Annotated in this window: 52 protein-coding genes, 2 tRNA genes and 1 riboswitch (2 of these 55 only partly in view); of the genes, 26 read left to right on the top strand and 28 right to left on the bottom strand. The window is 71.8% G+C overall.

Annotated elements, in window-relative coordinates:
• Nucleotides 1-150 carry the start of a PPA1309 family protein gene (locus tag ACZ7KX_RS15345; protein ID WP_470326843.1) on the bottom strand. 423 nt of this gene lie to the left of the window's left edge, so the window shows 150 of its 573 coding nt (coding positions 1-150); the start codon lies at nt 148-150; its stop codon lies off the left edge, out of view.
• A 222-nt stretch (nt 151-372) separates the two neighbouring features.
• Here ACZ7KX_RS15345 and ACZ7KX_RS15340 point away from each other — a divergent pair, with 222 nt between their 5' ends.
• From ACZ7KX_RS15340 to ACZ7KX_RS15325, 4 genes are all read left to right on the top strand, one after another.
• The gene (locus ACZ7KX_RS15340) at nt 373-3,363 is read left to right on the top strand and encodes a UPF0182 family membrane protein (protein WP_470326842.1); all 2,991 of its coding nucleotides are present in this window, start codon (nt 373-375) and stop codon (nt 3,361-3,363) included.
• Nucleotides 3,364-3,452: 89 nt separating this feature from the next.
• Nucleotides 3,453-3,526 (top strand) — tRNA-Met (locus tag ACZ7KX_RS15335).
• Nucleotides 3,527-3,735: 209 nt separating this feature from the next.
• A tRNA-Met gene (locus ACZ7KX_RS15330) sits at nt 3,736-3,809 on the top strand.
• A 367-nt stretch (nt 3,810-4,176) separates the two neighbouring features.
• Nucleotides 4,177-6,150 carry a tetratricopeptide repeat protein gene (locus ACZ7KX_RS15325; RefSeq protein ID WP_470326841.1) on the top strand — a complete coding sequence of 658 codons (1,974 nt, stop codon included), beginning with the start codon at nt 4,177-4,179 and terminating at the stop codon, nt 6,148-6,150.
• Between the two features lie 36 nt (nt 6,151-6,186).
• On the opposite strand, the gene ACZ7KX_RS15320 is transcribed toward ACZ7KX_RS15325, so the two are convergent.
• Complete coding sequence (locus ACZ7KX_RS15320) at nt 6,187-6,600, bottom strand: Fur family transcriptional regulator (RefSeq protein WP_470326840.1); 414 nt, start codon at nt 6,598-6,600, stop codon at nt 6,187-6,189.
• A 103-nt stretch (nt 6,601-6,703) separates the two neighbouring features.
• Here ACZ7KX_RS15320 and ACZ7KX_RS15315 point away from each other — a divergent pair, with 103 nt between their 5' ends.
• The gene (locus tag ACZ7KX_RS15315) at nt 6,704-8,179 is read left to right on the top strand and encodes a catalase (protein WP_470326839.1); all 1,476 of its coding nucleotides are present in this window, start codon (nt 6,704-6,706) and stop codon (nt 8,177-8,179) included.
• Nucleotides 8,180-8,249: 70 nt separating this feature from the next.
• Here the strand turns inward: ACZ7KX_RS15315 and hisN are convergent, their stop codons facing one another.
• The 5 genes from hisN to ACZ7KX_RS15290 form a co-directional block, all read right to left on the bottom strand.
• The gene (hisN, locus tag ACZ7KX_RS15310; protein ID WP_396544470.1) at nt 8,250-9,047 is read right to left on the bottom strand and encodes a histidinol-phosphatase; all 798 of its coding nucleotides are present in this window, start codon (nt 9,045-9,047) and stop codon (nt 8,250-8,252) included.
• 102 nt (nt 9,048-9,149) lie between these two features.
• Nucleotides 9,150-9,473, bottom strand: coding sequence for a DMT family transporter (locus tag ACZ7KX_RS15305; protein ID WP_350523019.1), 324 nt, complete (start codon nt 9,471-9,473; stop codon nt 9,150-9,152).
• Nucleotides 9,474-9,591: 118 nt separating this feature from the next.
• Nucleotides 9,592-10,647: a ribosome small subunit-dependent GTPase A gene (gene rsgA, locus ACZ7KX_RS15300; RefSeq protein ID WP_470326838.1), complete on the bottom strand. Its 1,056-nt coding sequence runs from the start codon at nt 10,645-10,647 to the stop codon at nt 9,592-9,594.
• 15 nt (nt 10,648-10,662) lie between these two features.
• Nucleotides 10,663-11,994, bottom strand: a complete 1,332-nt coding sequence (gene aroA / locus ACZ7KX_RS15295; RefSeq protein ID WP_350523017.1) for a 3-phosphoshikimate 1-carboxyvinyltransferase — start codon at nt 11,992-11,994, stop codon at nt 10,663-10,665.
• A gap of 85 nt (nt 11,995-12,079) precedes the next feature.
• Nucleotides 12,080-12,805 carry a M50 family metallopeptidase gene (locus ACZ7KX_RS15290; protein WP_470326837.1) on the bottom strand — a complete coding sequence of 242 codons (726 nt, stop codon included), beginning with the start codon at nt 12,803-12,805 and terminating at the stop codon, nt 12,080-12,082.
• A 137-nt stretch (nt 12,806-12,942) separates the two neighbouring features.
• Between ACZ7KX_RS15290 and ACZ7KX_RS15285 the strand changes: the two genes are divergently transcribed.
• The 9 genes from ACZ7KX_RS15285 to ACZ7KX_RS15245 all read left to right on the top strand — a co-directional run bounded on the left by ACZ7KX_RS15285 (nt 12,943) and on the right by ACZ7KX_RS15245 (nt 21,654).
• A complete protein-coding gene (locus ACZ7KX_RS15285; protein WP_470326836.1) occupies nt 12,943-13,695 on the top strand; it encodes an SOS response-associated peptidase in 753 nt (250 codons plus the stop codon).
• A gap of 23 nt (nt 13,696-13,718) precedes the next feature.
• A complete protein-coding gene (locus tag ACZ7KX_RS15280; protein ID WP_470326835.1) occupies nt 13,719-14,354 on the top strand; it encodes an alpha/beta hydrolase family protein in 636 nt (211 codons plus the stop codon).
• A 315-nt stretch (nt 14,355-14,669) separates the two neighbouring features.
• Entirely contained in the window at nt 14,670-15,413 is a 744-nt protein-coding gene (locus ACZ7KX_RS15275; RefSeq protein WP_396544461.1) for a sigma-70 family RNA polymerase sigma factor, read from the top strand.
• A complete protein-coding gene (gene rsrA, locus ACZ7KX_RS15270; RefSeq protein WP_350523013.1) occupies nt 15,410-15,823 on the top strand; it encodes a mycothiol system anti-sigma-R factor in 414 nt (137 codons plus the stop codon). The genes ACZ7KX_RS15275 and rsrA overlap by 4 nt, the downstream gene beginning before the upstream one ends.
• Nucleotides 15,824-16,167: 344 nt before the next feature.
• Nucleotides 16,168-17,598, top strand: coding sequence for an HD-GYP domain-containing protein (locus tag ACZ7KX_RS15265; RefSeq protein WP_350523012.1), 1,431 nt, complete (start codon nt 16,168-16,170; stop codon nt 17,596-17,598).
• A complete protein-coding gene (locus ACZ7KX_RS15260; protein WP_470326834.1) occupies nt 17,595-18,965 on the top strand; it encodes an HD-GYP domain-containing protein in 1,371 nt (456 codons plus the stop codon). The genes ACZ7KX_RS15265 and ACZ7KX_RS15260 overlap by 4 nt, the downstream gene beginning before the upstream one ends.
• A gap of 264 nt (nt 18,966-19,229) precedes the next feature.
• A complete protein-coding gene (locus ACZ7KX_RS15255; protein WP_350523010.1) occupies nt 19,230-20,222 on the top strand; it encodes a tetratricopeptide repeat protein in 993 nt (330 codons plus the stop codon).
• Between the two features lie 53 nt (nt 20,223-20,275).
• Nucleotides 20,276-20,917 carry a peptide deformylase gene (gene def / locus ACZ7KX_RS15250; RefSeq protein WP_350523009.1) on the top strand — a complete coding sequence of 214 codons (642 nt, stop codon included), beginning with the start codon at nt 20,276-20,278 and terminating at the stop codon, nt 20,915-20,917.
• A gap of 257 nt (nt 20,918-21,174) precedes the next feature.
• On the top strand, nt 21,175-21,654 hold the full coding sequence (locus tag ACZ7KX_RS15245; protein ID WP_470326833.1) for a flavodoxin family protein: 480 nt from the start codon (nt 21,175-21,177) through the stop codon (nt 21,652-21,654).
• A gap of 67 nt (nt 21,655-21,721) precedes the next feature.
• Here the strand turns inward: ACZ7KX_RS15245 and ACZ7KX_RS15240 are convergent, their stop codons facing one another.
• Nucleotides 21,722-22,777, bottom strand: a complete 1,056-nt coding sequence (locus ACZ7KX_RS15240) for a ferritin-like domain-containing protein (RefSeq protein WP_470326832.1) — start codon at nt 22,775-22,777, stop codon at nt 21,722-21,724.
• Between the two features lie 201 nt (nt 22,778-22,978).
• On the opposite strand from ACZ7KX_RS15240, the gene ACZ7KX_RS15235 reads away from it, so the two are divergent.
• Entirely contained in the window at nt 22,979-23,716 is a 738-nt protein-coding gene (locus ACZ7KX_RS15235) for an SMI1/KNR4 family protein (RefSeq protein WP_470326831.1), read from the top strand.
• Here ACZ7KX_RS15235 and ACZ7KX_RS15230 read toward each other — a convergent pair.
• From ACZ7KX_RS15230 to ACZ7KX_RS15190, 9 genes are all read right to left on the bottom strand, one after another.
• On the bottom strand, nt 23,710-24,114 hold the full coding sequence (locus tag ACZ7KX_RS15230; RefSeq protein WP_470326830.1) for a hypothetical protein: 405 nt from the start codon (nt 24,112-24,114) through the stop codon (nt 23,710-23,712). The two genes, ACZ7KX_RS15235 and ACZ7KX_RS15230, sit on opposite strands and share 7 nt — an antisense overlap.
• An 85-nt stretch (nt 24,115-24,199) precedes the next feature.
• A complete protein-coding gene (locus ACZ7KX_RS15225) occupies nt 24,200-24,445 on the bottom strand; it encodes a DUF397 domain-containing protein (protein ID WP_470326829.1) in 246 nt (81 codons plus the stop codon).
• 90 nt (nt 24,446-24,535) lie between these two features.
• Nucleotides 24,536-24,775 carry a hypothetical protein gene (locus ACZ7KX_RS15220; RefSeq protein WP_470326828.1) on the bottom strand — a complete coding sequence of 80 codons (240 nt, stop codon included), beginning with the start codon at nt 24,773-24,775 and terminating at the stop codon, nt 24,536-24,538.
• Nucleotides 24,776-24,837: 62 nt separating this feature from the next.
• Nucleotides 24,838-25,674, bottom strand: coding sequence for a helix-turn-helix domain-containing protein (locus ACZ7KX_RS15215; protein ID WP_470326827.1), 837 nt, complete (start codon nt 25,672-25,674; stop codon nt 24,838-24,840).
• Nucleotides 25,671-26,198 (bottom strand): DUF6879 family protein, encoded by a 528-nt coding sequence (locus ACZ7KX_RS15210; RefSeq protein ID WP_470326826.1) that lies wholly within the window; start codon nt 26,196-26,198, stop codon nt 25,671-25,673. Before ACZ7KX_RS15210 ends, ACZ7KX_RS15215 begins: the two co-directional genes overlap by 4 nt.
• A complete protein-coding gene (locus tag ACZ7KX_RS15205; protein ID WP_363569437.1) occupies nt 26,182-26,373 on the bottom strand; it encodes a hypothetical protein in 192 nt (63 codons plus the stop codon). Before ACZ7KX_RS15205 ends, ACZ7KX_RS15210 begins: the two co-directional genes overlap by 17 nt.
• 277 nt (nt 26,374-26,650) lie before the next feature.
• A complete protein-coding gene (locus ACZ7KX_RS15200; protein ID WP_470326825.1) occupies nt 26,651-27,157 on the bottom strand; it encodes a DUF6879 family protein in 507 nt (168 codons plus the stop codon).
• 167 nt (nt 27,158-27,324) lie between these two features.
• Nucleotides 27,325-27,564, bottom strand: a complete 240-nt coding sequence (locus tag ACZ7KX_RS15195) for a hypothetical protein (RefSeq protein WP_470326824.1) — start codon at nt 27,562-27,564, stop codon at nt 27,325-27,327.
• A 29-nt stretch (nt 27,565-27,593) separates the two neighbouring features.
• Nucleotides 27,594-28,034 carry an ATP-binding protein gene (locus ACZ7KX_RS15190; RefSeq protein ID WP_470326823.1) on the bottom strand — a complete coding sequence of 147 codons (441 nt, stop codon included), beginning with the start codon at nt 28,032-28,034 and terminating at the stop codon, nt 27,594-27,596.
• A 229-nt stretch (nt 28,035-28,263) separates the two neighbouring features.
• Between ACZ7KX_RS15190 and ACZ7KX_RS15185 the strand changes: the two genes are divergently transcribed.
• Nucleotides 28,264-29,133 carry a helix-turn-helix domain-containing protein gene (locus ACZ7KX_RS15185; protein ID WP_470326822.1) on the top strand — a complete coding sequence of 290 codons (870 nt, stop codon included), beginning with the start codon at nt 28,264-28,266 and terminating at the stop codon, nt 29,131-29,133.
• Complete coding sequence (locus ACZ7KX_RS15180; protein WP_470326821.1) at nt 29,126-29,347, top strand: DUF397 domain-containing protein; 222 nt, start codon at nt 29,126-29,128, stop codon at nt 29,345-29,347. Before ACZ7KX_RS15185 ends, ACZ7KX_RS15180 begins: the two co-directional genes overlap by 8 nt.
• Nucleotides 29,348-29,400: 53 nt before the next feature.
• Here the strand turns inward: ACZ7KX_RS15180 and ACZ7KX_RS15175 are convergent, their stop codons facing one another.
• The 6 genes from ACZ7KX_RS15175 to ACZ7KX_RS15150 all read right to left on the bottom strand — a co-directional run bounded on the left by ACZ7KX_RS15175 (nt 29,401) and on the right by ACZ7KX_RS15150 (nt 38,178).
• Nucleotides 29,401-29,874: a hypothetical protein gene (locus tag ACZ7KX_RS15175; RefSeq protein ID WP_470326820.1), complete on the bottom strand. Its 474-nt coding sequence runs from the start codon at nt 29,872-29,874 to the stop codon at nt 29,401-29,403.
• 81 nt (nt 29,875-29,955) lie between these two features.
• A complete protein-coding gene (locus tag ACZ7KX_RS15170) occupies nt 29,956-30,951 on the bottom strand; it encodes a ribonucleotide-diphosphate reductase subunit beta (RefSeq protein WP_396544739.1) in 996 nt (331 codons plus the stop codon).
• A 20-nt stretch (nt 30,952-30,971) separates the two neighbouring features.
• The gene (locus tag ACZ7KX_RS15165; protein ID WP_470326972.1) at nt 30,972-33,371 is read right to left on the bottom strand and encodes a ribonucleoside-diphosphate reductase subunit alpha; all 2,400 of its coding nucleotides are present in this window, start codon (nt 33,369-33,371) and stop codon (nt 30,972-30,974) included.
• A 191-nt stretch (nt 33,372-33,562) separates the two neighbouring features.
• A riboswitch (cobalamin riboswitch) is annotated at nt 33,563-33,694 on the bottom strand.
• Between the two features lie 73 nt (nt 33,695-33,767).
• Nucleotides 33,768-35,648 carry a glycosyltransferase family 39 protein gene (locus ACZ7KX_RS15160; protein WP_470326819.1) on the bottom strand — a complete coding sequence of 627 codons (1,881 nt, stop codon included), beginning with the start codon at nt 35,646-35,648 and terminating at the stop codon, nt 33,768-33,770.
• Nucleotides 35,645-36,754: a glycoside hydrolase family 26 protein gene (locus ACZ7KX_RS15155; protein ID WP_470326818.1), complete on the bottom strand. Its 1,110-nt coding sequence runs from the start codon at nt 36,752-36,754 to the stop codon at nt 35,645-35,647. The genes ACZ7KX_RS15160 and ACZ7KX_RS15155 overlap by 4 nt, the downstream gene beginning before the upstream one ends.
• A gap of 5 nt (nt 36,755-36,759) precedes the next feature.
• Nucleotides 36,760-38,178 (bottom strand): glycosyltransferase family 2 protein, encoded by a 1,419-nt coding sequence (locus ACZ7KX_RS15150; RefSeq protein ID WP_470326971.1) that lies wholly within the window; start codon nt 38,176-38,178, stop codon nt 36,760-36,762.
• A gap of 435 nt (nt 38,179-38,613) precedes the next feature.
• On the opposite strand from ACZ7KX_RS15150, the gene ACZ7KX_RS15145 reads away from it, so the two are divergent.
• The 3 genes from ACZ7KX_RS15145 (at nt 38,614) to ACZ7KX_RS15135 (ending at nt 43,158) form a co-directional block, all read left to right on the top strand.
• The gene (locus ACZ7KX_RS15145) at nt 38,614-39,840 is read left to right on the top strand and encodes a ricin-type beta-trefoil lectin domain protein (protein WP_470326817.1); all 1,227 of its coding nucleotides are present in this window, start codon (nt 38,614-38,616) and stop codon (nt 39,838-39,840) included.
• A gap of 274 nt (nt 39,841-40,114) precedes the next feature.
• Complete coding sequence (locus ACZ7KX_RS15140; RefSeq protein WP_470326816.1) at nt 40,115-41,332, top strand: LamG domain-containing protein; 1,218 nt, start codon at nt 40,115-40,117, stop codon at nt 41,330-41,332.
• A gap of 140 nt (nt 41,333-41,472) precedes the next feature.
• Nucleotides 41,473-43,158 carry an ArnT family glycosyltransferase gene (locus tag ACZ7KX_RS15135; protein WP_470326815.1) on the top strand — a complete coding sequence of 562 codons (1,686 nt, stop codon included), beginning with the start codon at nt 41,473-41,475 and terminating at the stop codon, nt 43,156-43,158.
• A 27-nt stretch (nt 43,159-43,185) separates the two neighbouring features.
• On the opposite strand, the gene ACZ7KX_RS15130 is transcribed toward ACZ7KX_RS15135, so the two are convergent.
• On the bottom strand, nt 43,186-43,680 hold the full coding sequence (locus ACZ7KX_RS15130) for a GNAT family N-acetyltransferase (RefSeq protein ID WP_470326814.1): 495 nt from the start codon (nt 43,678-43,680) through the stop codon (nt 43,186-43,188).
• Nucleotides 43,681-44,118: 438 nt separating this feature from the next.
• On the opposite strand from ACZ7KX_RS15130, the gene ACZ7KX_RS15125 reads away from it, so the two are divergent.
• Complete coding sequence (locus tag ACZ7KX_RS15125) at nt 44,119-45,075, top strand: helix-turn-helix domain-containing protein (protein ID WP_470326970.1); 957 nt, start codon at nt 44,119-44,121, stop codon at nt 45,073-45,075.
• A gap of 63 nt (nt 45,076-45,138) precedes the next feature.
• On the opposite strand, the gene ACZ7KX_RS15120 is transcribed toward ACZ7KX_RS15125, so the two are convergent.
• The 4 genes from ACZ7KX_RS15120 to ACZ7KX_RS15105 all read right to left on the bottom strand — a co-directional run bounded on the left by ACZ7KX_RS15120 (nt 45,139) and on the right by ACZ7KX_RS15105 (nt 49,145).
• Nucleotides 45,139-45,933, bottom strand: a complete 795-nt coding sequence (locus ACZ7KX_RS15120) for a histidine phosphatase family protein (protein WP_470326813.1) — start codon at nt 45,931-45,933, stop codon at nt 45,139-45,141.
• A 154-nt stretch (nt 45,934-46,087) separates the two neighbouring features.
• On the bottom strand, nt 46,088-47,701 hold the full coding sequence (mctP, locus tag ACZ7KX_RS15115; RefSeq protein WP_470326812.1) for a monocarboxylate uptake permease MctP: 1,614 nt from the start codon (nt 47,699-47,701) through the stop codon (nt 46,088-46,090).
• Nucleotides 47,698-47,961 carry a DUF3311 domain-containing protein gene (locus ACZ7KX_RS15110; RefSeq protein WP_470326811.1) on the bottom strand — a complete coding sequence of 88 codons (264 nt, stop codon included), beginning with the start codon at nt 47,959-47,961 and terminating at the stop codon, nt 47,698-47,700. Before ACZ7KX_RS15110 ends, mctP begins: the two co-directional genes overlap by 4 nt.
• Nucleotides 47,962-48,353: 392 nt before the next feature.
• Nucleotides 48,354-49,145 carry a GntR family transcriptional regulator gene (locus ACZ7KX_RS15105; RefSeq protein ID WP_470326810.1) on the bottom strand — a complete coding sequence of 264 codons (792 nt, stop codon included), beginning with the start codon at nt 49,143-49,145 and terminating at the stop codon, nt 48,354-48,356.
• 337 nt (nt 49,146-49,482) lie between these two features.
• Here ACZ7KX_RS15105 and ACZ7KX_RS15100 point away from each other — a divergent pair, with 337 nt between their 5' ends.
• The 5 genes from ACZ7KX_RS15100 to ACZ7KX_RS15080 all read left to right on the top strand — a co-directional run.
• Nucleotides 49,483-50,772, top strand: a complete 1,290-nt coding sequence (locus ACZ7KX_RS15100) for an extracellular solute-binding protein (RefSeq protein WP_350522982.1) — start codon at nt 49,483-49,485, stop codon at nt 50,770-50,772.
• Nucleotides 50,773-50,861: 89 nt separating this feature from the next.
• Nucleotides 50,862-51,890, top strand: a complete 1,029-nt coding sequence (locus ACZ7KX_RS15095) for a carbohydrate ABC transporter permease (RefSeq protein WP_470326809.1) — start codon at nt 50,862-50,864, stop codon at nt 51,888-51,890.
• Nucleotides 51,887-52,714: a carbohydrate ABC transporter permease gene (locus ACZ7KX_RS15090; RefSeq protein ID WP_470326808.1), complete on the top strand. Its 828-nt coding sequence runs from the start codon at nt 51,887-51,889 to the stop codon at nt 52,712-52,714. Before ACZ7KX_RS15095 ends, ACZ7KX_RS15090 begins: the two co-directional genes overlap by 4 nt.
• A gap of 6 nt (nt 52,715-52,720) precedes the next feature.
• Nucleotides 52,721-54,274, top strand: coding sequence for a glycoside hydrolase family 3 protein (locus ACZ7KX_RS15085; RefSeq protein WP_470326807.1), 1,554 nt, complete (start codon nt 52,721-52,723; stop codon nt 54,272-54,274).
• Between the two features lie 458 nt (nt 54,275-54,732).
• Nucleotides 54,733-55,931, top strand: partial view of an extracellular solute-binding protein gene (locus tag ACZ7KX_RS15080; RefSeq protein WP_470326969.1) — the 5' portion only. The gene runs 76 nt beyond the window's last position; 1,199 of the gene's 1,275 nt are visible here — the first part of the coding sequence; it begins with the start codon at nt 54,733-54,735; its stop codon lies beyond the right edge, outside the window.

Below are 55,931 nucleotides of genomic sequence, written 5' to 3'. Positions count from 1 at the left end.
GTCCACCAGGGCGAACAGCCGGGCCGGGAGGTCCCAGCCGAGGGTGGCGGCGTACTCGTCGATCTCCAGCGCGGCCCGGGTGAGCGGGGTGGCGGCGGGGAGCTTGGAGACGTCGTCGGGGGAGTTGTTCAGATCAGACGCGTCGGACATGCCTCAATCCTCACACGCCGGGCGGGGCGCGCTCGCCGGGCGGTCCGGTGGGGCGGGCGGCGCGCCGCGCGCCCCGGTGCGGGCGGGGCGGGGACGGCCGGGGGCGGGGCGCCGTAGTAACCGTCTGCTAACGGTGGGAACTCGGCCAAAGCCTGGTTAAGTTGCTCTGACGACCGACCGATATCCAGACGACACAGCTGAGGTGCCACCGTGGTATTCCAGATGCCGGAACGCTCAGGGCCGGGTTTCCGGCGAAGGGTGGGTCCGCCGTCCAGGCGGGCGCGGGTGGCCCTGCTGACCCTGGGCGTACTCGCGGTGCTGTTCCTGTTGTTCGTCATGTTCGCGGGCTTCTGGACGGACTGGCTGTGGTTCAAGTCGGTCCACTACTCCTCGGTGTTCACCACCCAGTTGTGGACGAAGGTCGGGCTGTTCGCGGTGTTCGGCCTGCTGATGGCGGTGATCGTCGGCTTCAACATCTGGCTGGCGCACCGGCTGCGGCCGCCGCTGTCGGCGATGTCGGTGGAGCAGCAGAGCCTGGACCGCTACCGGGCGGGCCTGGCGCCGTTCAAGCGCTGGGCGCTGATCGGCATCTCGCTGGTGATCGGCCTGGTGGCGGGCGCCGCGGCGTCCGGCCAGTGGCGGACCTGGCTGATGTGGACCAACTCGACCTCCTTCGGGGAGAAGGACGCCCAGTTCGGCATGGACGTCTCCTTCTACGCCTTCGACCTGCCCTTCTACGAGTTCGTGCTGGGCTTCGCGTTCAGCGCGGTGATCGTCTCGCTGCTGACCTCCGCGCTGGTGCACTACCTGTACGGCGGGCTGCGGCTGCAGGGCCCGGGTCGGCGGGCGAGCGTCGGCGCGCAGGGGCACCTGGCGGTGCTGCTGGGCGTGTTCGTGCTGCTGAAGGCCGTCGCCTACTGGCTCGACCGGTACGCGCTGGCGGTCAAGACCGGCTCGTACAAGGGTGTTTCGGGCTGGACGGGCCTGCGCTACGTGGACGCCAACGCGTTCCTGCCGGCCAAGACCATCCTGTTCTTCGTCGCGATCATCTGCGCCGTGCTGTTCTTCCTGACCCCGATCCGCCGCACCTGGGCGCCGGCCCTGATCGGGCTGGGGCTGATGGTGCTGTCGGCGGTGCTGATCGGCGGCCTGTACCCGGCGATCGTGCAGCAGTTCCAGGTCAAGCCGAACGAGCAGGCCAAGGAGACGCCGTACATCCAGAAGAACATCGACGCGACGCGGCAGGCGTACGGGATCGCCGACGCGCAGACCACGCCGTACAGCCCGCAGGGCTCGACCGGCGGTGACGCGCTCAAGCCCGACGCGCAGACCATCGCGGACGTGCGGCTGCTGGACCCGAACATCGTGTCGCAGACCTTCCAGTCGCTGGAGCAGCAGCGCAACTACTACGCCTTCCCGAGCACGCTGGACGTGGACCGGTACCGCACCGACACGGGCAAGCAGGACACCGTCGTCGGCCTGCGCGAGCTGGACCTCAACGGCGTGCAGCGCAACTGGATCAACGACCACTTCAAGTACACCCACGGCTACGGCGCGGCGGTCGCCAAGGGCAACCAGGTCGACGACAAGGGCGGGCCGGTGTTCACCGAGTCCGGCCTGCCGGCCACCGGCTCGCTCGGCGACTACCAGCAGCGGATCTACTACGGCGAGAAGACGACGACGTACTCGATCGTCGGCGGCTCCAACAAGGAGATCGACTACACCGACACCAAGACCGGCCAGAACGTGGAGTACACGTACACCGGTTCCGGCGGTGTCTCGCTGGACAACCCGATCACCCGGGCCGCGTACGCGGTGCGCTTCACCGAGCCGCAGATCCTCTACGCGGGGGCGATCACCGACGGCGCCAAGGTGCTCTACAACCGCACGCCGAAGGAGCGGGTGGAGAAGGTCGCCCCGTGGCTGTCGATCGACGCCGACCCGTACCCGGTGGTGCAGGACGGCCACGTGGTCTGGGTGGTGGACGGCTACACCACCTCGGACGGCTTCCCGTTCTCCTCGAAGACGACGCTGGGCGCCGCCACCAAGGACTCGCTGACCAACCAGCGCGGTGAGCTGCTGACCGTCGCCAACCAGGTCAACTACATCCGCAACTCGGTCAAGGCCACGGTCGACGCCTACACCGGCGAGGTGAAGCTCTACCAGTGGGACGAGAAGGACCCGGTGCTGAAGACCTGGATGAAGGCCTTCCCGGGCACCGTGGAGCCGAAGGCGGACATCCCGCAGTCGCTGCTGCCGCACCTGCGCTACCCGCAGGACATGTTCAAGGTGCAGCGCGACCTGCTCGGCCAGTACCACGTGACCGACTCCAACTCCTTCTTCAACGGCAGTGACATCTGGCAGGTCCCGGTGGACCCGACCAGTGACACCAAGCAGGTCCAGCCGCCGTACTACGTGACGGTGCGGATGCCTGACGCCGCGGGCGCGAGCTTCTCGCTGACCAGCACCTTCGTGCCCAACGGCCGTCCGAACCTGGCGGCGTTCATGGCCGTCAACGCGGACCCGGGCGACGACTACGGGAAGATCCGCGTCCTGAAGATGACCGGCGAGTCCGGCGCCCCCGGCCCCGGCCTGGTGCAGTCGAAGTTCAACTCCCGCCAGGAGGTGGCCTCGCAGATCTACGCACTGAAGACCGGCGGTGACACCGAGCTGGAGTACGGGAACCTGCTGACCCTGCCGATGGGCGGCGGCCTGCTCAACGTCGAGCCGGTGTACGTGCGCGGGCGCGGCGCCAAGTACCCGACGCTGCAGAAGGTCCTGGCGGTGTACGGGGACGACAACGTGGCCTTCGAGGACACCCTGGAGAAGGCGCTGAACAAGCTCTTCGCCGGGCAGGCCCCGCCGGCCACGCCGGTCGCGCCGTCCAACCCGGGCAACGGGACGGCCCCGACCGCCCCGGGCACCCCGACCTCCCCGGCGACGCCCACGCCGACCGCGCCGGCCACGCCCGCGCCGGGCGGGACGATCTCGCCGGAGCTGCAGAAGGCGCTGTCGGACGCGGAGAAGGCGTACAACGACAGTCAGACGGCGTTCAAGAACGGCGACTGGGTGGCCTACGGCAACGCCCAGAAGGCGCTCGGCGACGCCCTGAATGCGGCCGTGGCGGCCCGCGGGGGCAGCCCGGCCCCCGCCCCGACCGGAACTCCCGCCGCGGGGGCCACCGGGGCCGGATCACCGAGCCCCCGGCCGTAGCTCCGGCCACGGGCCGCAGCGGTGGACCGCTGAGCTGCGGTAACCGTTTTCCGTTCCACCCCGCATCGGTGCTATGGTTCAACCACCGACGCGGGGTGGAGCAGCTCGGTAGCTCGCTGGGCTCATAACCCAGAGGTCGCAGGTTCAAATCCTGTCCCCGCTACAAAGGCCGGAGGCCCGGAGGATCCTTCCTCCGGGCCTCCGGTGTTTCCAGGGGCCGGAGTGCCGTCGTTCCCGCGTCGTAGCGCCGTCGTTCCCGAGTCGGAGCCCTGCCGTTCGCGCGCACGGAGCCCCGTCGTTCCCGGTCCGGACCCCTGCCGTTCCCCGCGCGTGCGGACCCCCGTCGCGTCCGTGCTAGAGTTCAACTACCGACGCGGGGTGGAGCAGCTCGGTAGCTCGCTGGGCTCATAACCCAGAGGTCGCAGGTTCAAATCCTGTCCCCGCTACAAAGGCCAGAGGCCCGGAGGATCCTTCCTCCGGGCCTCCGGTGTTTCCCGGGGTGTCTTCGCACGGAAGCGGTGGGAACCGCTCCGGTACTATCGACCGTCGCCAAGGAGGAGGGCGCAGGGGTTTGTGAGGTTGAAGTGTCGGGAAATCGACAAAGCGCCGAAGCAATTCCGTCGGCTTCGGGTCAGCCCGGCCCGAATTCGGCCGGGGCAGGTGTACGCGGGTAGCAGGTGATGCGACGATGGGACACATGGGGGACGGTGCACGGCCGCTGATTGGCCGTCGGGTCCGGCGCCTCTCCTGGGAGTCCCCCCGGTCGCACGCCGGGGCACGATGCCGCGACACTCTGGGGGAGCGGGAGTCGGCATGAGGCTGATCGGCAAGTCAGGCGCCAAGCCCGCGGCGGCGGCCGAGGCGGACACCGACGCCTGGGCGGAGAGCACCGAGAGCCCCGAACACCGCCCCGGAGCCCTGCCGGCCCAGCGCACCAGCGGACTGTCCGAACGCCCCACCCCGGGCTACGGCCCCGACAGCCTGGTCCACGTGTCCACCCGTCAGTTCGCCGCCGCCGTCGGCGCGTACGGGGAGCGGCCCGGCGACGAGCCGGCCGCCGGCGCCGCCCTGGACCCGACGGGCCTGGACCCGACCAGCTTCGAGACCGCGCTCGCCGCCCGCGAGTCCGCCGCCCTGGAGGCCCGGCACCGGCAGGCCGCCGACGGCGGGGACCCGGACGCCGCCGGCCGGTTGGGCACCCTGCTGCTGCGCCGCGGGGACCTGGAGGACGCCGAACCGTACCTGCGCGCCGCCGCGGCGGCCGGGGTGCGCGCCGCCGCCAACAACCTCGGCGTGCTGCTGCACCAGCAGGGTCACCGGGCCGAGGCCGGCCAGTGGTGGCGCCAGGCCGCCGTCGCCGGCAGCGCCCCGGCCGCACACGCGCTCGGGCTGCAGCTGCGCGACCAGGGCGAGGAGGAGGCCGCCGAGTACTGGCTGCACTTCGCCGCCGACCACGGGCACCCCCTCGGCGCCTACGCCCTGGGCGACCTGATGGAGCACCGGCGGGACGTCCGGGCCGAGCGCTGGTTCAAGGTCTCCGCCGACGCCGGGCACCGGGAGGCCTCCTACCGGCTGGCCCGGATGCGCGAGGCCGCCGGGGACAAGGACACCGCCGAGGCCTGGTACCGCACGGCCGCCGCCCGCAGCCACGCCCGAGCCGCGCTGCGCCTGGGCGTGCTGCTGGAGGAGCGCGCCCGCACCGACCAGTCCCTGCTGGAGGAGGCGGCCCGCTGGTACCGGCAGGCCGCGCAGAACGGGGAGCCGCGCGCGGCCTGCGCGCTGGGCTTCCTGCTGCGCGACTCCGGGGACGTCGCGGCCGCCGCCGAGTGGTGGCAGGAGGCCGCCGAGGCCGGGGACGGCAACGCCGCCAACGCGCTGGGCGCCCTGCACGCGAGCCGCGGCGAGGCCAAGGAGGCCGAGCGCTGGTACCGCGCCGCGCTGGACGCGGGAGACCAGAACGGCGCCTTCAACCTCGGCCTGCTCTGCGCCGGCACCGGCCGCGAGCAGCAGGCCGAGCAGTGGTACCGCCGGGCCGCGTACGCCGGGCACCGGGAGGCCTGCAACGCCCTGGCCGTGGTGCTGCTGCAGCGCGGCGACGAGTCCGGCGCCGAGCCGTGGTTCTCCAAGGCGGCCGAGGCGGGCAGCGTGGACGGCGCGTTCAACCTCGGCGTGCTGCACGCCGGGCGCGGCGAGCAGCGGCAGGCCCAGGAGTGGTACGCGCGGGCCGCCGCCGAGGGGCACGGCGAGGCGGCGCTGCAGCTCGCCGTCGCCCAGGAGCAGCGCGGCAACCTGGCCGGGGCGCTGGAGCGCTACCGGCAGGCGGCGGCGGGCGGCTCGGCGGAGGGCGCGTTCCGGCTGGCCTCGCTGCTGGACCGGCGCGGGGACGCGGACGCCGAGGCCGAGCACTGGTACGCGCTGGCGGCCGACGCCGGGCACCGGCGGGCGCAGGTGCGGATGGGCGTGCGGGCGGCGGACCGCGGGGCGCTGGAGATCGCCGAGAGCTGGTACCGGCGGGCCGCCGAGGCGGGCAGCCGCAGCGCCGCTTTCAACCTGGGGCTGCTGCTGGCCCGGCAGGACAGCGAGGCCGAGGCGATGCTCTGGTACACCCGGGCCGCCGACGCCGGGCACGGGCGGGCGGCCCTGCGGCTCGCGCTGCTGGCGCTGCGCCGGGGGGAGCCGGTGCAGGCGGAGAACTGGTGCCGGCGGGCGATCGACTACGGCCCGGCCGAGGTGGCGGAGCGGGCCGGACGCCTGCTGGGCGCGCTGCACGCGGAGTTGAGCGCGTAGCGACCTCCGGACCCGTCGGCCCGTCGGACTGTCGGGCTACGGGCGGCAGTCGGGGCACAGGCCGCGGTAGGTGACCTCGGCGGTGGTGACGGTGAAGCCGAAGCGTTCGGCCGCGGGCAGTGCGGCGAGCGGGTCGCCGTGCGGGTGGACGTCGCGGATCGCGCCGCAGCCCGAGCAGAGCAGGTGCTGGTGGGCGCGGTGCGCGTTGGGGTCGTAGCGCCGGGCGCGGCCGTCGGTGGCGACCTCCAGGACCTCCCCGAGGGCGACCAGCTCGCCGAGCGTGTTGTAGACGGTGGCCCGGCTGATCTCGGGCAGCCGGGCCACCGCGCGGGCGTGCACCTCGTCGGCGGTGAGGTGGACGTGATCGCCGTCGAGGACCTCGGCCACGACCCGGCGCTGCGAGGTCAGCCGCCAGCCGCGTTCGCGCAGTCTCTCCAGCAGGTCGTTCATGTCCGCCAGGGTAATTCAGGTCCGGGATTGGTTCCAGTATTGACTTGGACAAAGTCCAAGTTAGGATCGTGTCATCACGATCGGACCCGTGGAGGCACCCGTTATGACCACGCAGGACGAGCTGCGCCCGACCCTGACCACCGAGGCGGGTGCCCCCGTCGCCGACAACCAGAACACCGAGACCGCCGGTCTCGGCGGCCCGGCCCTGATCCAGGACCAGCTGCTGTTCGAGAAGCTCGCGCACTTCAACCGCGAGCGGATCCCGGAGCGCGTGGTGCACGCCCGCGGCGCCGGGGCGTACGGCACCTTCACGGTGACCGCCGACGTGACGCCCTGGACCCGGGCGGCCTTCCTGTCCGAGGTCGGCAAGCAGACCGAGGTCTTCCTGCGCTTCTCCACCGTCGCGGGCAACCTCGGCGCGGCCGACGCGGTGCGCGACCCGCGCGGCTTCGCGCTGAAGTTCTACACCGAGGAGGGCAACTACGACCTCGTCGGCAACAACACCCCGGTGTTCTTCATCAAGGACGCCATCAAGTTCCCCGACTTCATCCACACCCAGAAGCGGGACCCGTACACCGGCTCGCAGGAGGCCGACAACGTCTGGGACTTCTGGGGCCTGTCCCCCGAGGCCACCCACCAGGTCACCTGGCTCTTCGGCGACCGCGGCATACCCGCCTCCTACCGCCACCTGAACGGCTACGGCTCGCACACCTTCCAGTGGCAGAACGAGGCCGGCGAGCACTTCTGGGTCAAGTACCACTTCAAGACCGACCAGGGCATCCGCAACCTCACCCAGGCAGAGGCCAACACCCTCGCCGGCGTGGACCCGGACAGCCACCAGCGCGACCTGCGCGAGTCGATCGAGCGCGGCGACTTCCCGAGCTGGACGGTGCAGGTCCAGATCATGCCGGCGGCCGACGCGGCGAACTACCGCTTCAACCCCTTCGACCTGACCAAGGTCTGGCCGCACGCCGACTACCCGCCGGTCGAGATCGGCCGGCTGGAGCTCAACCGCAACCCCGACAACGTCTTCGCCGAGGTCGAGCAGTCGGTCTTCTCCCCGGCGCACTTCGTGCCCGGCATCGGCCCGTCCCCGGACAAGATGCTCCAGGGCCGCCTGTTCGCGTACGCCGACGCCCACCGCTACCGGGTCGGCATCAACGCCGACCACCTGCCGGTGAACCGTCCGCACGCCACCGAGGCGCGCACCAACGGCCGCGACGGCCACCTGTACGACGGGCGCCACGGGCGGCAGAAGAACTACGAGCCGAACAGCTTCGGCGGCCCCGTGCAGACCGGCCGCCCGCTGTGGGCCGCCACGGCGGTCGACGGCCTCACCGGCACCCACGTGGCGCCCGCGCACGCCGAGGACGACGACTTCGTGCAGGCCGGCAACCTGTACCGGCTGTTCTCGGAGGACGAGAAGCAGCGCCTGATCGCCAATCTGGCCGGCTTCATCGCCAAGGTCTCGGCCGACCGCGAGGACATCGTCGAGCGGGCGATCGACAACTTCCGCAAGGCCGACGCCGATTACGGGCAGCGGCTGGAGGCGGCGGTCCGGGAGCTGCGCAAGCGGTAGCAGCGACCGGCCCGAGAAAGCAGCAGGCCCTGTGACCGGCTCCCACCGGTCACAGGGCCTGCATCCACGTTCAGACCGAGAGGCGGCGCAGCGCCTCCTCGTGCAGCAGGCCGTTGGAGGCGACGGCGTCCGCGCCGCCGGGGCCCGGGATGCCGTCCAGGCCGGTGAAGCGGCCGCCGGCCTCCTCGACGATGACGCAGTTGGCCGCCATGTCCCACAGCGACAGCTCGGGCTCGGCGGCGATGTCGACGGCGCCCTCGGCGACCATCATGTACGACCAGAAGTCGCCGTAGGCCCGGGTGCGCCAGCAGGCCCGGGTGAGGTCCAGGAACGGGTCGAGGCGGCCGCGCTCCTCCCAGCCGGTGAGGGAGGAGTAGGAGAAGGACGCGTCCTCGATCCGGGAGACGCCGGAGACGTGGATCCGGGAGGCCTTGGCCAGGCTCCGGCCGGCGAAGGCGCCGAGACCCTTGGCCGCCCACCAGCGGCGCTGCAGCGCGGGGGCGGAGACGATGCCCACCACCGGGCGCTCGACGCCGTCCGGGCCGTCCTCCAGCAGGGCGATCAGGGTGGCCCAGACCGGGACCCCGCGGATGTAGTTCTTGGTGCCGTCGATCGGGTCGATCACCCAGCGGCGCGGGCCGGAACCCTGCAGGCCGAACTCCTCGCCCAGGATCGCGTCGCGCGGGCGGGCGCGCTGGAGCACGCTGCGCACGAGCTCCTCGGCGGCCTTGTCGGCGTCACTCACCGGGGTGAGGTCCGGCTTGGTCTCGATCTTCAGGTCGAGGGCGCGGAATCGCTCCAGGGTGACCGAGTCGGCCGAGTCGGCGAGGACGTGGGCGAGTCGGAGATCGTCGTGGTAGTCGGCCATGTCCAAGACCCTAGCGAGCCCGCCCCGATCGGCACAGCCGGGCTCGCGGAGCGGGACGAGGCGTTCCCGCGCGCCCCGGTGCGCCGTGCGCCGTGCGTCGGCTCAGTGCGTCGTGCCGCTGAGCTGGAGGCCGATGACCCCTGCGATCACCAGGGAGATCGAGACCAGCTTGAGCACCGAGGTGCTCTCGTCCAGGAAGACCATGCCGTAGATGGCGGTGCCGGCGGCGCCGATGCCCGTCCAGACGGCGTAGGCGGGGCCGATGGGCAGGCTCTTCAGCGAGAGGGTGAGCAGGCCGAAGCTGCCGAGGGCGAACACGCAGAAGCTGATGGTGGGCCAGAGCTTGGTGAAACCCTCGCTGAGCTTGAGGTTGATCGCGAAGCCGGTCTCCAGCAGGCCGGCCAGGATCACCAGGGCCCATGCCATCGCGCGCCCTCCCAGTGGATCGACGGTCGGACCGCACCCGGCCCGACCTTCCTATGATCGCCAGGCGGGGGCGGTCCGACACCTCGAACGGGCCACGGACCTCGGGGGCCCGGAGGGCTCAGTCGCCCTCGCGGGCCTCCTTGCTGGCCAGCAGGCGGCGCAGCGAGTAGAGCCGGGCGGCCTCGGCGTGGCCGTCGGCGACCCAGGCGTCCAGCGCGCAGTCCGGCTCGTCGTGGCTGCACGCGCGCGGGCAGTCGACGGTGCCGGGCTCCAGGTCCGGGAAGGCGAGGATGACCCGGGACGGGTCGATGTGCGAGAGGCCGAAGGAACGGAAGCCCGGGGTGTCGATCACCCAGCCCGGGTCCAGCGCCTTCTTCGAGCCCGGCTTGGCGCCGGGCGGCGGCGGCAGCCGCAGCGCCAGGGCGGAGACGGTGGTGTGCCGGCCGCGGCCGGTCACCGCGTTGACGTGGCCGGTCTGCCGCTGGCGGTCCGGGACGAGGGCGTTGACCAGGGTCGTCTTGCCGACGCCGGAGTGGCCGATGAACACCGTGGAGCGCCCGCGCAGGTGCTCCCGGACGGCCTCGGCGCCGGTGGTCTCCAGCTCGTCGCGGCGGGTGACCACGTACCGGATGCCGAGTGAGGCGTAGGAGTCCAGCAGGGTCGACGCCGGGGCGAGGTCCGACTTGGTGAGCACCAGCAGCGGCTCCATGCCCGCGTCGTAGGCGGCCACCAGACAGCGGTCGATCAGCCGGGGGCGGGGCTCCGGGTCCGCCAGCGCGGTGACGATGGCCAGCTGCTCGGCGTTGGCGACGACGATCCGCTCGTACGGGTCGTCGTCGTCCGCAGTGCGCCGGAGCACCGAGCTGCGCTCCTCGACCCGGACGATCCGGGCGAGGGTGTCGGCGTCCCCGGAGAGGTCGCCGACCAGGTTGACCACGTCGCCGACGACCACCCCCTTGCGGCCCAGCTCGCGGGCCTTCATGGCGACGACCTCGCGCTCGTGCTTGGTGCCCGGGTCGACCAGGCAGGTCAGCCGACCGCGGTCGACGGTCAGCACCATCGCCCCGGCGGCGTCCTCGTGCTTGGGCCTGATCCGGGTCCGCGGCCGGGAACCCCGGCGGGCGGGGCGGTTGCGGATGTCGTCCTCGTCGGCGTCCTTGCCGTAGCGGCGCATGTGCTCAGTCTCCGCTCAGGCGTCCGCCGCCGCTTCGCCCAGCAGTTCGGCCCACATCGCCGGGAAGTCGGGCAGGGTCTTGGCGGTGGTGGCGACGTTCTCCACCCCGATGCCGGGCACGGCGAGGCCGAGCACCGCGGCGGCCGTGGCCAGGCGGTGGTCCTCGTAGGTGCGGAAGGTGCCGCCGTGCAGCGGGCGCGGGCGGATCCGCAGGCCGTCCTCGGTCTCGGTGACGTCGCCGCCGAGGTCGTTGATCTCCTTGGCGAGCGCGGCGAGCCGGTCCGTCTCGTGCAGGCGCAGGTGCGCGATGCCGTACAGGTGGGACTCGGAGTCGGCCAGCGCGGCGACGGCGGCGATCACCGGGGTGAGCTCGCCGACGTCGTGCAGGTCGGCGTCGATGCCGTGGATCCGGCCGGTGCCGGTGAACTGCAGGCCCTCGTCGGTGAACTCGCAGGCGCCACCCATCCGGGTGTAGATCTCGCGCAGCTGGTCGCCGGGCTGGGTGGTGTGCCGGGGCCAGTCGCGCACGGTGACGCGGCCACCGGTGACCAGGGCCGCGGCGAAGAACGGCGCGGCGTTCGAGAGGTCCGGCTCGACCACCAGGTCGCGGCCGATCAGGGCGCCGGGGGTGACCCGCCAGACGTCCTTCTCGCCGCCGTCCTCGGGGGCGTCGACCTGGGCGCCGGCCTTGCGCAGCATCTCCACGGTCATCCGGATGTGCGGCAGCGACGGCACCGGGCCGCCCACGTGCCGGACCTCGATGCCGTGGTTGTAGCGGGCGCCGGAGAGCAGCAGCGCGGAGACGAACTGGGACGAGGAGGAGGCGTCCAGCTCGACCGGGCCGCCGTCCAGCGAGCCGGTGCCGTGGACGGTCAGCGGGAACGCGCCGCGGCCGCCGTCGTCGATGCGGGCGCCGAGGGCGCGCAGGGCGTCGATCACGCCGTGCTGGGGGCGCTCGTAGCAGCGCGGGTCGCCGTCGAAGTGCACCGGGCCGTCGGCGAGGACGGCGAGCGGGGGCAGGAAGCGCATGACCGTGCCGGCGTTGCCGACGTCGACGGAGGCGGGGCCGCGCAGCGCGGGGGCGGGGAAGACCCGCCAGGCCTCGCCGCCGCCGGTGCCGCCGGCGTCGTTGTTGACCGTCTCCTCGATGGTGACCCCGAGGGCGCGCAGGCCGTCGGCCATCAGCTGGGAGTCGCGGCTGCGCAGCGGGCGGCGCACCCAGCCGGGCCGCTCGGCGAGTGCCGCCAGCACCAGGGCCCGGTTGGTGACCGACTTGGAGCCGGGGATGGTGACGGTCGCGTCGACGGGGCTGGTGGCGACGGGGGCGGGCCACGGGGTCTCGGTCATGTGGCAAGTCTAGGGGCCGTACCGGAACGGGCCGTGATTCACCCGCTCGCCCCCGGCGGCTCTGCGCCCCCGGCCCGTGGCCGGGTCAGTGCAGCGGCTGGAGGAGCCAGGTCGCGCCGAGGGCGAGGCAGGCGAGGGCGACGAGCAGGAAGACGGTGACCCAGGCGAGGGCGGGGACGTGGGTGAGCCGGGCGAGCTGGTCGGCGTCGGAGTCCTGCGCCCAGCCGGTGCGGCGCTGGTGCTGGAGCTCCAGGACGGGGCGGACGGCGCCGAAGAGCAGGAACCAGCAGCCGAGGTAGGCGAAGCCGGCCTGGACCTCGGCGCTGCCGAACCAGGAGACCACGAAGAAGGCGCCGCCGGCGACCAGGACGACGAAGAGGCCGAAGGCGTTGCGGATGCGCAGGAGCAGGGCGAGCAGCAGGGCGATCGCCAGCCACAGCAGCAGGGTGATCCGGTCGGCGGCGAGCAGGGCGGCGCAGCCGAGCCCGAGCAGGGCGGGGGCGGTGTAGCCGGCGGCGGCGGTGAGGACCATGCCGGGGCCGGTGGGGCGGCCGTAGGAGACGGTGAGTCCGGAGGTGTCGGAGTGCAGCCGGATGCCGGCCAGCTTGCGGCCGGTGAGGCGCGCGACCAGTCCGTGGCCGCCCTCGTGGGCGATGGTGACGGCGTTGCGGGCGACGTGCCAGAGCGGGCGGGCGAGGACGGTGAGCAGGGCGGCGGCGCCGGTGGCCAGGACCAGCCAGCCGGGCGGGGCGGGCTGGTTGCCGGTGACCTGGTCCCACAGGGCGCTCAGGGTGTGGTCGTCGGTGCTCATGTGATCTTCCCGCCTCCGTTCGCTGCGCTGGGCCGTTCGGGGCAGCCTCCCACGGGGAGACGGGCGGGCGGGAGCGGGCGGTTCTGGTCCGGGCATGAACAAGTGATGAGGACGGGCGGCATGGCAAGCTGGCCCGCATGTGCGGTCGGTTCGCAGCCAGCAGCAAGCCCGAGGACGTCATCGAGCTGTTCGACGTCGAGCAGTGGGACCCCGAGGAGACCCTGGACCCGAACTGGAACGTCGCACCGACCAACAGCGCCTTCGTGGTGCTGGAGCGGATGGCCAGGGAGCAGCCGCGGGCGGTGCGGCAGCTGCGGGTGCTGCGCTGGGGGCTGGTGCCGCAGTGGTCGAACACCGCGGAGACGGCGGTGAAGATGATCAACGCCCGGTCGGACACGGTGCACGAGAAGCCCTCCTACCGGCAGGCCTTCGCCGCGCGCCGGTGCATCCTGCCGGTGGACGGCTACTACGAGTGGCAGACGGTGCCGGGCGAGCGGGGCAAGGCGCGCAAGAAGCCGTACTTCGTCTCCCGGGCGGACGGCACCCCGCTGGCGCTGGCCGGGCTGTACGAGTTCTGGCGCAACCGGGCGGTGCCGCCCGCGCACCCGGAGGCCTGGCTGGTGACGTTCACGATCGTCACCACGGACGCCGAGGAGTCGCTGGCGCCGATCCACGAGAGGATGCCGCTGTTCCTCGACCCGCAGGACTGGGACGCGTGGCTGGACCCGCGGCTGACCGACCCGGACGCCCTGGGCCGGCTGCTGATACCCCCACCGCCCGGCGCCCTGCTGGCCACCCCGGTGTCGCCGGCGGTCGGCAGCATCCGCAACAACGGCCCGGAGCTCAAGGAGCCCTGGGCCGAGGTCGAGCACGAGACCACCCTGTTCTGAAGCGCATCCGGGAGCGAGCAGCGATGACGACCGAACTCATCCCCACCGAGGCCGGGGAGGCCCGGATCACCCACCACCCGGCGGCCGGACCGAAGGCCGTCCTGGCCCTCGGGCACGGCGCGGGGGGCGGGATCGAGGCCCGGGACCTGGTGGAGCTGGCCGGGCGGCTGCCGGAGCGCGGGATCAGCGTGGCGCTGGTCGAGCAGCCCTGGCGGGTGGCGGGCAAGAAGCTGGGCCCGGCGCCGAAGGCGCTGGACCTCGGCTGGCGGCCGGTCGCCGAGCACCTGGCCGGGCAGGGGCTGCCGCTGGTGGTGGGCGGGCGCAGCGCCGGGGCGCGGGTGGCCTGCCGGACGGGGGCGGCCACCGGGGCGGTGGGGGTGGTGGCGCTGGCGTTCCCGCTGCACCCGCCGGGCAAGCCGGAGAAGAGCCGGGCGGAGGAGCTGCTGGAGTCGGGGCTCCCGACGCTGGTGGTGCAGAGCGTGCAGGACCCGTTCGGCGGGCCGGAGGAGTTCCCGGAGCTGCCGGCGGGGCACGAACTGGTGGAGGTGCCGTACGGCAGTCACGGGTTCGCGGTGCCCAAGCGGGCGCCGATGGGGCAGGACGAGGTGCTGGACCTGATCTGCTCGGCGGTCGGGGACTGGGTCCTGCGGCTGGTCTGAGGCGGGCCCGCGGCCGGGCCCGGGCCCGCCGTGAGCAGGGAGTTTCCGGTCGCTCACTCGTGCGAGTGAATGGTGCGCGAGGACGGGAATGCGGGCGGGGCCGGGGTGGTTGACACCCTCGTCAGCACGAGTCACCGGTGAGAGGCAGGGCAGATGGGTTCGATCGCGTGCCCCGAACGGCCTGAGGAGCGCGAGGCCGCCACGGCCCTCGTCCCCTCCTGGTCGGAGTGGATTGACGCGGGCGAGAAGCCCGTCAGCCCGATATCCTCCATTTCTGGGCGGCCCACCGTGGGCCGTGGCCGTCATGCCGAGGAGGTGGGTCCGGTCGTCGGGACCGAGCACGAGGCCGAGCCGGGTCGTGGCCCGGACGAGGTCCGGCCTGCGGGCGAGGCGCTCACCGGTGAGGAGCTGGCCGAGGCGATCGGTGAGGACACCTACCGGGTGTCGGCGGAGGAGAGCGAGGAGGCCCGGCGGGAGCGCTTCGAGCGCGACGCCCTGGGCTACCTGGACCCGATGTACTCGGCGGCGCTGCGCATGACGCGCAACCCGGCCGACGCGGAGGACCTGCTCCAGGAGGCGTTCGCCAAGGCGTACGCGTCCTTCCACCAGTTCCGTGAGGGCACGAACCTCAAGGCCTGGCTGTACCGCATCCTCACCAACACGTTCATCAACTCGTACCGCAAGAAGCAGCGGGAGCCCCAGCGCACCGCGGCGGAGGAGATCGAGGACTGGCAGCTGGCCAGGGCGGAGTCGCACATGTCGACCGGCCTGCGCTCGGCGGAGACCCAGGCGCTCGACCACCTCCCCGACAGCGATGTGAAGGACGCGCTCCAGGCCATCCCGGAGGAATTCCGGATCGCCGTCTATCTCGCGGACGTAGAAGGCTTTGCGTACAAGGAGATCGCGGACATCATGGGTACTCCCATCGGTACGGTGATGTCCCGGCTGCACCGTGGCCGCCGTCAGCTGCGCGGCATGCTGGAGGATTACGCCCGTGAGCGCGGGCTCGTCCCGGCCGGCAGCGGGGCAGGGCAGGAAGCGAAGGGCTCGGGCTCATGAGCTGCGGCGATCCGCACGAAACCGAGTGTGGCGAGGTCCTCGACCACCTCTATGAATTCCTCGACAACGAGATGGCCGAGGGCGACTGCGCGAAGTTGCGCGTGCACTTCGAGGAGTGCTCGCCCTGCCTGAAGCAGTACGGGCTGGAGCAGGCGATCAAGGCGCTGATCAAGCGTTCCTGCGGGTGCGACGACACCCCGACCGATCTGCGCAGCAAGGTGCTGGCCAGGATCGACTCGATCCGGGCCGGGCAGCGCTCGGGCGAGCAGGTGGTCGTCGCGGTGGAGGCCTCCGTGGAGGTGCACGCCGAGTCCGCCCGGCCGGCACCGAAGTTGGCGCAGGGTGAGGCGGGCGAGGAGCCGGCCGAGCGTCCGAGCGCCCCGGTCGAGGCCGGCGCCCCGGCGGAGTGACCGTCCGGGTGGGCGTCCGGGCGTAGGCGTCCGCCGGCCCCTCGACGAGGGTGGTCCGGGCGGTCCGGGTAGGGAGTCCAGTGGCCCCGGGAGCATGTGCTCCCGGGGCCGCTCCCGTTCTGCTCACGTGCGCCGTCACTCGTTCGGGTGAGTTGGCGGTGCGCCAACTGCGCCATTGCGCGATCATGCGTCCCCACGCCCGGACGGCGGCCTATCCTCCTGACGGACGCTCACCGCCGGTTCGCCCGGCGTGCTGAGGCAACACGGGCCCGGACGGCGGGGAGGTCGACATCGCTACCGACAGTGGGGGCGCGACCCTGCCGCCCGGCGCGGCGCGCTACCTGGTGGCCGTCCCGGTGGCGGCGCTGTGCTGCCTGGTGCCGCTGCTGCCCGCCGGGGCCACCCCGGGAGTCCCGCGCTGGCTCGGCCAGCCGGTGGACTGGCCCAAGGTCGGGCTGCTCGCCTTCCTGCACGGCTGCTGGGAGTCACTGGCGCAGGGCCTGCCGACGCCCTGTCTGGTGCTGGTGCGCAGACTGCTGCGCCGCCCGGCGCCGCCCGAGCGGGTGCCCGCCCGGCCCGGGGTGAACGCCTTCTTCCCGGTGCTGTTCGCCGGGGTCCTGATGCTCCCGCCGGCCGCCGCCGCCCTGGTCGCCGCGCCGGCCGCCCTGCTCGGCGGGCCGAGCGGGCGCGGCTGCCGCGGGCGCCAGCTGTTCAACGGCTCCCAGCTCGCGCTGTGCGCCTTCACCTCCTCGGTCGTCTTCCACCTGCTGCGCGGCCCGCAACTGCTGCTGGGCTCCCGGTTCCCCGCCGCGCTGCTGCCCGGCTTCACCGCAGTCGCCGCGTTCTGCCTGGTCAACGGGGTGGTGGTGGGCGTGATGGTGATGCTCAGCGAGGGCCGCGGGGCCGGGGTGCTGCTGCGCGGGGCCTGCTCGGTGTGCGGACTGCCGGTCCTGGTGCACGCGGCCGGCGGGCTGATGGTCGCCGTGCTCTGGCAGGGCCCGTACGGTGCGTTCGCGGCGCTGCTGGCACTGCTGCCGCTGTCCATCTCCGCCTGGGTGTTCGCCCAGGGCCAGCGCGAGCAGGACGCCCACCAGGCCACCGTGCAGTCGCTGGTGCAGGCCGTGGAGATCAAGGACGCCTACACCCGCGGGCACAGCGAACGGGTCGGCCGGGCCTCGGTGCTGATCGCCACTCAGCTCGGCATGGAGGCCGACCGGCTGCGCACCCTGCGCTTCGCGGGGATCCTGCACGACGTCGGCAAGCTCGGCGTGGCCACCGAGCTCCTGCGCAGAAACGGTCCCCTCACCGAGGCGGAGCGCCGGGCCGTGGAGATCCACCCGGTGTACGGGTACGAGCTGGTGCGCGGGATCGACTTCCTCGGCGAGGCGCACGCCGGGATCCTGCACCACCACGAGCGGGTGGACGGCCGGGGCTACCCGAGCGGGCTGGCGGGCGACCGGATCCCCGAGTTCGCCCGGATCATCTCGGTCGCCGACGCCTTCGACTCGATGACCTCCACCCGCTCCTACCGGCGCGGCCGCCCGGTCGCCGAGGCGGTGGCCGAGCTGGAGCGCTGCTCGGGCAGCCAGTTCGACCCGGTGATGGTGCGGGCGCTGATCGACGCGCTGGCCGCCCACGACTGGCGGCCGGTGGTGCACTCCGAGGACTGCGTGCGGGCCGTCCCGGACATCCCGCTCGGGGTGCCCGAACCGGTCCGGACGGCTCCCGGCCGGGTACCCGCGCAGGGCGGCGCCCCCGCGCCCGGGCAGCCGTGACGGCGCCCGGGCGCGCGGCCCTCGGCCGGACGGCCCGCAGCCGGACGCTCGCCGACCGCACGGCGTGCGGGCCCACCACCCGCGCGGTGCACGCGGCCGCCGCCGCACTGCTGGCGCTCGCGCTGGGCGCGGTCGCGGTGCGCGGGGTCGCGGAGCCCAAGGTCGCGCTGGCGTTCACCGTGCTGATCGCGCTCGGCGAGTGCGTCCGGATCACCCTTCCGGGCGATCGCGAACAGGCGCCCATCGGCGCCGCCGGTGCGCTGGCGTACGCCCTGCTCGGGCCGCTGCGCGGGGTGCCGACCGCGCACGGGATGCTCCAGGTGGTCGCGGTGACCGGGGCCGGCCTGCTGCTGGCCTGGCTGCCCGGGCTCGCTGCCCTGCCGCACCGCCCCGAGCGCCCGCACCGCCGCCCGCCCTGGGCCGAACCGGCCCGCCGCGACAGCGCCGTCCGCCGGCTGCTCGCCGTCGGCTTCGCGGCCGCCGTCTTCCAGCCGCTCTACAACGGCGGCCTGGTCGACCGCTTCTCGCCCGAGGGCCCGGCGTACGGGGCCTTCCTGACCGTCGTCGCCGCGCTGGCCGCGCTCTGCGACGCCACCCTGGCGGCCCTGCTGCGCCGCTCGGCGGGCGGGCTGCGCTTCCCCGCGGCGCTGGAGGACGAGCTGCGCTCGCTGTTCGGCATCGGCTCGGCGATCGTCGCCACCGGGATGCTGGTCAGCCTCGCGGCCGGCGAGGTCGGGCTCTGGGCGCTGCCGCTGTTCTGCACCCCGCTGTTGCTCGCCCAGGTGTCCTTCCGGCGCGCCGCCGCGGTGCGGGCCACCACCGGTCAGACCATCGCCAGCCTGGCCCGGGCCACCGAGGTGGCCGGCTACACCCCGCACGGGCACGCGCGCCGGGTCGCGGACACGGCGTGCGCGCTGGGGCGCGAGCTGGGTCTGGGCACCCGCGAGCTCGCCCTGCTGGAGTACGCCGCGCTGATGCACGACGTCGGCCAGCTGTCCCTGGTCGAACCGGTGCCGGACGGCGCCACCGCGGTGCTGCCGTGCGTCGAGCAGCAGCGGATCGCCCGGCTGGGCAGCGAGGTGATCAGCCGTACCGGCGTGCCCCGGCAGGTCGCCGAGCAGGTCGCCCGGCTGGCCGACCCCTGCGCCGGGCCCGCCGTCGGCGAGGGCCCGGTGCCGCTCGCGGCCCGGATCATCCGGGTCGCCAACGCCCACGACGACCTGCTCACCGTGGCCCGCGGCAGGGGCATCGGAGAGGCCGTCGGGCGGCTGGAGGCGCTGGAGGTCATCCGGCTGGGGCGCGGTCGGGTCTACGACGCCCGGGTGGTGGACGCCCTGGCAAGGGTCGGCGGACAGGCCAGGGGCTGACGGCCGGGACTGCCGCCCGAGGGCCGGAACCGGCGCCACAGCCGGGGTCGGACCTGCCAGGGGTTGAGAGGGCGCGGCCGGGCGGGCAGGCTGGGGAGGGGCGGGCCCCAACCTCGGCGGTGGGGAGCGCGGGCGGGGGCGGGCGTGGTTGGATGCGGTCGTAGCGTGGAACACCGACCCGGAGCGCCGGGCCCGGTACGCCGTCCGAGGCGGTACGGGCACGGTGGCACGGGACTTGAGCGGACGACGACGGCAGGGACGAACGTGAGGATCTTCCACCGGGCACGGCACCGGCCGTCCGCCACCTGGCGGCAGACGACCGACCGGGCCTTCACGCTGATCGGCGACGGTCGCTACGAGGACGCCGGCGCGCTGCTGGTGATGGCCGCCGACCTGGAGCCGTGGCTCTCCGACTCGTGGTTCAACCTCGCCCTCCTGCACAAGTTCCGCCGCGACTGGGAGCAGGCCCGCTCGGCCGGCCTGCGCGCCGTCGCCCTGCTGGACCGCGAACACGGCGCCCCCGACTGGTGGAACCTCGGCATCACCGCCACCGCCCTGCAGGACTGGCCGCTGGCCCGCCGCGCCTGGCAGGCGTACGGGCTCAAGCTGTCCGGCGGCCCCGGCGGGCAGCCGGACGGCCCGGTCAGCCTGGACCTCGGCACCACCCCGGTGCGGCTCTCCCCGGACGGCGAGTCCGAGGTGGTCTGGGGCCGCCGCCTGGACCCGGCCCGGATCGAGGTCCTCTCCATCCCGCTGCCCTCCTCCGGCCGCCGCTGGGGCGAGGTGGTGCTGCACGACGGCGCCCCGCACGGCGAGCGGGTCACCGACGGCGTCGCCTACCCGGTGTTCGACGAGATCGAGCTCTGGGCCCCCTCCCCGGTGCCGACCTACGTGGTGCTGCTGCAGGCCGCGACGGCCGGGGACCGCGACGCGCTGGAGCGGCTGGTCGCCGACGCCGGCTACGCGGCCGAGGACTGGACCTCGTCGGTACGGCTGCTCTGCCGCGCCTGCTCGGAGAGCCGGATGGCCTCCGACGACGGCGTCGCGGCCCACCACGACCCGCACGACGACGGCGACGCCGCGCACCCCGGCCACCTCAGCCACCTCAGCCAGGGCGGCGCGGCCGGGATGTCCTGGCTGGTCGAGCGCGAGTGCGGGATCGCCGCACCCGCCCACCTGGTGCGCACCCTGCTGGACCGCTGGGTCGCGGCCTCCCCGGGGACCCGGGCGTACCGGGATCTCGAAGAGGTCTGCTGAACCCCGCTGAGTACCCTGGTGAGGTACGCGTAGGACCTATGGAAGCGGAAGACATGGCGGAGCAGGCCGAGCAGCACGAGCACGAGCACGACGTGGAGGGGGCGGCGCCCGAGGCTCCCGTGAAGGTGATCGGTGAGGAGCCCGACCTCGGCAAGGGCACCGCCCGTCCGATCACCGTCGTCGGCAACCCCGTCCTGCACCGCGAGGTCAAGGACGTCACCGCCTTCGACGACGAGCTCTCCGCGCTGATCGACGACATGTTCCAGTCGATGTACGCCGCCGAGGGCGTCGGCCTCGCCGCCAACCAGATCGGCGTGGACCTCAAGGTCTTCGTCTACGACTGCCCGGACGACGAGGGCGTGCGCCACATCGGCCACGTGATCAACCCCAAGCTGGAGGAGTACCCGGCCGACCGGCGCCGGGTCCTCGACGACGGCAACGAGGGCTGCCTGTCCGTCCCCACCGCGTACGCCGAGCTGCCGCGCCCGGACTTCGCCGCCGTGACCGGCGTCGACAAGGACGGCAAGCCGATCCGCGTCGAGGGCACCGGCTTCTTCGCCCGCTGCCTGCAGCACGAGACCGACCACCTGTACGGCACCCTCTACATCGACAAGCTGTCGAAGCGCGACCGCAAGGACGCCCTGAAGCAGATGGCCGAGGGCACCCCGAAGTACGCGACCGTGCCGAACGCCTGACGGCGGAGCGGTGGTTGCCGGAGGCCGGCGCGGACACGTCCGCGCCGGCCTCCGGCGTTTCCGGCCTCCGGCGTTTCCGGCCTCCGGCGTTTCCGGCCTCCGGCGTTTCCGGCCTCCGGCGTTTCCGGCCTCCGGCGTGTTCTGCCGGCGGTGCGCGTCCTCGCCGACGATGTCACGTCCTCGTGCCGCGTCCGGTCTACCCGGTGGGAGTGACCGAGCGTGTGACCGAGTGAGTGACCGTGCGAAGGAGATCCGTCATGAGGGCCGTCATCGTGTGCGCGTCCGTGTCCCACGGCAACACCCGGAGGATCGCCGAGGCCATGGGCCGGGTCCTGTCGGCCCCGGTCGTCGAGCCCGAGCAGGTCGATCCGGTGGAGCTGGCCGGCTACGACCTGGTGGGGTTCGGCTCGGGGATCTTCACCGGGCGGTTCCACCCCCGGCTGCGCGACTTCGTCCGGGCGGTCCCGCGGGGGCAGCGGGGCAGGGCGTTCGTGTTCGCCACCAGCGGGCTGCCGGAGCTGCCGGTCCGGCCCTTCACGCGTCCGCTCGTGCGGGCCCTGGAACAGAAGGGCTTCGAGGTGGCCGACGCCTTCTCCTGCCGGGGCTTCGACACCTGGCTCCCGTTCAGGCTCGTCGGCGGCCTCAACAAGGCGCGGCCGGGAGCGGAGGACCTGGCGGCGGCGCGGGCGTTCGCCGAGGGGCTGGGGGCCCGGGGCCCCGAAGACGGCGGGAGGTAGGCGGGAGGCGGGGCGGGGGCCGGTGCGGCGGACGGTGCCGCACCGGCCCCGGGGTCGGGTCGGGGCGCTACGGGAGGAAGAGCCACTCCGGGCCGTAGGTGAAGCGGGGGTCGGCGGGCAGCTTGATCGCGTTCAACTGCTGTGCGGTGCCGCCCAGGTCGCTCATGTGTCCGATCGCCTCGAAGAGCGAGTTCGGGTGGCCGCCCCAGGCCGATTCGAGGGCGCGCAGCATGTCGCTGTAGGTCGTGTTGAAGTCGTGCAGCAGGGCGGCGGTGGCCTGGTCGGGCTCGTTGCCGGGGGAGTTGGCCCAGCCGCCGGCGGGCACCCGGGCGACCGGTGAGGTGTCCGGGAGCGGGAGGTCGGGCCCGGCGAACTCGAACTTCCCGGTCTGGTCGTCGAAGATCAGCTTCTTTCCGACGGCGATCTCCTTGAAGGCGTAGTAGTGGGCGAGTTCGCCCGGCTGACCGGGGAAGGGGTTGTCCGGGGAGGCGTCGGTGCCCTCGCCCTGGGTCCGGATGATGTCGATCGCCTTCAGCACGTCGTCGATGGTGTTCATCGCGACGATGTCGTTGCCGGTGCCGTGCTGCGACCCGAGCGGGAAGGTCACCTGGTTCTGCCCGGTCAGCAGATGGGCGAACTTCGGGAAGACGTTGGCGATGCGCTGGTAGAAGGCGCCGATCGTGTTGCCGTCGGCGGCGAAGGCGAGCGGGTTCTCGGGTTTCTCGATGTCGGAGAAGAGCGTGGCCGACTCCCGGCTCAGCCCGCTGAGGAAGACCTCCAGGCCCGGGTTGACCCCGCCCGGCAGCTCGCCCGGGTACTTGGGGACGGTGAGCGGGTCCTTGAGGACGACCGTGCCGCCGATGCTGGTGAGCATGTTGCAGACCAGGCCGAAGTGCGACATCTCGTCGAAGACGATCTCGCGGATGGTGTGGCGGACCGGCTTGCTGTTGTCCTGATCGGTGATCGACCAGAGGGCGGTGGCGTAGGGCGGGATGGTGGAGAGCTCCAGCATGATCGCCCGCTGCAGCGCCTCCTTGAGCTCCTGCTCCGTCCAGTCCTCCTCGGCCATGCTCATGAGCTGGACGATCGCGTCGCTCTCGTAGTCCAGGATTCCGGTCGTCACGGTGGGCCCCTTTCGTTCGGCGTGCTCGTTCGGCCGTGCGCCGGACGGTAACCGGGGCGCGGGCCTCCGCAGGCGCGGAATGTCGGTGTGGCCTCGGAGTTCATCCGGACGGGCGGGGCGGGGGCACCTGTCGGAGCGGGGATGCCGGCCACCGCCTCGGGCGGTCCGGACGATGTCGTGGTGCCCGGGTACCGTACCGGGGTGCCCAGGACATTCGATCTTCCAACCGAGTTGGCCGCCTCGCTCGCCGGCCCGGCCGCCGCCTGGCGGTTCGTCGAACGGTTCGCCACACATCTCGGCGCACCGGTCGAGGCGACGGACGGTTGCACGGAGGAGGAGCTCGCCGCCGCCGAACAGCGCCTCGGCCTGCGGCTGCCCGGCGCGCTGAGGGAGGCGTACGGGAGGTTCGGGCGGCGGTTCGACCTGTTCGGGGGCCAGGAGCAGTGGATCCCGCTGGAGGACGTGGAGGTGGAGGACGGGGTCCTCGTCTTCCTGGCCGAGAGGTACTGGTACTGGGCGGTCGGGATCCGGGTCGCACAGGCCGTCGACGACGACCCGCCCCTGGTGACCGACGCGACCCCGGGCGACCCCGCGGAAGCCGTCTGGCAGCCGATGGCCGACCGCTTCTCCGCCGCCTTCGTGGAGTCGGTGCTGAACGGGAACCTCCTCTGCGACGACATGGGCGGGATGCGTCGGGAGATGGTGCCCGGCGACCTCGACCACGTGCAGCGGGAGTTCACCCCGATGCCGCCCTTCGAGGACGGGCCGGAGGAGGACGGCTGCCGGTGGTACGCGGGGCCGGACGTGCTCGTCTGCGTCGACCGGACGGACCCCGACGTCCGGCTGGGCTGGATCTGCGTCCGGGCCTTCAACCGACAGGCACTCGACGGGATGTGTGCTGCCCTGCGGGGTGACTGGACCTACACCATGAACTACTGAGCGAGCCGGCCGGTCGGGCAGGGGAGGGCCGGCCAGGTCCTGTTGGGGCACACGATCACGTAGTGGCCCGACCACCGGGTGCCGGACACCCAGCGGGACCAGACCACGTCGGAGGCCCGGGTCAGCTGGTCCTGGGCAAGCCTCTGGCGTGCGGTGATCGGGAGCCACGGGTCACCGCCGGGCGTGTGCTGCTCGTAGCGCCCCGCGAGCCAGTCGACGGCGTCCGCCGGGTGCCGCCAGGTGGCTCGGATCTGGGCCGGCGGGCGCAGCAGCCACCAGCCCGTCATCATCGGTGGCAGCTCCGAGAGGCCGAACCGCGTGGCCTCGACCGGTCGGCGCTCCGACTCCTTGGCGAGCAGTCGGCCGTCACCGGCCCACTCGTAGCCGTGGAAGTGCAACGTCGCTTCTCCTCGGAGGAGTTGGTGCCCCGGCCGCCCGCTCGGGACTGCGGGCGGCCGAGGGTGTCAAGGGAACGCGCACGCCTCAGACCGAGAGGCCGAACCGCGCCGGGTCGATCCCGGCCTCGGTCAGCTCCTCGGCCGTGAACAGCAGCGGTTCCCGGTCGGGCCGCTTGCTGTCGCCGAGGGCGAAGACACCCGGGGCGTCGGGCACGGTGCCGAGGGTCACGCAGGTCTCGGAGCCGTCGTCACCTCCGCCCTGGTTGCCACCGCACGCGCGGGTGAACTCGACCTGCGAGAGGTCGAGTTCGTACAGGTTGCGCTCAGTCATTGCCTGCACCTTCCGGTATCGCTCGGGGCACGGAACGGCCCCGCTCCGCCCAGGAGTTGGGCGGAAGTGTGAGGGAGAATCCGCGAGAGGTCAGCCCCACAGGCTGATGCGGGTGGTGAGCTGGTCGACCGGCACTTGGCGCGGCGTGGCGTCCGGCTCGAACAACGGCCGGACCAGGGCCCGGCCGTCCTCGGCGCCGACGATCTCGACCAGGCCGCCGGTGGTGAGGTCCTTGCGGATCGGGTTGTTGTCGATCCGCTCCATGAGTTCCGCGTGCGTGCGGCGATGCGGCGCGGGCGTGGTCGGCTGTGCGGAACCGGCAGCGGGCATGGAGGAACTCCCGTGACTCGCGGATCGTTTCGGTGAGCCACCAAGTTACGGGGGAGTCGTGGCTATTCCTGCACGATTTCCTGTTCGCGCAAGAACTCGTCCCGGATTGTTTCGAGCATGCGCCGCGTCTCCTCTCCGGAAAGAGCAGTGCCGGAGAACCTGTTGAACTTGCGCACGTACAGCTCGACATCGCGCGGGTCGGTTACCGAAAGTTCGGCATGCACGGTCTCGACCGTGACCATGCGGTCATCGCGGATCACAAAGGAGTGCGACGGAACATCGGACTGAGGGGCGGCCAACGGAACAACTCTGATGTCCACGTGGTCGAGACGGGAAACGGAGATGATGCGGTCCAGCTGTCCGGCCATCATCACTGCGGGAACGAGGCGCCACCGAAGAACGGACTCGGTGACGACGAACCGCAGCGTCTTGGTGGCGTCGTAGAGGAACTGTTGTCTCGCCAGCCGCGCTGAAATCGTCCGAGACAGCTGATCCGCGCCGAGGTTCTTCCCCTCGAATACGGCTCGTACGTATTCGGGGGTCTGGAGTAGCCCGGGAACGAGAGATGGCTGGAACAGTCGGAGAAGAGTGGTCGAGTCGTCCAGCGCCTTGATCTGCTGCTGCTTGCGGTGGTACCCCATGCGTCGGACCAGGCGCCAGGCCGTCGCCTCGGTAGCCTCTGCTCTCGCGGCGGCCATGTATTCGGCCTTGACCTCATCGGACACGCCTATGGCTGCCAGGATGCGTTCCACGTCCACGACAGTGGGCGGCACCTTGCCGGTCTCGATCTTGCTCAACTTGCTCGGAGACATGACAGCGCCACGGGCCACGGCTTTGGCTTCCTTGCCGGAAGCCTGCCGAAGTTCCCGCAGCGCTGCCCCGAGCCGTGTTCTGTTCATTCGCCGTGCTCGGCCCACCAGTCCGTGAACGGGACGGAGTTCGTCATCGCGATGTCACGGTACGCCTTGAACCGGTCGATCACGGCGCCGGTGCGGAACTCGGCTCCGAGATACTTTCCGTTGCCGTCATATGCCATCTCGGCAGCCGTCTCCTCATCGAAGAGCCAGAAGTCCGGGGCCCCGGCAACGGGGTTCTCCTCATCCGTGACGTCAAGGATGAAGAACTCCTCGCCGGCTGCCATGTTCCGGTGGTAGCCCCATGCCAGTTCGAACCGGAGGTATTCCGTGAGCGGGCGCGAGAGGACGTGCACCCGATACATGCGCCTACCGGACCGAGTGGCATTGGCCACGGTCTTGACCCAGGCGGCGGTCTTGAAGCTCTCCGGCTGTCCCTCGCCCGCGAGGAAGGCGTGATAGGCATCCACTCCGCCGGACTGACTGTAGTCGTCCAGTGTTTCCAGCCGGAACGCCTCTCGGCCGAAGTCTGAGAACCAGTCTCCGAGGGTCCTAGATGAGGTTGTCACGGATGGCCTTTCGAACGAGTTCGATGGGAATCTCAACGAGGGTCTCGTGACCCGGGACCTGCAGCTCGTGCTCGGTGAGATGCTCGCCTTGAACGGCGAGAGTTCCCCGATCCGTCAGGTAGAGCGTCGGGCAATCGCCGTCTTCACAGGAACCCACAAGCCTTGTCAGCTCCATGCTTCCTCCTCGCTCGGTCTCCCTACGATGCTCCCGAGTTGGGCCGCGCGTAGGCAAGAGGTTCATGTTTCCGGTACTGGAAATCGGTCCAACTTCGAACAGCTGCTCAAGGATTCGACAAGGATGGTGCTGCTTCCCCGGCGGGCCCTTGCGAGGAGCAAGGGCCCGCCGGAACAAGGCGCTGTCGCGCCTCGGGCGGTACGAGAGACGGACATTGGCCGACGTCGTTCGCGTCGGAGGCGTCGCGAGAGATGGCCATGAACCCTTCGACCGGATCTCAATGGGCCGCCGTGTACTCCCCGAAGGGCACGGCGTGAGCCAGGGCGACGTCCCGGTGCTGCCGGTACTCGTGCAGGCTTTCGTCGGGCAGCAGTTCGGCGCCGATGAACTGCCCCGCGTCCGTGTAGTGCATCCGGTAGACCCGGGCATCGTCGAACAGCCAGAAGTCGTGGTCGGGGAGTCCGGCCACCTCCAGATGAGCCGTGTCGATGATGCCGATGGACTCGCCGGCCTTGATGTTGCCGGGGTATGCCGCCAACTCGTAGCGGAGGTAGTCCGACAGGGGTGACCGGAAGACGTGCACCCGGGCCACCTGCTTGCCCAGAGACGTCATGGAGCGGACCCACGGGTTGTCGGAGCAGTCGGGCGGCAATCCCTTGCCTGCGAGGAAGTCCTCGAACTCCTGGCGTTCTTCATCCACGTCGTAGACGGCCAGTGTTTCGAGCCGGAAGGCCGTCCGTTCGAATGTCTCGAAGAGGCGGCCGAAGTCTTCACCCTTGAGCACGGAAGTGTTCCTCCAGAGTGGCGGCACATCGCTGGTGGGGACTGTCCCGCTCGATGCTCCCGACTGCTCGGGAGCGAGGTCAAGGAGGTGATCTTTCCAAGACGGGAAAGCGGTCAGTCGCCTGCCGCCCCCGCCCGGCGTGGGTGCCGGGCGGGGGACGGGGGAGTTCAGGGGGTGTGGGTGGTGATGGTGATGGGGTGGGCGGTCACGCCGGGCATGTCGCCGAGGTAGAGGGTGGTGCTCCAGCTGCCGCCCCTGGTGAGGCGGCGGGCGATGCCGCCACCGCCGCTCGGGCCGATGCAGAGGCGCATGAGGTCCCGGTGGGCCTCGCGGACCGGGAGTTCGCGCACCCGCTCCCAGAGGACGGGCAACGCGTGGTCGAGCGTGGGGAATTCGACGGTCGCCATGATGCCCGCGATCCCGGCCCGGACGGCACTCACGCGGCGGCCTGGGCGGGCGGGGCGATGTGGCACCAGACGAACTTCCCGATGCCGCCGGCTCGCGGCGAGCAGCCCCAGCTCTGCGCCAACTCGTGGACGAGCAGCATGCCTCGGCCGGTCTCGGAGGTGGTGGCGGCGTCACGGACGGCGGGCTTCTCGCTGTCGGCGTCGTGCACCTCGATACGCAGGGTGTCGTCCGGGTCGAGGCTGAAGCGGACGAAGATCTGGCGATCGCGCGGGGCCCGGGCGTGCTGGACGGCATTGGTGACCAGCTCGCTGACCAGCAACTCTCCGGTGGGGAGCAGGAGTTCGCCGGATGGGTGGCGGGCCAGGAAGGAGCGGAGCTCCTGACGGGCGGCTCGGGGGGACTTGCGGTGCCGGGGCAGCCAGCAGGTCCGCTCGATGGGGGCGGGGGAGCAGGGGACGGTTTCAGGCATGGCGGGGCCACCTCTGGAGTGTGCGGGTGACAGCAGCTGAAGAAGGCATGGGGATGCCCGGGTGATGAGCCCGCCATGATCACTTTGTGTCGCCTAGCGGACTACGTTGAGTAGCATGCCCTCGGCTTCTTCTGGAGTGCAAGTCTCTACTCTGGAAATGATCAAAGATTGTTGTCGTGGGCTGAGGGCGGCAGACTGGGCAACGCACTCATTGCTGGGAGGTCAACGCGTGCCCGTGAACAGGAATCCGACGGTTCGACAGCGACGGCTTGCTCGAACGCTCAAGGAGCTGCGGGTTGCTGCGCGGATGACGATGGCTCAGTCCGCCAGACAGCTGGACTGTGCCGAGAGCAAGATCAGCCGAATCGAGGCCGCGCAGTCCGGAATCCGGCTCGTGGACCTTCGGCTGCTGCTCGACCTCTACGGCGTGACGGATCCGGCGACACGTAGCCGGCTGGAGGACCTGTCGCGGGACGGGCGCCTGCGTGGCTGGTGGGACCGGTACGCGGACGCGCTGTCGCCCCTCTATGCCGACTACATTTCATTGGAGGCTGATGCCTCGGACGCCTACAGCGTGGAGACTTTTCTTGTCCCGGGGCTCTTGCAGACCGAGGACTACACGCGGGCTGTCGTGCGAGCGCAGATAGAGGACGCCACTGCGGATCAGGTCGAGCAGCTGACGAAGGTCCGGCTGGAGCGGCGAGCGGTGCTGACGCGTGAGTCTCCGCTCCGGCTCTGGGTTGTGCTGTCGGAGTCCGTGCTGAAGCACCAGATCGGTGGGCGAGCGGTGATGCGAGAGCAGCTCGACTACCTGGTCCTCATGGCAGACCAGCCCAACATCAACATCCAGGTGCTGCCGGAGGAGTCGGATGTCCATGCCGCCCTGTTCGGGCCGCTCGTCATCCTGAGCTTCCCCGAGAGCACTGAGACGGACGTCGTGTACGTGGACGGCCTCCTCAGCACGCTCTACATCGAGGAGCCGGGAGAGGTCTTCAAGTACTCCAACCTGTTCCGGCGGGCGCTGGCCGAGTCACTGCCTCGGAAGGAATCGGTCGCGTTCATCGAGCGCATCGCGAAAGGAAAGCACAGCGATGAGTAGCCTCCCGGAGGGCGCGGTCGCTGCTGACCTCGTCTGGCGAAAGTCATCGTTCTCGGGCGCGCAGAGCAACTGTGTGGAGATCGCGGTCGGTGTGACCGGCGTCGTGCCGGTCCGGGACTCGAAGGACCCTGCGGGGCCGGTTCTCGCCTTCCCGGCCGATGCCTGGTCGTCCTTCCTCTCCGGGGTCAAGTCCGGGGACTTTCCGACCGACTAAAACAACAGTGGTGCCCCGCACGGGCTGTGGCCGTGCGGGGCACCACTGTTCCCTCAGCTGAAGTTGTCGACCCAGAAGAAGACGGTCCGCAGGACCGCGCCCGGGGCGCCGGCGCCGAAGCCCAGCACCATGGCCTGGCCGACCGCGACGTCCGTCGGGTCGATGCCCTGGGACCAGGTGACCTTGGCATCGAGACCGGGGATGGTGTTCCCCGGGGCGTACGAGCGGAACGATCCGCGCGCGTGGGCGATGAGGCTGCCGTTGCGGCGCAGTTCGGCCCGGCGGAGGCTGGTCGACCTCAGCTCGTAGCTCCGGTCGCCCAGAACCGCCGTACGGATACGGGCCTTCCGGCTGGTCGGGACGTTGTGGCCGTTGATGTTCATCGCGCCGTGCTCGCGGTCGGGCACCACCGTGACGGTGGGCATCCCCGCCCCCTGCACCCGGGCCACGACGGACGGCCAGCGGTCATGACTGACCTGTATCGGCCCGAACGGGCCGTTGATCACACGCTGTTGGAGCTTGGACATGCCTGGGTATCCCCCGAACCCTGAGAACCGACAGCGGAGCCGCCATGACGGCGGCTCCGCTGTTCGTCGAACGTTGTCGACTTAGAAATCGTCGTCGAAGGAGACCGAACCCTCGACCGCGACCTGGTACGCCGAGACGCGCCGCTCGAAGAAGTTGGTCAGCTCCTGGACGTTCTGCAGCTCCATGAAGCCGAACGGGTTGGTCGACCCGTACCGGATCGGCAGACCCAGACGCGCCAGGCGCTGGTCGGCCACCGCCTGCAGGTACTCCCGCATCGAGGCGGTGTTCATGCCCGGCAGGCCCTCACCGCACAGGTCCTGGGCGAACTGGAGCTCGGCCTCGACGGCCTCCTCCAGCATCTCCGTGACCTGCTTGGCCATCTCGTCGTCGAAGAGGTCGGGCTCCTCCTCGCGGACGGTGTCCACCACCGAGAACGCGAAGTCCATGTGCATGGACTCGTCGCGGAACACCCAGTTGGTACCCGTGGCCAGGCCGTGCAGCAGGCCGCGCGACCGGAACCAGTACACGTACGCGAACGCGCCGTAGAAGAACAGGCCCTCGACGCACGCCGCGAAGCAGATCAGGTTGAGCAGGAACGCCCGCCTGTCCTCCTTCGTCTGCAGCGAGTCGATGTGGTCGACCGCGTTCATGTACTTGAAGCAGAACTGCGCCTTCTGGTGGATGGAGGGGATGTTCTCCACCGCGGCGAAGGCCGCGTTGCGGTCCTCCGGGTCCGGAAGGTAGGTGTCCAGCAGCGTCAGGTAGAACTGGACGTGCACGGCCTCCTCGAACAGCTGGCGCGACAGGTACAGGCGCGCCTCCGGGGAGTTGATGTGCTTGTAGAGGCTCAGCACCACGTTGTTCGCGACGATCGAGTCACCGGTCGCGAAGAAGGCGACCAGCCGGCCGATCATGTGCCGCTCGCCCTCGCTCAGCTTGGCGAGGTCGGCGACGTCGGAGTGCAGGTCCACCTCCTCCACGGTCCAGGTGTTCTTGATCGCGTCCCGGTACCGGTCGTAGAACGACGGGTAGCGCATCGGGCGCAGGGTCAGCTCGAAGCCGGGGTCGAGCAGCATCTTGCGGTCGTCGGGGGTGCTCACTGGCAGGCCTCGCAGGACTCGGGGTTCTCCAGGGAGCAGGCGATGGCGTCCTGCTCGGCCTGGGTCATGGTGGGGGCGGGGACCGGCACGGCGCTGCGGGCGGCACCGGAGGCGGCCTGGGCGATGCGGGTCGCGGGGCGCGAGCGCAGGTAGTAGGTGGTCTTCAGACCCACCTTCCACGCGTAGGCGTACATCGAGCTCAGCTTGCCGATGGTCGGCGCCGCCATGAACAGGTTCAGCGACTGGCTCTGGTCCAGGTACGGCATGCGGGCCGCGGCCAGGTCGATCAGCGCGCGCTGCGGCAGCTCCCAGGCCGTCCGGTAGAGCGAGCGGACCTCGGCCGGCAGCCAGTTCAGCTCCTGGACGGAGCCGTTGGCGTCGCGCAGCGAGTCGCGGGTCTGCTGGTCCCAGACGCCGAGCTCCTTGAGCTCGCGCACCAGGTACGGGTTGACCTGAAGGAACTCGCCGCTGAGCGTCTCGCGCTTGAACAGGTTGGACACCTGCGGCTCGATGCACTCGTACACGCCGGCGATGGACGCGATGGTCGCGGTCGGCGCGATGGCCAGCAGCAGCGAGTTGCGCAGGCCGGTCTCGGCGATCCGGGCGCGCAGCGCGCTCCACCGGTCGGCCCACTGCGGGGCGGCCGTCGGGAAGTGGTCGATGTGCAGCTCGCCGCGGGCGGCGCGGGTCTCGCCGTACGCCTCGTGGCGGCCCAGCTGCTCGGCCAGGTCGGCGGAGCGCTCGTACGCGGTGAGCATGATGCGCTCGGCGATGAGCGTGGACAGCCGCGCGGCCTGCGCGGAGTCGAAGTCGATCCGCAGCTTGAAGAAGACGTCCTGGAGGCCCATCACGCCGAGGCCGACCGGGCGCCAGCGGGAGTTGGACGTCCCGGCCTCGGTGGTCGGGTAGAAGTTGATGTCCACCACGCGGTCGAGGAAGGTGACGGCGGTGCGGACGGTGGCGTCGAGGCGCTCCCAGTCCATCGCGCCGAGCAGGTCGTCCGCGGAGGCGCCGACGGCCACGTGCGCACCGAGGTTGACCGAACCCAGGTTGCAGACGGCGGTCTCGGAGTCGTCCGTGACCTCCAGGATCTCGGTGCACAGGTTGGAGGAGTGCACCGTGCGGCCCGGCAGCGCGGTCTGGTTGGCGGCGCGGTTGGAGGCGTCCTTGAAGGTCATCCAGCCGTTGCCGGTCTGCGCCAGGGTGCGCATCATGCGGGCGTAGAGGGTCTGCGCCGGGATGGTGCGGACGGCCTTGCCGGCCTGCTCGGCCTTGCGGTAGGCCTCGTCGAACTCCTCGCCCCACAGGTCGACCAGCTCGGGCACGTCGGCCGGGGAGAACAGCGACCAGTCCGCGTTGGCGTTGACCCGGCGCATGAACTCGTCCGGGATCCAGTGCGCCAGGTTGAGGTTGTGGGTGCGGCGGGCTTCCTCGCCGGTGTTGTCGCGGAGCTCCAGGAACTCCTCGATGTCGGCGTGCCAGGTCTCCAGGTAGACGCACGCGGCGCCCTTGCGGCGGCCGCCCTGGTTGACGGCGGCGACCGAGGAGTCGAGGGTGCGCAGGAACGGCACGATGCCGTTGGACTTGCCGTTGGTGCCGCGGATCAGGCTGCCGCGCGAGCGGATGCGCGAGTAGGACAGGCCGATGCCGCCGGCGTGCTTGGACAGGCGGGCGATCTGCGCGTAGCGGTTGTAGATCGAGTCCAGGTTGTCCAGCGGGGAGTCGAGCAGGTAGCAGCTCGACATCTGCGGGTGGCGGGTGCCGGAGTTGAAGAGCGTCGGCGAGGAGGTGAGGTACTCCAGGCGGCTCATCAGGCCGTACAGCTCGGCCACCTCGCGCACCGACTGCTCGTTGTCGCCGACCGCCAGGCCACAGGCGACGCGGAGCAGGAAGTGCTGCGGGGTCTCGACCACCTTGCGGGTGATCGGGTGGCGCAGCAGGTAGCGGGACTGCACGGTGCGCAGGCCGAAGTACTCGAAGCGGTCGTCGCCCGCGGCGTCGATCAGGGCGTCCAGCGCGGCGGCGTGCTTGGCGACGAAGTCCGCGGTGGTGTCGCCGATCAGGCCCTCGGCGTGGCCGACGGCGATCGAGGCGGAGAAGGACGTGGCGCCCTGGCTGTTCGCCTCGTCGACGATCTCCAGCGCGAGCAGGCGGGCGGCGAGCTTCGAGTACTGGGGGTCCTCGGCGATCATCGACGCGGCGGCGTCCACGGCCAGCCCGCGCAGCTCGGCGAAGTCCGAGCCGGCGTGGCGGCCGCGCAGCGCGGCGGCCGCGACATGGCCGGGGTCGACCTCGGGGAGGTCGACACTGCGGTCGGTGAGCAGCCGCAGCAGGGCGCCGCCGGGGTCGGAGACCTTCGGGTCGATGAAGGCGGTACCGGAGCCCTGGGCGGGCAGGGTGGCTGAGGCAGCGGTGGTCAAGGCGCTCTCTCCTGGCGGCGATCGGCGGCGGTGATCGGAGCCTCGGGCCGGTCGGGGCAGGGGAGCACGGCACGAACGCAAACGGCGTCGCGCGACGGTGTCTCCCCGGCCCGCCCGCGAGGCCCGGAGGGGTGGTGCTTGGTGCTGGCGCGGCCTCTGCGGGAGGGCCGTGGCGCACGCCGCCGGCAGGTACTCGGACTCGCGGGGACAGCTGCTCCAGCCGCCCGCACACCGCTGCGGGGCAGTCCCGGATTCGCACCGGGTTCCCCTGCATCGACAGCAGAAGCGAGCATACATGTAGTGCCGCTGCTCTGCGGCGGCACCATATGTTGTGCCTGTCGTGTCACCCGCGTGGGCGGGCCCGTCGGCCGGTCAGTGCTTGAGATAGACCTTGTACGTGCTCGAATCGCCGGTCGGCGAAGTGAATTGCGCCACCAGTCGGTACTGCCCGCCGGCCGCCAGCGCGGCGCTCAGGGCGCGGTCGGTGGCGCGCGGCGCGGTGCTGTCGAGGACGACCATCGTGAACCAGCCGTCGCGGATCGCGGCGACGCTCCCGTCGTCCCCGTGGTGCTGCACGCCGGCCGCGTCGCGGTACTCCGTGCCGGTGCGCGCGGAGACCCACTGCTCGGGCCTGCTGACCGCGCCGAGGTAGTACTCGGCGAGTCCGTCGACCTCGGTGAGGTAGCGCCCCTGGGGCACCGCGTGGGACCGCAGGACGGCCAGCAGGCGGCCGGAGTCGGGTCCGTTCTGGTACCGCAGGGCGGACTGCTCCAGGCCGAGGGCGAGCAGCGCGACCCAGACCAGGATGCCGAGCTGGGGGTGGCGGAAGTGGGCGCCGACCAGCCGGGTCAGGCCCACCCCGGCGAGCGGGGCGGCCAGCAGCATGCCGTAGGCGAGGTGGCGGAACAGCGCCCCGGAGGTGCCGGTCCACACGTGCGCGGCCGGGACGGCCAGGGCGGTGGCGGTCAGCACGGTGCCGAGCAGGGCGCGGTGGCCGCGCGAGGTGGGAACGGCCTCCTTCTCGGGCGCGTCGTGCTCGTTCATCTGCTCGCGGCGCGCGTAGGCGATCGTGCCGGCCACCGCGAGGACGGTGAACAGGCCGCTCCACTGGGCGGTGGAGAGCAGGACGGCTTCGGCCGAGCCGGGGGCGGTGCCGTGCGAGGGCGACCACCCGGCGATCTCGCCCAGCGTGCCGTACGGCAGCAGCAGGACGACGGTGCCGGCGGCCAGCAGCAGGGCGCGCAGGGCGGCCGGGCCGAACCGGCGGTGCGGACGGGCGGTGGCCAGCGCGAGGCCGACCAGGGCGGGCACGGCGAAGGCCGCGGAGTACGCGACGGCGCAGGCGAGTGCGGCGGCCGGGGCGGCGGTCAGGACCAGCGCCGGATGTCGCCGTGAGGTGAACACCGTGGCCCAGGCCGCGAGGGCGACCAGCAGCACGGCGAGGGACTCGGGGGCGGCGTAGAAGCCGACCACCACGGTGGACTGCAGGACGGCGTAGACGGCTATCGCGCAGATCGCGACCCGCTCGTTGAACAGCCGGCGGGTCAGCGAGTACAGCAGCACCGTGGTGACCAGCGCGAAGCCGAGGCTGAGCAGCCGGGTGCCCCAGATGCCGTTGGCGTCGGCGGCCGCGCCCGCCAGCGGCGGGTAGAGCCAGGGCGAGCCGTTGATCCGGTCGACCAGGTCGGTGGTGACCGGGGTGCCGTGCATCAGGTGGGCGAGCTGCTGGCGGCCGGCGACCATGGCGGCGGCCTCGTCGGGGTGCGCGGCGGCGAGCAGGCGCAGCGAGAGCGCGGCCTGGACGGCCAGGACGGCGCCGAGCAGGCCGCGGGCGATCCAGCGGCGGCGCGGGCTGGTGCCCGGGTCCCAGCCGATCGCGGGGACCTGCGGGATGGTGTACGGGGCCAGCTCGATGCCGTCGGGGTTGGCCACGGCGGTCGCGGTCGCCGCGGTGGCCGGTGCTGCGGTCGGCGCGGCGGTGTCCGTGCGGGGCCCGGGGACGGTCGGCTCCGACGCCGCGGCCCGGCGACGGGCGGCGCGGCCGGTCGCGGTGCCGGCGGGCTCGGTGCGCTCGGGCGTGGCGCGGTCGGGCGCGGGCCCATCGGGCGTGCTGCCGTCGTGCTCGCTTCCGCCGTGCCGGCTGCCGTGGGGCGCGGGCCCGTCGGGCACGGCGCCGCCGGGCGGTGCGTCGCCCTTCGGCGCGCGGCGGCGCGGGATGGGGGCGAACGGGTTGAAGTCGGAGTCAGTGCTCATCGGGGGTTCCGGATGTCGAAGCCGTAGCGGGGGTCGGACACGCGCTGCTTGAAGGCGGCGAGGGTGTCCGGGACCGCCTCGACCCGCCAGTCCGCCCGCTTGACGATGTTGAACCAGACGAAGCCGACGATGTCGTCGTGCGCCTCCAGCCCGGAGAACAGCTGGTCGATGTCGGCGCGTTGGCGCTTGCCCTGCTCGGAGGCGGTCTCGCTGATGAAGAAGGGCTTCTTGGAGAAGGTGCGGATCTCGGCCATGGTCGGCCCGTACAGGGTCTCGAAGGTCTTCGGCCCGCTCTTGGTGAAGTAGCCGGTCATGCCGGCCCAGTCGACGTAGGTGTCGCCGGGGTAGTACGGCGCCAGGCGGGTGTTGGGCGCGGGGTCGGTGATGTTGGGGCTCCACACCCAGATCACGTTGGTCGCGCCGGCCTGGTCGAAGATGTCGTGGACGTGGCGCCAGGCCGCGACGAAGTCCGCCGGGCTTGAGGCCTGGCGGCCCCACGGGTACCAGTCGCCGTTCATCTCGTGGGCGATGCTGACGGCGATCGGCAGGTTGAGCTTGGCGACGGCCTTGGCGACGCCGCGCACGTAGTCGTCGGTGTCCCCGGCCGCGATCGAGGCGAGCGAGTGGTCGTACGGCTCCCAGGCCATGTAGGGCAGCGCCCCGGCCTCGTAGATCCGCCGCACGCCGGCGGTGTCGAAGCCGCCCTTCCAGTGGGCGTAGTACTCCAGGACGTTGGGCTGCTTGCCGATCGTGGCGCTGTAGGGGCCCAGCGCGTCCATCGAGGCGGGGACGTCGGGCAGGGCGGCGCCGAGGTACTTGAGGCCGGGCTTGAGCAGCGGCGTGACGTCGTACGGGACGCCGGCCGGCAGGGCCTTGGGATTGGCGGCCCCGGTGGGGGCGGAGGCGGCACCGGCCGCGGCCGCGGCGCCGCCGGCCGCCTGGCCCGGGGCGGTGGTGGCGGCCGGGGCGGGCGGGGCGAAGCCCTTCTGCATCGCGAAGCCCGGGTCCTCCGGGCCGCAGGCGGTGAGGAACAGCAGGCCGGCCGTCAGCACCGGGAGCGCCAGCCGGCGCCGGAGCCGACCGGCCCGCCGGGGGTGTGCGGTCATGGCGATCACACTGCTTCCGTGGGGCGCGGCTGGACGAGGACCCGGCCCACGATGGTGGCGTAGAACAGGCCGGAGGCGAGGACGAGGGCGAAGTTCAGCGGGCCCATGGTGAGCATCCGCCAGATGCTCAGGAACACCCAGAGCAGGGCCGTCCCGCCGCCCCAGGCGATGACGGCGATCCAGAAGCGGCGGGTCTTGTTCTTCTTGGCGCCGCTGGAGCCGGTCGGCTGCCAGGCCATCCGGTTGCGGCGCACGATGTCCCAGATGGCGAAGACGTGCGCCCAGCCGTACATCATGCGGGCGGCCCAGGCCTCCAGCCGGTAGGGGTTGCGGTGCCAGAGCGGGAAGACGACCGTCGCGTAGAGCAGTCCGGGCAGCACCAGCGCGGTGTTCTGCCAGCGGATCAGGTCGGGCCGGGCGAGCAGCAGGACGATCGGGATGAGCGGCGAGACGACGGTGAACAGCGCGGTGTGGATGTAGTAGAAGAACCCGGAGAGGTAGCAGGCGCGGGTGACCGGCCGGAGCTTGGTGGTCCAGAACTTCTTGCTGCCGAGCAGGCTCATCGAGCCGGTGCACCAGCGGTACTGCTGGTTGAAGAAGCCGCCGACGTTGTCCGGGCAGACACCGGTGGCGAGCGCCACGGGTATGTACTGCAGGTCCCAGCCGAGGCGGCGCAGGTCGAAGCCGGTGTGCACGTCCTCGGAGTGGCCGATCAGCGTGGTGCCGCCGTTCTCCTCCAGCGCGGCGCGCCGGTAGACCGCGCAGCTGCCGACGCAGATGGCGCCGTCGTTGCGCTGCCGGGAGACCTGCACCGTCCGGTAGAACAGCTCCTGGACGGCGCCCGCGCCGCGCTCGATCCAGTTCTGCGAGTCCAGGATGCGGAAGAACTGCGGGGACTGGACGATGCCGAGGCGGGGGTCGGCCTCCATGTAGGGGAGCATCTCGTTCAGCAGGTCCGGCCGGGGCGCGAAGTCGGCGTCCAGGATGAGGATGTAGTCGCTGTCGGAGTTGCGGAAGCCGAACTGCAGGTTGCCGGCCTTCTTGAACCAGCCGAGCTTGTTCCGGGTGCCGTAGACGAACCCGAAGTCGACGGCCATCTGCGCGAGTTGCGGGCTGTTGCTGTCGTCGAGGACGTACGGGGTGACCTCGCCCGGGTAGTGGTCGCGCAGCCGGGCGACGTGCGTCCAGGTGTTGTGCAGCACCTCGATCGGCTCGCCGGCGACGGGCAGGAAGACGTCGACGGTCGGATGGCGCTCCGGCTGCCAGGACTTGACCAGGACGCGGTGCGCGGCGAGGTCGAAGGTCTGGTTGAAGCCGTGCACCCACCGGGAGATCAGGTAGTAGGCGATGGTGAAGGCGAGCGGCGGGACGAACACGAAGAACCAGGGCGTCGCGCTGAGCAGACCGATCTCGCTGGCCACCATGCAGCCGAAGCTGATGACGGAGAAGCAGGTCAGCACCCAGAGGTTGGTGCGCGCGTACAGGTACTTCTCGGTGTTGTCCGGGGGCTGGGGGAGCAGGCCCCACTGGTTGCGGGCGGCCGGGTCCCGTCGGCTCCGGCGTCGTGAGACGGGCGTTTGACCGCTGCCCGCGAGTCGCGTGCCCTCGGTGACAGTCACGTGCTCTACTCCCCCGAAGCCGTGTTGAGTCTGAACCTTCCCCGCACGGCGGCCGTTGTCGGTCGGTTCGCGGGGGGACGCCAGGATCGTACGGGACCGGTTGCTGTGAGTTCTCTCCCCCCTCTTCGGTCGGCGACCCGGAACCGATATCGAGTTCCGATCGTGATGTGAACGGAAGTGCGGGTGGAGCGCTTGTGTACGGTGTCCGCCCAGCGGGTGAGGACGGTTCGGGGAAGAGTGATGATCATCGAGGACGGCTCGGCCGGACGCGTGGCGCGGGGTCTGCGGGCGGCGGCCGCGTTCGGCGCGGTCGCGGCGCTGCTGGCCGGGTGCAGCGGCGAGGTCGGGGCGGTGGAGCAGCCGCCGGCCGTCACCGCGACGACGGCGGTGGCCGGGTCGGGCCTCTGCTCGACCGTGCAGGAGCCGTTCCCCAAGCTGGCGATGGACGGCGGGTCGAAGGTCCTCGAACCGAACCCGTGGAACACCGCGGGCACGGTCTGCGTGGACCCGGTCGGGGACAGCGGGTTCACGGTGGGCCAGATCCGCGACTTCGTCCCGAAGAACCCGCTCGCCCCGGGCGCCTACCCCAACGTCTCCACCGCCCCGGGCGCGAGCGGACTGCCCGTCCCGGTCAGCGCGTTGGGCGACGCGACCGCCGACTGGGACGCCAACGGCCGGGTCAGCGGCTCCTTCAACCTCTCCTTCGACCTCTGGTACGGCTCCACCCCGGACAACTGCCTGCCGGGGGAGAGCGCCGAGGTGATGGTCTGGCTGGACGCCACCGACAGCGTGCGCCCGGCCGGCGACAAGGTCGCGGACTCCCAGCAGTTCGGGGACGCGAGCTACCACGTCTACCAGGCGCCGATCACCGGCCCGCACAGCGTCATCAGCTACGTGCGCACGGCGCCGACCCACACCACCCGCGGCCTCAACCTGCGGCTGTTCACCGCCGACGCGATGGCCCGCGGGTACGTTCCCAAGGGCTCCTACCTGTGCCGGGTGCAGGCGGGCTTCGAGGTGTGGAGCGGCGGCACCGGCCTGCGCAGCGAGTCCTTCGCCTTCCACAACCGGGTCGGCCTGCCGGCCGGGGAGGTCCCGGCGGGGGCGCCCGGGATCTGCCTGCGGCACGGCGGCGGCGGGCTCGCGGGCACCCCGGTGACCGTCGGGACCTGCGGCGATCCGGGCGTCTCGACCGGCTGGACGGTGGGCAACGACGGCTCGCTGCGCGGCGGAGCGGCCTGCCTGGCGCCGACCGCCGACCGCGCGTCGGTGACGCTGGCCGAGTGCACCGGCGGCTCGGCGCAGCGCTGGGTGGCCGCCTCCGGGCAGCGACTGCGGCACCCGGACTCGGGCCTGTGCCTGGGCACCGCGGGCGGTGCGCTCGCGGACGGCACGCCGGTGCTGCTGCGGCCGTGCGCGGACACCGTCTCGCAGCGCTGGAAGCTGCCGTACAACGGGGTTGCGTGACGGGGCGCCGCGCGACCGGGAACGGAAAGGCACTGACGTTCCGTCCGCGCACCCCCCATGGGCGTGTCGGGGCGGATGCCCTAGCATTCCGGCCATGAGCGATCGACCGGTACCGAGTGGCGAGCCGGGCCAGCCGCCCACGCCACCGCAGCAGGCACCGGCCGGGGGGGCCGCTCCGGCCACCGGTGTGCCACCGCAGTCTCCGAGCGGTGCCTTCGGCCCCGCGTCCGGCTACGGGCCGCCGCCCGGTGCGCCTGCGCAACAGCCCCAGCAGGTGACGCCCCATCCGTTCCCGCAGCCGGTGCCGCCGGTGCCGCAGCCGGGCGGCGGGCCGGCCCCGGTGGTGCCCGGTCCGGTGCAGCCGGGCCCGGTGGCGCCGCCGCCCGTCCAGCAGCAGCCCGCGCCGCAGCAGCCCGTCCAGCAGCAGCCCCAGGCCGTCCCGCAGCCCGGCCCGCAGCCGCCCGCGCCGCAGCCCGGCCCGCAGGCCTTCCCGTCGGCCGCGCAGCCGGCGCAGCCCACGCAGCCCGCGATGCCGTGGCAGCAGCAGGGCGGCTTCCCGCCACCGGCCGGCTCCTCCGGCACGCCGGACTGGGAGGCGCTGGCCGAGCGTAACGAGCAGGCCGCCAAGCGCGGCCGCCGGCTCAAGCTGGTGGGCGTGCTGACCGCCGTGGTCGTGGTGGCGGCGGCCGGTGGCGGCGGGTTCTGGTACTACCAGCACTCCAAGGACACCGAGAAGACCGCGCAGAACACCACCTCGGCGAGCCCGACGGCCCCGGTCTCGACCGGCCCGTCGACCCCGTCGAGCGCCCCGCCGGTCAAGGGCATCGACAGCCCGCCGACCGTCGGCAGCCTGCCCGCCAAGACGGGCCCGGTGCCGCTGAACCTCGGCGCCGACGCCAAGCAGGGGACGATGGCCGGGTTCTCCGGACAGGTCCTCAGGCTGCCCAGCGGGCCGGACTCCTTCGCCTCGACCTCCACCTCGATCGTCGACGTGAACAAGAGCTTCACGGTCTCCGCCCGGGTGCTGGTCGACCTGCCCAACGGCAACCGCAGCGCGGTCAGCCAGGGCGACGGCCAGTACTACTCGTACTCGCTGGGCCGGGCCAACAACAACGGGCACGACCAGTGGTACTTCAAGGTCCAGGTGCCGGGCGGCGGTTCGGCGATCGCCTGGTCCAAGGGCGACGCGACGGTCAACCAGTGGGTGCTGCTGACCGGGGTGTACGACGACCCGACGGGCCAGCTCACCCTGTACGTCAACGGCGCTCCGCAGTCCTCGGCCAAGTCGGCCGGGGTGCAGCCGAGCGGCACCAACTCCCTGCAGGTGGGGCGGCTGAGCTCCAACTCGCAGTGGGCCGACCCCTGGCACGGCGCGGTCGCCGACATCCAGCTCTGGAGCCAGGTGCTGCCGGAGGCCGACATCGTCAAGATCGTCGCCGGTCCGAGCTCGCCGCCGTCCGTCCCGCCGGTGGGGGCCTGGCTCAGCGGCTGAGCCCGCCCGGGGCCGCCCGGCCCCCCGATCGTCCGGCCGCCGCGCCCCGGCAGTGGGGGGGCGGCGGCCGAAGCGCGCCCCGGGGCGCGCGCCCGCCGGCGCGCGTCCGGATGCGATAGCCCAGATGAGGAGCAGTACTGATGAGCGCGGACGGCCGCTGGATCCGGCCCGAGTCCACCCGCAAGCCCGTCCTGGGCGGGGCCAGGCGGGGCGGGGTGGCCCTCGGCGAGCGCGACCGCGCGGCCGCCGCGCCGGCGCAGCCGTCCCCGGCCGACCGGCGCCGCCGCAAGTCCGGCCCGCCCCGGTTGCCGCACCCGGCCCGACCGGCGCTGCGGGCCGACTGGCTGCCGCTGCTGGCCGTGCTGCTCGTCCAGGGCGCGCTCTCGTACCACCTGATCCTCAGCAACACCGCCTTCATCGACGAGGGCACCTACATCTACGCGGGCTACCAGGAGATCGCGCACCTGCGGCACGGCACCCCGGTGTCGACGTACGAGACCTTCTTCTCCGGCTCCCCGCTGATCTACCCGGTCGTGGTGGCCGCCGCGGACTTCGTCGGCGGGCTGAACGGCGCCCGGCTGCTCAGCCTGGTGTTCATGCTCTCCGCCACCGTGGCCGTCCACCTGGCGACCCGGCGGCTGCACGGCTCGCTCGCGGCCTTCTGCGCGGCGGCGGCCTTCGTGGCGCTCGGCCCCACCCAGTTCCTGGGCGGCCTGGCCACCTACGACGCGATGGCACTGGCGATCCTCGCCTGGGCCGGGTACTTCGCGGTGCGGCTGACCACCGGCGGCGGGTACCCGAGCCTGGTCGCCTCCGGTCTGCTGCTGGCGCTGGCCGGCGCCACCAAGTACGCCGCGCTGCTGTGGGTCCCGGTGGTGGCGGGCATCGCGGTGCTGGCCGGGCCGCGCGGGTCGCTGCGCTCCCGGGAGGCCTGGCGGCGCGGGCTGCTGGTCCTGCTCACCTTCGTGGTGGCGGTCGGGGCGGCGGCCGCGGCGGCCGGCGAGCGCTACGTCAACGGCTTCAACCACACCACGCTCAAGCGCGCCCCCGGCCACGACTCGTACTCCTACGTGGCCTCGGAGGCCGCCCGCTGGGTCGGCCCGCTGCTGGTGGTGGCGCTGATCGGCGTGGTGGTGCAGCTGGTGCGGGCACGCCGGCGCGGCGGCGCGGCCTGGCCCGAGTTCTGGCTGGCTGTCCTGCTGTTGCTGGCCGGGCTGATGGCGCCGGTGAACCAGGTCCGCATCCACACCTGGCTGTCGCTGCAGAAGCACGTCGACTTCGGTGCCTGGTTCTCCTGCGTCGTGGTGGGCCTGGTGCTGGCCCGCACGGTGCTGTGGCTGAAGGGCCGCCTGCACCTGGTGGCCGGGGTGGCGGCCGCCGTGCTGGTGGTCGGCCCGCTGGCCTGGGTGGGCGCCGCCCAGGGCCGGGAGATGTACGGCGAGTGGTCGAACTCGAAGGGGTTCGTCGCCGCGCTGGAGCCGTACATCGTCAAGGGCGAGGACAAGTACCTGGTCGAGAACTACAACGTCCCGGCGTACTACCTGCGCAAGCAGAGCAACTGGCAGCAGTGGCACGACCTGGTGGCGGTCTTCCGCCGCGACCCGGCCACCGGCGAGATGCAGAACGGCGTCCCCGCGATCCAGGCCGGCATCCAGGCGCACGAGTGGAAGGTCGTGGTCCTGGACTTCACCCAGACCGGGGCCACCGACAAGGCGATCCAGCCGACGCTGAAGGCCGCCGGGTACCGGGTGGTCACCGTCGTGAAGAGCGGCCCGCACGGCCAGTACACCGTCTACGTGGCGCCCGGCTACGACAAGCAGCCGTGACCCGCGCCGCGCGGGCGTGACCGGCGCTCAGAACGCCAGGGTGTAGACCATCAGGTCCATCCCCGGGTACGGCGCCCAGTCGCGCTCGGGGGTGCGCCGGAAGCCGACCCGCTCGTAGACGCGGTGGGCGGCGGTCATCTCCGGGCGGGTGGAGAACGCCATGCCGGCCAGGCCGAGTTCGCGGGTGCGGGCGAGGGAGGCGCGCACCAGCGCCTCGCCGACGCCCCGGCCGCGGGCGGCGGCGTCGGTGGCGAGCATCCGGATCTCGCCCTCGCGCTCGGTGGCGATGTCCGCCCACTCGGTGCCGCCGACCGCGAAGGTCACGCAGCCGAGGACCCGTCCCTCGGCCGGGTCGACCGCGACCAGGAGCTCGGCCTCCCGGGCCCGGCGCTCGGCGTCGCGCAGGAGCTCGACGTAGCTGCTCCCGGGCGAGGTGAAGCCGCCGCCGACGAAGGCCTCGACGGTGATGCGGCCGGCGTCTTCGAGGTCCTCCGGAAGGGCCGGGCGGATGAGGTAGTCCATGCGGCCAGTGTGCCGGAGCCGGTCGGGGTGCAACGCTCCGGGGTGCGACGCTCCGGGGTCGAACGGGCCGCCTCGGCCGGGGTGCGGGCCGGGGCGGACGGGTGCGGTGGGGTGGTGGGCGCGGTGCCGTACAGCCGGTCGGGCCGGGCGAGGTCGGCCGGGTAGCCGCCCGGGCGGTGGTGGTTGTCGCGGCCGGCCGCCGCGCCGCGGGAGACCTCGCGGCCGATCAGGACGCCGAGCAGGCCGAAGCCGCCGACGGCTCCGGCCAGGGCGAGTGCGCCGGCGATGGTGTCGTTGTCCATGCGCTCCACTCTGGCCGGGCGCGGCGGCGCCCACGAGTGGCAGGAATGACCGATGCCCCCGAAATCCTGCCATCCGACGTCTTCCCCCGCGCGGGGCGCCCGGGGCATCCTGGACGGCATGCGGAACAGCGGGGGCATGCTGCAGAACGTGGTCGCGGTGGTGCTGGAGGAGATCCACCCCTTCGAACTGGGCGTCGCCTGCGAGGTGTTCGGCCTCGACCGGACCGACGACGGACTGCCCGGCTACGACTTCGCGATCGCCGGCGCCCGTCCGGGGCCGCACGCCACCCACTCGGGCTTCACGGTGGACGTCCCGCACGGCCCCGAGCGGCTGGCAGGCGCCGACCTCGCGGTGGTCACCGCGTCGGGCGTCCGCGCGCAGTACCCCGAGCCGCTGCTGGCGGCGCTGCGCGCGGTGGTGGCGGACGGCGGCCGGGTGCTCTCCATCTGCAGCGGCGCCTTCGTCCTGGGGGCCGCCGGGCTGCTGGACGGCCGCCGCTCCGCGACGCACTGGCGGTACGGCGAGGCACTGGCCGCGCGCTTCCCGCTGACCACCGTCGAGCCGGACGTGCTGTACGTGGACGACGACCCGGTGATCACCTCCGCGGGGACGGCGGCCGGCATCGACGCCTGCCTGCACCTGGTGCGCAAGGTGCAGGGCGCCGAGGTGGCCCGGGAGATCGCCCGCCGGATGGTGGTGGCGCCGCACCGGGAGGGCGGGCAGGCCCAGTTCGTCAACCGCCCGCTGCCCGAGGGCGGCGGCGACTCGCTGGCCCCGCTGCTCGACTGGATGCGCCACCACCTCGACGAGGAGTCCACCGTCGAGCAGTTGGCCGCCCGGGCGCACATGTCGCCGCGCACCTTCGCCCGCCGGTTCCGGCAGGAGACCGGGACCACCCCGCACCGCTGGCTGGTCGGGCAACGGGTGCTGCTCGCCCAGCGGCTGCTGGAGTCCACCACCGAGCCGGTGGACGCGATCGCCGCCCGCTGCGGCTTCGGCAACGCGGCCGCGCTGCGGCACCACTTCGGCCGCCGGCTGGGCACCACGCCGCTGTCCTACCGGCGCGGCTTCGCCGATCCGTCGCTGGTGTGACGGCACCGGCGTGACGGCGTCGGCGGCGCGGTATCGGCGCGAGGGCGGGGACGTGGCGGTGCGTCAGTCCTCCGCGGCCGACAGGTGGTCGACGACGTTCCAGCGGTCCGGCCGCAGCCGCCCCTCCTGGGCCCGCCACATGCTGGTGGAGCAGTTGTGCACCGGCCCGAGCGCGACGAGCTGCTCCTCGGTGAGCCGGTCCAGCGCGTAGCGGAGCATCAGCACCGTGCAGTCGTGCGCGACCAGCAGGACGGGCCGGCCGGCCTCCTCCTCGCAGACGTCCCGCAGCAGGCTGCGCACCCGCAGCGCGACGTCGGCCCAGGACTCGCCGCCGGGCGGGCGGTAGTAGAGCTCGCCCATCTTGCGGCGCCGGGCCGCCTCCTCCGGGTGCTTGGTCTCGATGGCGGCCTTCGGCAGCATCTCCAGGACGCCGAGCTCGCGGTCGCGCAGCCGCTCGTCGTAGCGGACGGCCAGCGAGACCGGGACGGCGCCGAGCCCGGCGGCCTGGGCGAGCGCGATTCCGGCGGTCTCCGCGGTGCGCACGTACGGCGAGCACCAGACGCTGCGCGGCCGGTCGGCGCTGGGCAGGGCGGCCCACCAGCGGCCGAGGCCCCGGGCCTGCTCCCGGCCGTGCAGCGACAGCGGGATGTCGGCGTCGCGGCAGCTGATCGGGACGCTGAGCGCGCCGGCGGCCTCGGCCAGCTGGAACTCCACGTTGGCGGTGGACTCGCCGTGCCGGGTCGCGATCAGGACGGACGGCAGCCGGGTGGCCGCCGCCGGACGGTGGGCCGTGAGGTGGTGGTGCTGGCCCTGGGTGGACTGGTGCTGGCCGTTGAGGGTGGTGCCGAGTTCTGCCATGGCCGCGAGCTCCCCGTGGTCGATCAGGTCCCGGCCGGTTGCCGGTCCGGTCTGGTGGTGCCCGGCGTGCACGCCTGTTCATACATATGATCGCGCCGCCTTCTCCAGTGTTCACGGAGAAGGCGGCACGATCACAGGGCGCGTACGTCGCGAATCAGTGCGCCGCTACGGGCTCCGGCGCGTTCTTCAGCTCGTCGTCGCCGGCGTCGGCGCTGTAGTCGGACGGCTTGGTCTCGTCCGGGCCCTCGGGCGCCTTGGCGGCCCGCAGCACCAGGGTGAGCGCCACCGCGACGGCGAGGTTCAGCGCGAAGGCGGTCAGGCCGATGTAGCCGATCTCGCCGATGCCCGGGATCTCGGCGGCGTTGCCGCCGAAGTGCTTGGTGGCCGGGCTGGCGAGGCCGTACGCCTTCCAGGTGCCGTAGACCATGCCGGCCGCCCAGCCCGCGAACAGCGCCCAGTGGTGGAACCAGCGGGTGAACAGGCCGCCGACGATGGCGACGAAGGTCTGCAGGATCCACAGGCCGCCCAGCAGCTGCAGGTTGATCGCGGCCTGCTTGTCCATGCCGAGGACGAAGACGAGCGCGCCGACCTTCACCAGCAGCGAGACCGCCTTGGCGACCCTGGTCTCGTCGGCGGGGGTGGCGGCGGGCTTGAGCCAGTCCTTGTAGACGTTGCGGGTGAACAGGTTGGCCGCCGCGATCGACATGATGGCGGCCGGCACCAGCGCGCCGATCCCGATCGCGGCGAAGGCCACGCCGGTGAACCAGTCCGGGAACATGCTCGCGAACAGCTGCGGCACCGAGAGCTGGGCGTTGTAGGTCTTGTCGCCCTTGCCGACGCCCGCCGCGATCGCCATGAAGCCGAGCAGCGCCAGCAGGCCCAGCATCAGCGAGTACGCGGGCATGATCGCCATGTTGCGGCGCACGGTGTTGCGGGACTTGGAGGCCAGCACGCCGGTCACCGAGTGGGGGTACATGAACAGGGCCATCGCCGAGCCGAGGGCCAGCGTCGCGTACGTCCACTGCTTGTCGTGCGGGACGGTCATCGAGCCCTTGGCGCCCGGTGCGCTGAACTTGTGCGCGGCCGCGTCGAAGATGTGCCCGTAGCCGCCGAGGCGGATCGGGATGTAGATCACCGCGACGATGATCACGATGTAGATCAGGGCGTCCTTGACGAAGGCGATCAGCGCCGGGGCGCGCAGGCCGGAGGAGTAGGTGTAGGCGGCCAGCACGCCGAAGGCGATGAACAGCGGCAGGTCCTTGACGAACCAGTTGGCGTTCTCCCCGCCGCCGACGCCCAGCACGTCCAGCACCGCCTGGATGCCGACGAGCTGCAGGGCGATGTACGGCATGGTGGCCAGGATCCCGGTCAGCGCGACCACCAGGGAGAGCGGCCGCGAGCCGTACCGGCCGCGGACGAAGTCGGCCGGGGTCACGTAGCCGTGCACCCGGGAGACCGACCAGAGCCGCGGCAGGAAGAGGAAGACCAGCGGGTAGGCGATGATCGTGTACGGCACGGCGAAGAACCCGGCCGCGCCGGTGGCGTACACGGCGGCCGGGACGGCGACGAAGGTGTACGCGGTGTACAGGTCGCCGCCGAGCAGGAACCAGGTCACCCAGGTCCCGAAGCTGCGCCCTCCCAGGCCCCACTCGTCCAGGTGCGCCGCGTCGTCCGCGCGGCGCCAGCGCGAGGCGAGGAAGCCCATCACGGTGACCAGGGCGAAGAACAGCACGAAGACCACGAGGGCCGGCACGTTGACGTCCTTCATCGGGCACCGCCCTTCCGGGCCGCCTTGCGGGCCTTCTCGTCCCGGTTGATCAGCAGGTAGGCGGCGACGGTGAAGACGGCCGACGCAGGCACCCAGAGCAGCTGGTACCAGTAGAAGAACGGCATCCCGGCCACCGCCGGGTCCGACTTGTCGTACGAGGACACCCAGAGCATCGCGACGATCGGCACGAGCAGGGCGAGCCCGGCCAGCACCCGCTCGGGGGTCACCGCCGGGACGGGCCCCCCGACTGGCTCGGGCATGACATCTTCGAACGTATCGGGATCAGACGGCATCTTCGGCTCCGCTCCGGAGGGTTCTCCCCGTCGGCGCCGCAGCCCCGGGAGCACCGCACGCCCCCGCGAGCCCGCCGGGCAGCACCATCGGTGATCGGCAGTCAGTACGGCTGCGCAATCTAGAGCATGGAGTGATCCATGTCACCGGGAACGGCGGAACTTCCCACCAGCCGGACGTGACCGACCGATCCCCGCTGTCGCGGGACGCGAAAAACACCGTCACGGGAAGCGGCAGGCACCGGCGCGCGGGTCGCGCGCGCCGGTGCCCGTGGCGCGGTGGGGGAGTGCGTCCGCGCCGGACGCTTCAGTCGGGGGTGGCACCCGTTGCGGGAGCCGTCCCGGGTGCCCGCTCCGGGCGCCTACTCCGGGCGCTTCAGGCGGGTGATGAACTTGTAGCGGTCGCCCCGGTAGATGGAGCGGACCCACTCGACCGGGTTGCCCTCGGCGTCGAAGGAGTGCCGGGACAGCTGCAGCATCGGCAGGCCGAGGTCGGAGCCGAGCAGCCCGGCCTCGCGCGGGTTGGCCAGGGTGGTCTCGATGGTCTCCTCGGCCTCGGCCACGGTGACCCCGTACACCTCGCGCAGTGCCGCGTACAGCGAGTTGTGCTTGGCCAGGTTGCGCCGCAGGGCGGGGAAGCGCTTCGCGGAGAGGTGCGCGACCTCGATGGCCATCGGGTCGCCGTTGGCCAGGCGCAGCCGCTCGATCCGCAGCACGCGCCCGCCGGGCTTGATGTCGAGCAGCGGGGCGAGGTGGTCGTCGGCGGTGATGTAGCCGATCTCGATCAGCCGCGAGGCGGGTTCCAGGCCCTGGGCCCGCATGTCCTCGGTGTAGGAGGTGAGCTGCAGCGCCTGGGCGACCTTGGGTTTGGCGACGAAGGTGCCCTTGCCCTGGATGCGCTCCAGCCGGCCCTCGACGACCAGTTCCTGCAGGGCCTGGCGGACGGTGGTGCGCGAGGTGTCGAACTGGGCGGCCAGGGCGCGCTCCGGCGGGACCGGGGTGCCGGCCGGCTGGGTCTCGGTGAGCTGCAGCAGGTGGCGCTTGAGCCCGTAGTACTTGGGGACGCGCGCGGTCGGGTCGGTGCCGGCCTGGGTCGGGAGGTTCTTCACCTCGGGGTCTTCGGCCTGGGCGGTGGTTCCCCCGTCGCTGCTCATCGGACCTGTTCTCCCGCTTCTCGCAGGGCCTTCACAGGCCCCACCACATCGTTAACGGCTCACATCGTTGCATGTATGGCTGCGGAACGAATACCTCATCACGCGATGAACGATGTGCGGTGTCGGCTTGATAACGGGTGGTCGAGATCGGTCGAACAGCCGTTGACAGGCCCATTGGTCTAGGCCAAGCTCCAGGCATCTGGTCTACACCACTAGGCCGGTCACTATTCATCCCCCCACCCGTTCGAAGGGTTCCGCGGCACCGTTTCCCCCGCTTTGTGTGGGTCCGCCGCTGCCGCCCGACGGGGGTAAACCAGGCATCCCTCAGGAGGATGGCGTGAAGCGTCAGCTCATCGCGGCGGTCGGCGTCGCAGCAATGGTCGTCGGCCTGGCGGCTTGCGGCTCGGACGGCAAGAAGAGCGACGGTGACTCGAAGTCGTCGTCCTCCTCGGCGGCCGACAAGTACAAGGGCAAGACGCTGAAGGTGTGGCTGATGACCGGCTCGGCCCCGAAGGGCTGGACGGACGCGGTCAAGGCGGACTTCGAGACCACCTACCCGGGCTCCAAGGTCGACTTCCAGATCCAGGAGTGGGACGGCATCGGCCCGAAGGTCACCGCCGCGCTGTCCGAGGGCTCCGTCGACGTCCTGGAGATCGGCAACACCCAGACCGCCGGCTACGCGGCCTCGGGCGGCCTGCTGGACATCACCAAGGACAAGTCCGCCCTGGGGGGCGACGGTTGGGCCGCCAACCAGAACGAGGCCGCGATCCTGGACGGCAAGCAGTACGCCGCCCCGTGGTGGGTATCCAACCGCGTCGTCGCCTACAACAAGGACCTGTGGGCCAAGGCCGGCCTGACCGACACCCCGAAGACCCTGGACGAGTTCTACACCGACCTCGACAAGCTCAAGGGCACCGAGGGCGTCGCCGACCCGATCTACCTGCCGGGCCAGGAGTGGTACACCTACTTCGGCCTGCTGACCGGTGAGGGCGGCAAGATCGCCAAGAAGGACGGCGACAAGTGGGTCGGCGGCCTGTCCTCGCCCGAGGCGCAGAAGGCCTTCGAGACCTACAAGAAGCTGCAGGGCTACTCGGCCACCGGTCCGAAGGACAAGGACGAGGCCACCCCGCAGCAGAAGGACGTCTTCGCCAAGGGCAACGTCGGCGCCATGATCGCCCTCGGCTGGGAGCTGCCCAAGCCGGAGGAGATGGCCAAGGACAAGATCGGCTTCTTCCCGCTCCCGGGCAAGACCGCCGACAAGCCCTCCGGTGTCTTCCTCGGCGGCTCGAACCTCGCGGTCGCCTCGCAGAGCAAGAACACCGACATGGCGAAGGACTTCCTGAAGGTCGCCCTCAACGACAAGAACGAGGGCCTGGTCGCCGCCGCGGGCAACATCCCCAACAAGGCCGCGCTGAACAGCCAGATCACCGGTGACTTCGCGAAGGCCGCCCAGACGGCCGCGGCGGTCGGCGGCATCACCCCGAACACCCCGAACTGGGCCAGCGTCGAGGACAAGCCGAACCCGATCAAGGACTTCCTGACCGCCGCCCTCCAGGGTGGCGACTACGCCGCCACGGCCAAGAAGTACGACGACGAGATCGCGAAGCGGCTCAACCAGAAGCAGTAGGCATCGAGCGGCGTCGCTCACCGGCTCCCGGCGGGGGGCCGGTGGGCGGCGCCCGTCCGTCGTGGTCGGGTTGTGAGGAAGTGAGAACGATGGCTGTGCATTCAGAGCGGGTGCAGGCACCGTCCCCGGACGCGGGGGAGGCCGTGGTGGACGGCACCGGGACGATTGCCGCGGGCGGCGGTGCCGGCGGCGCCGAGCCGAAGCGCACCAGACCGGCGGGCGCCCCCGGGCTGGGCTCCCGATTCGCGCCGTACCTGCTGCTGCTGCCGGCCACCCTGGCGACCATCGCCCTGCTGGGCTGGCCGCTGGTCAAGACGGTCCTGCTGTCGTTCCAGAACCTCAACAGGCGCCAGCTGGTCATGCACCTCACGGAGTGGACCGGCTTCGACAACTACAAGGAGCAGCTGACCGACCCGGACTTCTGGTCGGTCACCGGGCGCACCGTCGTCTTCACCCTGGTCAACGTGGTGCTGATCATGGTCGGCGGCACGCTGGTCGGCCTGCTGCTCAACCACCTCGGCAAGCGGATGCGCCTGGCGCTGTCGATCTCGCTGCTGATGGCCTGGGCCATGCCGGTGGTCGCCGCGACCACCGTCTACACCTGGCTGTTCGACCAGCAGTGGGGCGTCGTCAACTGGTTCCTGGACCAGCTCGGTTGGCACTCCATGGCCGACTACAACTGGCTCAGCTCGCAGTACTCGACCTTCTTCGTGGTCATCCTGCTGATCGTCTGGCAGTCGATCCCGTTCGTGGCGTTCAACATGTACGCCGCGCTGACCACCATCCCCAAGGAGCTCTACGAGGCCGCCCGGATGGACGGCGCCGGCTCCGGCAAGATCTTCAGCCTGGTGATCTTCCCCAACCTGAAGCCGTTCTTCCTCGCCACGACCTTCCTCGAAGTCATCTGGGTGTTCAAGTCCTTCACCCAGGTCTACGCGATCAACGGCGGCGGCCCCGAGAACCTGACCAGGACCCTGCCCGTGCACGCGTTCCTGGAGGGCTCGTCCGGCCAGCACTACGGCATCGGCTCCGCGATCGCGGTGCTCACCATCCTGATGCTGGGCGCGCTGATGGCGTACTACTTCCGCATCATGATCAAGCAGGAGGACGAGCTGTGAGGCGCTCTCTCTTCGGACGTACCTGGCCGAACGTGATCGCGGTCGTCCTCTTCGTCTTCTTCATCTTCCCCGTCTACTGGATGGTCGCCACCTCCTTCAAGCAGGACCGCGACATCATCAGCAAGACGCCGGTGTTCCTCCCGCTCGACGGCACGCTCGACCACTTCACCACCGCGGTCGATGCGCCGAACTTCTGGACGTACGTCACCAACAGCGTCACCGCCACCGTCGGCGCGGTGCTGCTCTCGCTGGTGATCGCGACCCTGGCGTCCTTCGCCATCGCCCGGATGAAGTTCCGCGGCCGCAAGGCCTTCGTGCTGGTCGTCATGATCGCGCAGATGGCGCCGTGGGAGGTCATGACCATCGCGGTGTACATGATCTCCCGCGACAACGACATGCTGAACAGCCTGCTGCCGCTGACGCTCTTCTACATGATGATGGTCCTGCCCTTCACCATCTGGACGCTGCGCGGCTTCATCGCCGCGGTGCCGAAGGAGCTGGAGGAGTCGGCCATGGTGGACGGCTGCACCCGCACCCAGGCCTTCGTGAAGGTGATCTTCCCGCTGCTGGCCCCCGGCCTGATGTCGACCTCGCTGTTCGGCTTCATCACGGCGTGGAACGAGTTCCCGCTCGTCCTGATCCTGAACAAGGAGGAGGGCAAGACCCTCCCGCTGTGGCTGTCCTCCTTCAAGACGGCCTTCGGCAACGACTGGGGCGCCACCATGGCGGCGTCCACGATGTTCGCCATCCCCGTGCTGATCCTGTTCATCTTCCTGCAGCGCAAGGCGGTCGGCGGTCTGACCGACGGCGCCGTGAAGGGCTGAGTCATCGTGAGCATCCTCGTTCCCACCGTGCCGGACAGCGACCAGCTGCACCGCGACGCCCTGACCGTCCTGCAGCCCGGCTTCGTCGGCACCGAGCCGCCGCAGTGGGTGCTGCGCCACCTCGCCGCCGGGCTCGGCTCGGTCGCGCTGTTCGACCGCAACGTGGCCGACCTCGACCAGCTGTCCGCGCTCACCCGGGCGCTGCGCGCCGAGAACCCCGACCTCCTGATCGCCATCGACGAGGAGAGCGGCGACGTCACCCGGCTGGAGGCGGGCTCCGGCTCCTCCTGGCCCGGCAACCTGGCGCTCGGCGCGATCGACGACCCGGCGCTGACCAGGGACGTCGCCCGCGAGCTCGGCCGGGCGCTGGCCGCCGCCGGCGTCAACTACAACTGGGCGCCCACCGCGGACGTCAACTCCAACCCGCGCAACCCGGTCATCGGGGTCCGCTCCTTCGGCGCCGACCCCGAGCTGTGCGCCCGGCACACCGCCGCCTGGGTCGAGGGCCTGCAGTCGGCCGGCGTGGCCGCCTGCTCCAAGCACTTCCCCGGGCACGGCGACACCGCGGTGGACTCGCACCACGGCCTGCCGGTCATCGACGTCGACCTGGACGTGCTCCGGGCCCGCGACCTGATCCCGTTCCAGGCGGCGATCGCGGCCGGCACCAAGGCCGTGATGACCGCCCACATCATGATCCCGGCGCTGGACCCGAAGCTGCCGGCCACCCTCAGCCCGACCGTGCTGCGCGACCTGCTGCGCGCCGCGCCGGCCGACGGCGGCCTCGGCTACCAGGGCCTGATCGTCAGCGACGCGATCGAGATGGGCGCCATCGCCGACACCTTCGGGATGGGCGAGGGCACCGTGCTGGCCCTGGCGGCCGGCGCGGACGCGATCTGCGTCGGCGGCGGGCTGGCCGACGAGGAGACGGTCCTGATGCTGCGCGACGCCATCGTGGCGGGCGTGCGGGCCGGCCGGCTGGGCGAGGAGCGGCTGGCGGACGCCGCCGCGCGGGTCCGGGCGCTGGGCAGCTGGGGCCGGATCTCGGCCCAGGGCGAGCGGCCGGAGCCGGACCTGGCGGTCGGCCTGCGGGCCGCGCGCCGGGCGCTGAAGGTGGTCCGGGCGCCGGGCCCGGTGGCGCCCCCGGTGAGCGAGCGCCCGTACGTGGCCTCGTTCTCGGACGAGCCGAACATCGCCGTCGGCGACGTCACCCCGTGGGGCGTGGCCGGCATGCTGGCCGACCGCTTCCCCGGCACCCGCACCCGCGCGGTGTCGGCCGCCGAGGCCGCCCCGGAGCAGCTGGACGCGCTGGTCGACGAGCTGCTGGCCGGTGCCGCGGGCCGCCGCCTGGTGCTGGTGGTCCGGGACGTGCACCGCTACCCGTGGATGTCCGCCGTGCTGGGCCGCCTGGTGGCGGCCCGCCCGGACGCCGCCGTGGTCGAGATGGGGCTGCCCCAGTCCGAGCCGGTCGGCGCGCTCCACATCGCCACCCACGGCGCCGCCCGGGTCTGCGGGCTGGCGGCCGTGGAGGTGCTCACCGGGCAGCCGGGAGCGATCGGCTGAACCGACAAGGGGAACGTCACCGGCCGGAGCCGGTGGACGCCGGCCCACGGGCCCGTCATGCGCATGTCGCATGGCGGGCCCGTTTCCGTTTCCCCGGCGTCGACCCGCGGATCCGCCGAGTGACCGTGCTCCCTCAAGTAAGCCTTAAATCCACCTTAATTTCCACTTACGGTGACGGGGCGGCGACTGATCGCCACGGGCTACAACGGCTCTGCAACGGCCTTGGTCGCAAAGGCCGTTGGCCGTTGACACCGCCATTGGTCTAGGCCAGAGTCCAGTCATCCGGTTCGAATTTCAACCTCACCGGATGTGGTATCGGCCCACCCCGAAGCACGTCGCCGCCCCCTGTCCGGACTCTCCGCTGCGGGCGCCAATCACGCTGCCGGCGGGCATCACGGCTCTCAACACCCTCGGAGGACGGCGTGAAGACGCGTCAGCTCATCTCGGCGCTCGGGACCATGGCACTGGCGGCGGGCCTGACGGCCTGTTCCTCGTCGGGCTCACCGTCGGGCGACGGCAAGGGCTCCGCCGCCTCGAAGGCCGCCACCGGCACCGTCACCGTCTGGCTGATGGACGACGCCCAGAAGAACTGGCCCGACCTCGTCCAGCGGGTCAACGACGAGTTCGCGGCGAAGTACCCGAACGTCGCCCTCAAGCTCTCGTACCAGGGCTGGGCGGACAAGGTCACCAAGCTGGACAAGGCGATCGCGGAGGGCTCCGCCCCCGACGTCGTCGAGCTGGGCAACACGGAGACCATGAAGTACGTGCTGTCCGGCGCGCTGGCCCCGGTGGACCGGACCAGCTTCGACAACTCCGACAGCTGGATCAAGGCGCTCGCCAACACCTGCACCTACCAGGACAAGCTCTGGTGCGTGCCGTACTACGCCGGCTCGCGGGTCGCCATCTACAACTCCGCGGCCTTCCAACAGGCCACCGGCAACGCCGAGTTCCCGAAGACCGAGCCCGAACTGCTGGCCGCCCTGGACAAGGTCGCGGACAAGAACAAGGCGGACAGGACCTTCTCCCCGCTCTACCTGCCCGGCCCGTACTGGTACGCGGCGATGAGCTACGTGGCCGCCTACGGCGGCAGCATCGCCAAGTTCGACAGCGCCGGGAACTGGCACGGCACCCTGCACGACCCCAAGTCCCAGGAGGGCATCGGCCACTTCGTCGACCTGGTGCGCAAGTACAACAAGGGCGACCTGGCGGTGAACGAGCAGAACCAGTTCGAGTCGATGGCCCGCGGGCACGCCGCGTCCTTCTACGGCAACGGCTACGAGGCGGCCTCCGTCACCGCGCCGGTCACCGGCGACCCGAGCCTCAAGGACGCCGTCAAGGTGGCCACCATGCCCGGCCCGGACGGCAAGCCGCTGCCGACCTTCATCGGCGGCTCCGACCTCGCCGTCACGGCCAAGTCCCCGTCGGTGGCGCTGGCGGCCGACTGGATCCGGATGTTCACCAGCACCAAGTCCGAGCAGGCGCTGGCCGACAAGGACATCCTGCCGAACAACCTCACCCAGCTGAACCCGCTGAAGAACAAGCCGTCCACCGCCGCCGCGGCCAACGCCGTCCCGGACGCCTGGTTCACCCCGCTGGCCCCCGGCTGGGGCGCGGTCGAGAAGCAGAAGGTCATCCCGGACATGCTGAGCGCGATCCT

The organism is Kitasatospora sp. NPDC038210 (assembly GCF_055600605.1).
Note: the sequence above shows the minus strand (reverse complement) of the source record. Positions and strands in the feature narration are given on the sequence as shown.

Coding starts and splice junctions, on each gene's coding strand:
- ACZ7KX_RS15340 (WP_470326842.1), top strand. CDS start 373: ATGCCGGAACGCTCAGGGCCGGGTTTCCGGCGAAGGGTGGGTCCGCCG.
- ACZ7KX_RS15325 (WP_470326841.1), top strand. CDS start 4,177: ATGAGGCTGATCGGCAAGTCAGGCGCCAAGCCCGCGGCGGCGGCCGAG.
- ACZ7KX_RS15320 (WP_470326840.1), bottom strand. CDS start 6,600: ATGAACGACCTGCTGGAGAGACTGCGCGAACGCGGCTGGCGGCTGACC.
- ACZ7KX_RS15315 (WP_470326839.1), top strand. CDS start 6,704: ATGACCACGCAGGACGAGCTGCGCCCGACCCTGACCACCGAGGCGGGT.
- hisN (WP_396544470.1), bottom strand. CDS start 9,047: ATGGCCGACTACCACGACGATCTCCGACTCGCCCACGTCCTCGCCGAC.
- ACZ7KX_RS15305 (WP_350523019.1), bottom strand. CDS start 9,473: ATGGCATGGGCCCTGGTGATCCTGGCCGGCCTGCTGGAGACCGGCTTC.
- rsgA (WP_470326838.1), bottom strand. CDS start 10,647: ATGCGCCGCTACGGCAAGGACGCCGACGAGGACGACATCCGCAACCGC.
- aroA (WP_350523017.1), bottom strand. CDS start 11,994: ATGACCGAGACCCCGTGGCCCGCCCCCGTCGCCACCAGCCCCGTCGAC.
- ACZ7KX_RS15290 (WP_470326837.1), bottom strand. CDS start 12,805: ATGAGCACCGACGACCACACCCTGAGCGCCCTGTGGGACCAGGTCACC.
- ACZ7KX_RS15285 (WP_470326836.1), top strand. CDS start 12,943: ATGTGCGGTCGGTTCGCAGCCAGCAGCAAGCCCGAGGACGTCATCGAG.
- ACZ7KX_RS15280 (WP_470326835.1), top strand. CDS start 13,719: ATGACGACCGAACTCATCCCCACCGAGGCCGGGGAGGCCCGGATCACC.
- rsrA (WP_350523013.1), top strand. CDS start 15,410: ATGAGCTGCGGCGATCCGCACGAAACCGAGTGTGGCGAGGTCCTCGAC.
- def (WP_350523009.1), top strand. CDS start 20,276: ATGGCGGAGCAGGCCGAGCAGCACGAGCACGAGCACGACGTGGAGGGG.
- ACZ7KX_RS15245 (WP_470326833.1), top strand. CDS start 21,175: ATGAGGGCCGTCATCGTGTGCGCGTCCGTGTCCCACGGCAACACCCGG.
- ACZ7KX_RS15225 (WP_470326829.1), bottom strand. CDS start 24,445: ATGACTGAGCGCAACCTGTACGAACTCGACCTCTCGCAGGTCGAGTTC.
- ACZ7KX_RS15220 (WP_470326828.1), bottom strand. CDS start 24,775: ATGCCCGCTGCCGGTTCCGCACAGCCGACCACGCCCGCGCCGCATCGC.
- ACZ7KX_RS15215 (WP_470326827.1), bottom strand. CDS start 25,674: ATGAACAGAACACGGCTCGGGGCAGCGCTGCGGGAACTTCGGCAGGCT.
- ACZ7KX_RS15205 (WP_363569437.1), bottom strand. CDS start 26,373: ATGGAGCTGACAAGGCTTGTGGGTTCCTGTGAAGACGGCGATTGCCCG.
- ACZ7KX_RS15195 (WP_470326824.1), bottom strand. CDS start 27,564: ATGGCGACCGTCGAATTCCCCACGCTCGACCACGCGTTGCCCGTCCTC.
- ACZ7KX_RS15190 (WP_470326823.1), bottom strand. CDS start 28,034: ATGCCTGAAACCGTCCCCTGCTCCCCCGCCCCCATCGAGCGGACCTGC.
- ACZ7KX_RS15180 (WP_470326821.1), top strand. CDS start 29,126: ATGAGTAGCCTCCCGGAGGGCGCGGTCGCTGCTGACCTCGTCTGGCGA.
- ACZ7KX_RS15175 (WP_470326820.1), bottom strand. CDS start 29,874: ATGTCCAAGCTCCAACAGCGTGTGATCAACGGCCCGTTCGGGCCGATA.
- ACZ7KX_RS15170 (WP_396544739.1), bottom strand. CDS start 30,951: ATGCTGCTCGACCCCGGCTTCGAGCTGACCCTGCGCCCGATGCGCTAC.
- ACZ7KX_RS15160 (WP_470326819.1), bottom strand. CDS start 35,648: ATGAGCACTGACTCCGACTTCAACCCGTTCGCCCCCATCCCGCGCCGC.
- ACZ7KX_RS15155 (WP_470326818.1), bottom strand. CDS start 36,754: ATGACCGCACACCCCCGGCGGGCCGGTCGGCTCCGGCGCCGGCTGGCG.
- ACZ7KX_RS15150 (WP_470326971.1), bottom strand. CDS start 38,178: ATGGTGGCCAGCGAGATCGGTCTGCTCAGCGCGACGCCCTGGTTCTTC.
- ACZ7KX_RS15145 (WP_470326817.1), top strand. CDS start 38,614: ATGATCATCGAGGACGGCTCGGCCGGACGCGTGGCGCGGGGTCTGCGG.
- ACZ7KX_RS15135 (WP_470326815.1), top strand. CDS start 41,473: ATGAGCGCGGACGGCCGCTGGATCCGGCCCGAGTCCACCCGCAAGCCC.
- ACZ7KX_RS15130 (WP_470326814.1), bottom strand. CDS start 43,680: ATGGACTACCTCATCCGCCCGGCCCTTCCGGAGGACCTCGAAGACGCC.
- ACZ7KX_RS15125 (WP_470326970.1), top strand. CDS start 44,119: ATGCTGCAGAACGTGGTCGCGGTGGTGCTGGAGGAGATCCACCCCTTC.
- ACZ7KX_RS15120 (WP_470326813.1), bottom strand. CDS start 45,933: ATGGCAGAACTCGGCACCACCCTCAACGGCCAGCACCAGTCCACCCAG.
- mctP (WP_470326812.1), bottom strand. CDS start 47,701: ATGAAGGACGTCAACGTGCCGGCCCTCGTGGTCTTCGTGCTGTTCTTC.
- ACZ7KX_RS15110 (WP_470326811.1), bottom strand. CDS start 47,961: ATGCCCGAGCCAGTCGGGGGGCCCGTCCCGGCGGTGACCCCCGAGCGG.
- ACZ7KX_RS15105 (WP_470326810.1), bottom strand. CDS start 49,145: ATGAGCAGCGACGGGGGAACCACCGCCCAGGCCGAAGACCCCGAGGTG.
- ACZ7KX_RS15095 (WP_470326809.1), top strand. CDS start 50,862: ATGGCTGTGCATTCAGAGCGGGTGCAGGCACCGTCCCCGGACGCGGGG.